This is a genomic window from Lacibacter sp. (genome assembly GCF_035299325.1).
GTDB lineage: Bacteria > Bacteroidota > Bacteroidia > Chitinophagales > Chitinophagaceae > Lacibacter.
Window position 1 is genome coordinate 115,344 of record NZ_DATGWT010000006.1, and the last position, 55,536, is coordinate 170,879.

The 55,536-nt window shown below is 39.4% G+C and carries 36 protein-coding genes (1 of these 36 cut by a window edge); 35 read left to right on the top strand and 1 reads right to left on the bottom strand.

Features of this window, described 5'->3' with window-relative positions; all coding sequences use genetic code 11:
• From VK159_RS05745 to VK159_RS05780, 8 genes are all read left to right on the top strand, one after another.
• Nucleotides 1–131: the end of an MFS transporter gene (locus VK159_RS05745; RefSeq protein WP_324229178.1), read on the top strand. It extends 1,132 nt beyond the left edge of the window; only the last 131 of its 1,263 coding nucleotides appear in the window; its start codon lies beyond the left edge, outside the window; the stop codon is at nt 129–131.
• An 11-nt stretch (nt 132–142) separates the two neighbouring features.
• Nucleotides 143–628, top strand: a complete 486-nt coding sequence (locus VK159_RS05750; protein WP_324229179.1) for an RbsD/FucU family protein — start codon at nt 143–145, stop codon at nt 626–628.
• Nucleotides 597–1,220, top strand: a complete 624-nt coding sequence (locus VK159_RS05755; RefSeq protein WP_324229180.1) for a bifunctional 4-hydroxy-2-oxoglutarate aldolase/2-dehydro-3-deoxy-phosphogluconate aldolase — start codon at nt 597–599, stop codon at nt 1,218–1,220. Before VK159_RS05750 ends, VK159_RS05755 begins: the two co-directional genes overlap by 32 nt.
• Nucleotides 1,221–1,228: 8 nt before the next feature.
• A complete protein-coding gene (dgoD, locus tag VK159_RS05760) occupies nt 1,229–2,377 on the top strand; it encodes a galactonate dehydratase (RefSeq protein WP_324229181.1) in 1,149 nt (382 codons plus the stop codon).
• Between the two features lie 12 nt (nt 2,378–2,389).
• Nucleotides 2,390–3,376 carry a 2-dehydro-3-deoxygalactonokinase gene (locus VK159_RS05765; protein ID WP_324229182.1) on the top strand — a complete coding sequence of 329 codons (987 nt, stop codon included), beginning with the start codon at nt 2,390–2,392 and terminating at the stop codon, nt 3,374–3,376.
• A 21-nt stretch (nt 3,377–3,397) separates the two neighbouring features.
• The gene (locus VK159_RS05770) at nt 3,398–4,957 is read left to right on the top strand and encodes a glycoside hydrolase family 27 protein (protein WP_324229183.1); all 1,560 of its coding nucleotides are present in this window, start codon (nt 3,398–3,400) and stop codon (nt 4,955–4,957) included.
• 26 nt (nt 4,958–4,983) lie between these two features.
• Complete coding sequence (locus VK159_RS05775) at nt 4,984–6,519, top strand: hypothetical protein (protein ID WP_324229184.1); 1,536 nt, start codon at nt 4,984–4,986, stop codon at nt 6,517–6,519.
• 439 nt (nt 6,520–6,958) lie between these two features.
• The gene (locus tag VK159_RS05780; RefSeq protein ID WP_324229185.1) at nt 6,959–7,969 is read left to right on the top strand and encodes a LacI family DNA-binding transcriptional regulator; all 1,011 of its coding nucleotides are present in this window, start codon (nt 6,959–6,961) and stop codon (nt 7,967–7,969) included.
• Between the two features lie 28 nt (nt 7,970–7,997).
• On the opposite strand, the gene VK159_RS05785 is transcribed toward VK159_RS05780, so the two are convergent.
• Entirely contained in the window at nt 7,998–9,677 is a 1,680-nt protein-coding gene (locus VK159_RS05785; protein ID WP_324229186.1) for an altronate dehydratase family protein, read from the bottom strand.
• Between the two features lie 602 nt (nt 9,678–10,279).
• On the opposite strand from VK159_RS05785, the gene VK159_RS05790 reads away from it, so the two are divergent.
• From VK159_RS05790 to VK159_RS05920, 27 genes are all read left to right on the top strand, one after another.
• The gene (locus VK159_RS05790) at nt 10,280–11,158 is read left to right on the top strand and encodes an AraC family transcriptional regulator (protein ID WP_324229187.1); all 879 of its coding nucleotides are present in this window, start codon (nt 10,280–10,282) and stop codon (nt 11,156–11,158) included.
• Between the two features lie 107 nt (nt 11,159–11,265).
• On the top strand, nt 11,266–13,392 hold the full coding sequence (locus VK159_RS05795) for an alpha-galactosidase (RefSeq protein WP_324229188.1): 2,127 nt from the start codon (nt 11,266–11,268) through the stop codon (nt 13,390–13,392).
• Nucleotides 13,393–13,404: 12 nt separating this feature from the next.
• Complete coding sequence (locus tag VK159_RS05800) at nt 13,405–14,598, top strand: alginate lyase family protein (RefSeq protein ID WP_324229189.1); 1,194 nt, start codon at nt 13,405–13,407, stop codon at nt 14,596–14,598.
• Between the two features lie 7 nt (nt 14,599–14,605).
• Nucleotides 14,606–17,617: an endopygalactorunase gene (locus tag VK159_RS05805; protein ID WP_324229190.1), complete on the top strand. Its 3,012-nt coding sequence runs from the start codon at nt 14,606–14,608 to the stop codon at nt 17,615–17,617.
• 458 nt (nt 17,618–18,075) lie between these two features.
• Nucleotides 18,076–21,237, top strand: a complete 3,162-nt coding sequence (locus VK159_RS05810) for a TonB-dependent receptor (protein ID WP_324229191.1) — start codon at nt 18,076–18,078, stop codon at nt 21,235–21,237.
• Nucleotides 21,238–21,248: 11 nt separating this feature from the next.
• Nucleotides 21,249–22,808 (top strand): RagB/SusD family nutrient uptake outer membrane protein, encoded by a 1,560-nt coding sequence (locus VK159_RS05815; RefSeq protein ID WP_324229192.1) that lies wholly within the window; start codon nt 21,249–21,251, stop codon nt 22,806–22,808.
• A gap of 28 nt (nt 22,809–22,836) precedes the next feature.
• Nucleotides 22,837–23,556, top strand: coding sequence for a fasciclin domain-containing protein (locus tag VK159_RS05820; RefSeq protein WP_324229193.1), 720 nt, complete (start codon nt 22,837–22,839; stop codon nt 23,554–23,556).
• Between the two features lie 23 nt (nt 23,557–23,579).
• Nucleotides 23,580–24,656, top strand: coding sequence for a hypothetical protein (locus VK159_RS05825; protein ID WP_324229194.1), 1,077 nt, complete (start codon nt 23,580–23,582; stop codon nt 24,654–24,656).
• A gap of 164 nt (nt 24,657–24,820) precedes the next feature.
• Nucleotides 24,821–27,259, top strand: a complete 2,439-nt coding sequence (locus tag VK159_RS05830) for a glycoside hydrolase family 2 TIM barrel-domain containing protein (protein ID WP_324229195.1) — start codon at nt 24,821–24,823, stop codon at nt 27,257–27,259.
• 104 nt (nt 27,260–27,363) lie between these two features.
• The gene (locus VK159_RS05835; RefSeq protein WP_324229196.1) at nt 27,364–29,913 is read left to right on the top strand and encodes a glycoside hydrolase family 95 protein; all 2,550 of its coding nucleotides are present in this window, start codon (nt 27,364–27,366) and stop codon (nt 29,911–29,913) included.
• Nucleotides 29,914–29,922: 9 nt separating this feature from the next.
• The gene (locus tag VK159_RS05840; RefSeq protein ID WP_324229197.1) at nt 29,923–32,073 is read left to right on the top strand and encodes a TIM-barrel domain-containing protein; all 2,151 of its coding nucleotides are present in this window, start codon (nt 29,923–29,925) and stop codon (nt 32,071–32,073) included.
• Between the two features lie 22 nt (nt 32,074–32,095).
• Nucleotides 32,096–33,268, top strand: coding sequence for an alginate lyase family protein (locus tag VK159_RS05845; RefSeq protein WP_324229198.1), 1,173 nt, complete (start codon nt 32,096–32,098; stop codon nt 33,266–33,268).
• The gene (locus VK159_RS05850; RefSeq protein WP_324229199.1) at nt 33,269–35,143 is read left to right on the top strand and encodes an alpha-L-fucosidase; all 1,875 of its coding nucleotides are present in this window, start codon (nt 33,269–33,271) and stop codon (nt 35,141–35,143) included. It begins immediately after the preceding gene.
• A gap of 8 nt (nt 35,144–35,151) precedes the next feature.
• Nucleotides 35,152–36,387: a glucuronyl hydrolase gene (locus VK159_RS05855; RefSeq protein WP_324229200.1), complete on the top strand. Its 1,236-nt coding sequence runs from the start codon at nt 35,152–35,154 to the stop codon at nt 36,385–36,387.
• A gap of 15 nt (nt 36,388–36,402) precedes the next feature.
• The gene (locus VK159_RS05860; RefSeq protein ID WP_324229201.1) at nt 36,403–37,791 is read left to right on the top strand and encodes a polysaccharide lyase 6 family protein; all 1,389 of its coding nucleotides are present in this window, start codon (nt 36,403–36,405) and stop codon (nt 37,789–37,791) included.
• 165 nt (nt 37,792–37,956) lie between these two features.
• Entirely contained in the window at nt 37,957–39,381 is a 1,425-nt protein-coding gene (locus VK159_RS05865; RefSeq protein WP_324229202.1) for an alpha-L-fucosidase, read from the top strand.
• Nucleotides 39,382–39,407: 26 nt separating this feature from the next.
• Nucleotides 39,408–40,997: a glycoside hydrolase family 28 protein gene (locus tag VK159_RS05870; protein WP_324229203.1), complete on the top strand. Its 1,590-nt coding sequence runs from the start codon at nt 39,408–39,410 to the stop codon at nt 40,995–40,997.
• A 32-nt stretch (nt 40,998–41,029) separates the two neighbouring features.
• On the top strand, nt 41,030–42,553 hold the full coding sequence (locus tag VK159_RS05875) for a DUF4955 domain-containing protein (RefSeq protein WP_324229204.1): 1,524 nt from the start codon (nt 41,030–41,032) through the stop codon (nt 42,551–42,553).
• Nucleotides 42,554–42,574: 21 nt separating this feature from the next.
• The gene (locus VK159_RS05880) at nt 42,575–44,146 is read left to right on the top strand and encodes a hypothetical protein (RefSeq protein ID WP_324229205.1); all 1,572 of its coding nucleotides are present in this window, start codon (nt 42,575–42,577) and stop codon (nt 44,144–44,146) included.
• Nucleotides 44,147–44,195: 49 nt separating this feature from the next.
• Nucleotides 44,196–45,341, top strand: a complete 1,146-nt coding sequence (locus VK159_RS05885) for a glycoside hydrolase family 88/105 protein (protein WP_324229206.1) — start codon at nt 44,196–44,198, stop codon at nt 45,339–45,341.
• 45 nt (nt 45,342–45,386) lie between these two features.
• Nucleotides 45,387–46,745 carry a Gfo/Idh/MocA family oxidoreductase gene (locus tag VK159_RS05890; protein ID WP_324229207.1) on the top strand — a complete coding sequence of 453 codons (1,359 nt, stop codon included), beginning with the start codon at nt 45,387–45,389 and terminating at the stop codon, nt 46,743–46,745.
• Between the two features lie 196 nt (nt 46,746–46,941).
• Nucleotides 46,942–48,456, top strand: coding sequence for a sialate O-acetylesterase (locus VK159_RS05895; protein WP_324229208.1), 1,515 nt, complete (start codon nt 46,942–46,944; stop codon nt 48,454–48,456).
• A 143-nt stretch (nt 48,457–48,599) separates the two neighbouring features.
• The gene (locus tag VK159_RS05900) at nt 48,600–50,117 is read left to right on the top strand and encodes an alpha-L-fucosidase (RefSeq protein WP_324229209.1); all 1,518 of its coding nucleotides are present in this window, start codon (nt 48,600–48,602) and stop codon (nt 50,115–50,117) included.
• Between the two features lie 42 nt (nt 50,118–50,159).
• Entirely contained in the window at nt 50,160–51,872 is a 1,713-nt protein-coding gene (locus tag VK159_RS05905) for a hypothetical protein (RefSeq protein WP_324229210.1), read from the top strand.
• Nucleotides 51,873–52,056: 184 nt separating this feature from the next.
• Nucleotides 52,057–52,701, top strand: coding sequence for an SGNH/GDSL hydrolase family protein (locus tag VK159_RS05910; RefSeq protein ID WP_324229211.1), 645 nt, complete (start codon nt 52,057–52,059; stop codon nt 52,699–52,701).
• A gap of 90 nt (nt 52,702–52,791) precedes the next feature.
• Nucleotides 52,792–54,675, top strand: coding sequence for a heparinase II/III domain-containing protein (locus VK159_RS05915; RefSeq protein ID WP_324229212.1), 1,884 nt, complete (start codon nt 52,792–52,794; stop codon nt 54,673–54,675).
• Between the two features lie 160 nt (nt 54,676–54,835).
• Nucleotides 54,836–55,536, top strand: a 701-nt coding sequence (locus VK159_RS05920) for an alpha/beta hydrolase (RefSeq protein WP_324229213.1), incomplete at its 3' end; no start/stop codon positions are given.

Sequence of the window (55,536 nt, forward strand, 5' to 3'; positions counted from 1 at the left end):
TGTTTATTGGCTATGGTGTGTTGGCTTTTTTAGCAGTAATGGTCATGTTATTTGTAATGCAACCATTTAAAAAAGATAAACACTTATATGCTCATTCTTTCTTAAATAAAAACGAAGTCTCATCTTCCTGAAATTATATTTTATGCTAAAAACCAGATTACTGCACCCGGAAATATTACAAGCATTAGCCAGTAACGGCCATGGAGCCAAGGTGCTTATCGCTGATGGTAATTTTCCAATATCTACCTGTACACCCATGTCGTCTAAGAAGGTGTTTCTGAATTTAGCTCCGGGGTTAATGACAGTAACCGACGTTTTAAAAGTTTTAAAAGAATATATTCCGATAGAAAGTGTTATGGTGATGGTTCCTAAAGATGAACTGTCACAATCAATACACAAAGAGTTCATCCATATTATAGGAGATCCAATAAATATAACAGCATTAAAAAGGTTTGAATTTTACGAGCAAGCTAAAAGCGGCGATGTGTGTTTGGCAATTGCAACAGGTGAAACAAGACGATTTGCCAACCTGTTATTGGAAATAGGGGTAGTAAAAGCAGAACCAGCAGTATTACTAAACGAAGAAAATATAAACAATGAACTTCCTAGAACACATCATACAGTATAAGATTGTTGCTATATTAAGAGGAATTGATAGCAAACATATATTACAGGTGGCAGAAGCATTACACAGAGGTGGTGTAGTTACTATTGAAGTAACTTTAAATTCTCCCAATGCTTTACAGTCTATACAATTACTCGCCAATGCTTTTGAAAATAAACTATTAGTAGGTGCTGGTACTGTCTTAACTGCTCAGCAAGCAATAGAAGCAATTGAGGCTGGAGCAAAATTTATCATTTCACCTATTGTAGATATACCCACTATACAGCGCACTAAACATTTGGGGGCTATAAGTATTCCCGGGGCTTTTACAGCAACAGAAATAGTGCAGGCGTATAATGCAGGTGCTGATATTATTAAATTATTTCCAGCCACAGTCGGAGCGCATTATCTAAAAGATATTAAAGGTCCATTACCCAATATTCCCATTATGCCGACAGGTGGTGTAGACATCAATAGTATACAAGCATTTAAGCAAGCCGGAGCAGTGGCATTTGGCATTGGTAGTGCATTGGTAAAAGCAACTGAAGAAGTAGATGAAACTTATTTAAACGGTATTACTGAAAAGGCGCAACAATTTGTTGCAGCAATACAATAAAAAATAGTATGAAAATAAAAGGCTACGAATTGTTTCAAGTACCACCTCGCTGGTTGTTTTTGAGAATTGAGACCGATGAAGGGATTGTTGGCTGGGGAGAACCTGTTATTGAAGGCAAGGCGGCCACTGTAAAAACTGCAGTAGGTGAATTAATGGAATTATTGATTGGAAAAAATGCTCATGATATTGAAGGGCATTGGAATACAATGTACCGTGCCGGCTTTTACAGAGGTGGTCCTATTTTAATGAGTGCTGTTGCGGGAATAGACCAGGCCCTATGGGATATAAAAGGTAAATATTTTAACACACCTGTGCATCAATTACTGGGAGGTAAAACAAGGCATAGTATGAAGGTGTATTCCTGGATTGGCGGTGACAGACCTGCCGATGTGGGAAGTGCCGCAAAAGCAATGGTAGATAAAGGTTTTAAAGCTGTTAAAATGAATGCAACTGAAGAGCTGCAAATTGTAGATTCTTACGATAAAATTGATGAAGCTGTTGAACGTATTGCAGCAGTAAGATTGGCTGTAGGTAATACTGTTGGTATAGGAATAGATTTTCATGGAAGGGTACATAAACCAATGGCAAAAGTACTGGCAAAAGAATTAGAGCCTTTTAAACCTATGTTTATTGAAGAGCCTGTTCTGTCTGAAAATAATGAAGCGCTAAGAGATATTGCAAACGCTGTTGCTATACCTATTGCTACGGGTGAACGCCTTTTTTCGAGGTGGGATTTTAAAAAAATATTACAGGATGGTTATGCCGATATTATTCAGCCCGATTTATCACATGCTGGCGGTATAACAGAGTGTAAAAAAATATTTTCAATGGCCGAAGCCTACGATGTTGCAGTTGCGCCACATTGCCCTCTGGGCCCAATAGCTTTAGCCGCCTGTTTGCAGGTAGATGCAACAAGTTATAATGCATTTATACAAGAGCAGAGTTTAGGTATACATTATAATCAGGGCAGCGATTTGCTGGACTACCTGGTGAATAAAAATGTATTTGATTACAACGATGGATATGTGGCCATTCCAACAGGTGCTGGCTTAGGTATAGAAATTAATGAGGCTTATGTAAGGGCACAGGCAGCAATAGGGCATAGTTGGAAAAATCCGGTATGGCAACATAAAGATGGCAGCGTAGCCGAATGGTAATAAAAGTAAAGCATGCAAAGTAACAGTACATATTTCTTTAGTTGCGATTGGGGAACTTCATCGTTTCGTTTACGTTTAGTGAAGTCTCCTCATACAGTTGTATCAGAAGTTATTAATCATAATGGTATCGCAGTTATTCATAAACAATGGTTAAGTGAAAATAATGCCATTGATAAACTCACTTATTATCAGTCATATTTAGATAGAGCTATAAAGGAAATTCAGGTACGTTATTCTTTGTTATCATACGATTTTCCTGTGATCGTTTCTGGTATGGCTGCATCTTCCGTTGGTATGTTTGAGTTGCCATACAAACAACTTCCTTTTAATTCCAATGGCTCAGATATTATTGTAAATACGATAGAACCGTCTTCGTCATTTCCATACACCACATATTTAATTTCCGGGATTTGTTCAGCAACCGATGTAATGCGTGGAGAAGAGATCCAACTTGTTGGATGTATTGATTCAGTAAAGTTAACAGAGTCGGAGCAACTTTTTATTTTACCTGGCACACATTCAAAACATATAACTGTAATAAATGGTATTGCGACTGGTTTTGTAACCTATTTAACAGGCGAATTATTTCAATTACTTTCAAGTCATAGTATTCTATCAAATAGTGTGGAGCATAATATTGATACAGCTTCGTTTCCCTCAAATTTTAGTCAACATTTTGAAGAAGGTATAAATAGAGCTATTGAGGGGAATATTTTACAACATTTTATCTCTGTTCGTGCCAATCAATTATTTAAGTATAAAAATAACGGAGAAAACGCTTATTATTTGAGTGGGCTTTTAATTGGAACTGAGCTAAAGGATATTGCATATAAATGCACTGTTCCAATTATACTGTTAGTAAATAATAGTTTGAAAAAACTTTATTCTCATGCATTAACATTTTTGGGATGTACAAATTTACAGATAAGGGATGTAGATAATTGTATTATAAATGGACATTTCAAAGTTTATCAAACACATCACATAAAACTGTTTTAATCTTTTTTGAACTCTATATTTATGACCAATAGTATCTTAAATAAGTGTGGTATAATTTTTTTTGGCATTAATTGTCTAATCGCAATTGTTAAAGCACAGACAGTAAATAATTTTGATACCAGTTATATACTTACACCCAAAGCCGGGCCGGAGCCAGTTATTAATGGTCCAAACGTTTTTGGAGTACGTCCTGAACATCCAGTTGTATATACTGTTCCGGTAAGTGGCGAACGCCCCATAACTTATAGTGCCACCGGGTTACCCAGAGGCGTGATATTAAACGCTGTTAATGGACAAATGTCCGGTCACATTAAAAAAAAGGGAACTTATATCGTTAAGCTATCGGCTAGAAATAAATACGGAACAGCCCGGAAAGAATTTAAAATAATAGTAGGTGAAGAAATCGCTCTAACACCCCCATTGGGGTGGAACAGCTATAATATTTTTGGAACAAAAATTACGCAAGCCATAATGATAGAGCAATCGCAGGCCATGGTAACAAGTGGTTTAATAAATTATGGGTGGAGTTACATGAATATGGATGATGGATGGCAAGGCTACAGAGGGGGTGAATACAATGCTATTTTACCTGATACCACACGGTTTACTGATATGAAGTATGTATGTGATACAATACATGCTATGGGACTAAAGGTAGGAACCTATTCCACACCGTGGGTAGAATCGTATGGCAGAAGAATTGGCGGAAGTGCGATGAATGCAGAAGGTAAATTTATTAAACAAGAAGGAGAACGTAGTCCACGTAATAAGAAAGTATTGCCGTATCACATTGGCACGTACAAGTTTATTGAAAACGATGTAAAGCAATTTGCGCAATGGGGTTTTGATTATTTAAAATACGATTGGAACCCAATAGAAATGCAAGAAACAAAAGAAATGTACGATGAATTGAGAAAAAGCGGCCGGGATATAATCTATAGTTTATCCAACAGTACTCCATTTAATACCATTAAAGATTTATCAACCGTCTCAAATGCATGGCGAACAGGTGGCGATATTAAAGACTCATGGCTTAGTTTAAAAAGCCGTTTGTTTACTCAAGATAAATGGGCAACCTATGCAAGACCTGGTCACTGGAACGACCCCGACATGATGATTGTGGGATATGTTGGCTGGGGCAAAGAGCCTAGGCCAACTTTACTTACAAAAGACGAACAATACACCCACATGAGTGCCTGGTGTTTATTATCAGTACCGTTATTACTTGGCTGCGATTTAACTAAGCTTGATGCGTTTACAATAAGTCTGTTAACGAATGATGAAGTATTGGCTTTAAACCAGGATGCATCAGGTAAGCAGGCAACTGTAGTATCTAAGCATGGCGAAGCAGGTGTTATGGCTAAATTACTTGAAGATGGTTCTGTTGCTGCAGGATTATTTAATCTTGGCGATAGTGGTACTCAAAAAGTTGTAGTTAGCTGGAGTGATCTAGGCTTGCAGGGAAAATATTTGGTAAGAGATCTTTGGCGAAAAAAAGATATCGGAATTTTTGAAAATGAATTTGCCGCCGATGTTAATCAACACGGTGTTGTATTGGTAAGCTTGCGTAAAATAAAATAATTAATAACTGATATAACAAAGTATACATGAAAAAAAACACCATAGTCTTTGCAGTATTAGCTTTAACAGTTATTACTACATTTTTATCTTTCAAAAAAAAGTCTGCAGAAAAATGGCAATCGAAATGGGTTAGACAAAATGCTGATTTTAGTTTAACCTATCTGGCAGATGAAAAAGGAAACACAATACCTGATTTTAGCAATGTGGGCTACATGGGTGGGCATATTGAAATACCCAATATTAAAGTAGTGAAAACACTTAAAGCTGTTGAAAACGGCAGTAGCGAACAATTGATACAAAATGCAATTGATGAAGTTGCAAAGCTGGCACCGGATGCTAATGGTTTTAGAGGTGCCATACTGCTAAAGAAAGGAACTTATTTAATACCTGGATCTATTCTGATAAATACTTCCGGAATTGTATTGCGTGGAGAAGGTAATGAAAAAAATGCCACCAGAATTGTAGCCTCCGGAACAAAAAAAAGAGCTTTGATAGAAGTTGCCGGTACCGGAAAAATAAAGGAGATAAGCGGAACAAGAGTGAAAATTGCAGATGATTATGTGCCAGTTGGTGCAAAATCATTTTCGGTAACTGATGCTAAAAAATTTAAAAAGGGAGATAGTATAGTGGTGTTCAGGCCAGGTAAAGACAATTGGATTAACGATTTAAAAATGAATCAGATTATTGCAAGGGCTGGTACTAATCAGTGGGATGCAAAATCGTACAACTTATCTTTTGAACGGGTAGTCACTAAAATAGACGGGAATAAAATCTTTATTGACAATCCGATCGTAATGGCTATGGAAAAAAAATATGGCGGTGGTGAAGTGTATAGATGTACCAACAATGGAAGAATAGAAAATATCGGAATCGAAAACTTATTTCTGGAATCTGAATTTGAAACTGATACATCTGAAAATCATGCATGGGATGCTGTATTGGTGGATAATGCACAGCAGGGATGGGTACGTAATGTTACAGCTTATTATTTTGGATATTCTTGTGTAAACTTTTCTGATGGTTCAAAAAATTTTACTGCACTAAACTGTTATTTCATTGATCCAAAATCAATTATTACAGGTGGTCGCAGGTATTCATTTAACACAACAGGGCAATTAAATTTATTCATGAATTGTAATGCAGAAAATGGAAGACATGATTTTGTGACTGGTGCCCGTGTTTGTGGCCCTAATGCTTTTGTAAATTGTACAGCAACAAAAACACATGCTGATATTGGGCCACATCACCGATGGGCAATGGGAACTTTGTACGATAATATTGTTACCGATGGAGAAATTAATGTAAGAGACAGAGGGAATTCGGGTAGTGGCCACGGTTGGGCGGGAGTAAACCAGGTTATTTGGAATTGCAAAGCAAAGTCAGCTATTGTTGAGAATCCCTGGGTAACTGGCTACAATTGGGCGATAGGAGTACAAGGAAAAAAAATAAAAAATAAATTAGGAGAAAGACCTGATGGTATTTGGGAAGGTAATAATATGCCAGGATTGCAACCAGCCTCGTTATATGCTGCTCAATTACAGGCAAAAAAAATCAGGAAATAAATCATCCTGCAACTAAATTTTTTTATTAAAAAGAAGATCTACGGTATAGTAAATAGATATAAGAAGCACTGAAGGGTTTTGTTTAATACAAAAAAGCTCATTCACAACAACACAAATTGTATATGAAAAAGTCTAATACTTTATTTGCAATTGCAGTATTGCTGGCAGTCATTTCATTTTTATTTTTCAATAAAAACAAATACTTAATTGGTAATCAAAATCAGTAACGCAAAATATAGATAATACTTTAACATATTTAACCGACGATAAGTGCGGCATCATACCAGGTTTTAATAATATTGGTTAAATGGGTGGAGAAATGTCTTTTCTTACCAGCTTTCGTAGGAAAACATTACAAAATTGCATATTCTTTTTAGGACACTGCTTTGAAAAGCATGACCTTTGTCGTTGGTCTTACATTTACTGTTACCGGATTAATATGGATAAACTGGATCTTAAGAAATTAGCAAAAGAACTTAATCTTTCTCCGTCCTCAGTATCACGTGCCTTGAGGGATAGTCATGAAATAAGCAGTGAAACAAAGGAACGTGTAAAAGCTCTTGCAGCAAAATGGGGCTATCAACCGAATCCTCATGCCAGCAGTTTACGTCAAAGTAAAAGTAAAGCCATTGCTGTTATTGTTCCTGAAATACAGAACAACTTCTTTGCACAGGTGATCAATGGGGTAGAAGAGGTTGCAAAAGAGAAGGGCTATCATGTATTGATCTATCTTACGCATGAGGATAACCTTCGTGAAAATGAGATCCTTAACCTTTTGCGTAATGGGAGGGTTGACGGTATCATGATTTCGGTGTCCAACACCACAACTGATTTTGAGCATCTGGAGGCTTGCAGAATATCGGGCATGCCTTTGGTTTTTTTTGATCGTGTATATGAAAATATAAAAGTTCCGAGAATCACTTCAGATGATGAGGAAGCATCATTTAAGGCAACTGAAGTTTTAATAAAAAGGGGCTGTAAAAAAATTGCATTCCTAACACTGTCCGATAATCTTTCCATTTGTAAACGTAGGAATTCCGGTTACGAAAGAGCTTTGGCAAAACATCACATGCTGGATATGAAGCATACGGTTGAATGTGGAATGGATGATGAATTGAACAGGGAGAAGATCCGTGAGCTATTACGAGGCGACCAAAAGCCCGATGGCATTTTTGCAGCCATTGAAAAATTTGCCGTCAATACCTACGAAGTTTGCAAAGAGTTACACGTTGTTATTCCAACACAATTAAAAGTGATCAGCTTTTCTAATTTATCAGCGGCAGCTTTGTTTGATCCTCCGTTATCGGCAATTGTACAACCTGCTTATGAAATAGGAAAGAAATCAACAGATGTACTTTTTAAAATTATAGAAAAGAAAGTGTTGTTACCAAACGATAAAAAAATATCGATATCGTCAACGATAATCGAACGAAAATCAACTTCTAAATAATCCCATCTCTTGTTCATCTGTGTAAGAATTAAAGAGATACCCCTCTTTTCCAGGGAATAAAATCATCCTGTGCCAGTTGTACCGCTTTTGGAATTAATTCGCCATTGGCAACCTGTATACAAAAATCAAGAATCTCCTCGCCCATTTCCTGGATCGTTTTTTCACCTGAAATAATAGGTCCTGTATCAATGTCAATGATATCGCTCATTCGTTTTGCAAGCGTTGAGTTAGTGGCGATCTTGATGGTAGGAGCAACCGGATTACCAGTTGGAGTACCAAGCCCTGTTGTAAAAAGAATGAGTGTAGCACCTGATGCGGCTTTGCCTGTTGTTGCTTCTACATCATTACCCGGTGTACACACAAGACTTAGACCAGGCGAAATAACAGGTTCAGTATAATCCAATACGGAAACAACAGGTGATGTACCGCCTTTTCTTGCTGCTCCCGTTGACTTGATAGCATCTGTGATCAGACCGTCTTTGATATTTCCCGGAGAGGGATTCATATGAAAACCTGATCCCACCTGTTGTGCCTGTTGATCATATGTTTCCATAAGTTCAATGAATTTAACAGCGGTTTCTTCGTTAACGCAACGATCAATCAGATCTTGTTCAGCTCCGCATAGTTCAGGAAATTCAGCCAGTAACACTTTGCCACCTAATGCAACAAGCAGATCAGAAGTATGCCCGATGGCGGGATTTGCTGAAATGCCACTGAATCCATCACTGCCTCCACATTTAACGCCGATGCATAAATGATCGAGTGTTACGGGTTCTCGTTTGAGTTGATTGATCTCGATAAGTCCTTTGAATGTTTGGCGTATTGCTTCGGTTATCAGTTCTTCCTCACTCTGGATTTTCTGCTGTTCGAAAACGTAAAGTGGCTTGTTGAAGGATGGATTACGATGTTTCAAATCGTCCATGAAATTTTTCACCTGCAGATGCTGACACCCGAGACTGAGCAATGTAACACCGCCTACATTTGGGTGATCGGCATAGGATGCTAATAATGCACTTAAGGTGGCAGAATCCTGTCTGGTGCCGCCACAACCGCCGGCATGATTTAGAAATTTGATACCATCTACGTTCTGGAAGTAACGATTCTTTGCCGCAGTTTGTGTAGGGCTCAGGTTAACAGCATCAATATTTTCACCTGCCTGATGTGCCATAAACAGTTGATGGGTGAATTGTTTGTAGCGGTCAGTAACAGCATAGCCGAGCTCATTCCATAATGCTTCTCTAATAACGTCAAGGTTTCGGTTCTCACAAAAAACAGTTGGGATGAAGAGCCAGTAATTAGCTGTTCCTACACGCCCATCCGCCCGTTTATAGCCATTAAAAGTCTTATTGCTAAACCTGGAAATATCCGGAGGTTGCCAGCGGTAGTCTTTTGCTCGATAGGCATACTGACCTGCTGCATGTTTCGTATTCGTTATTGTCATGGCCTGACCTTTAAGGACAGGTAGCTGAACTTTGCCGACCAAGACTCCATACATGATCACTTCATCATCTGTGTTCATGTCTTTAGTAAAGAATTTATGCTTGGCAGGAATCGTCTCAATCAGTTGCAGGTCGTTTCCGTTTTCATTAATAAGCTCACCCGCCTGTAAGTCTCTTAATGCAACCAGTACATTATCCTCGGGATGGATTTGTAAAAAACATTGTTGTTTTCCGTTTGTCTTTTGTTTTGTCTCGGTTTCCTGTTCCATTGAAGTATTTTTTTCTCATGGGCCATTCACCCATTCTATTTCAGGGTAATAGACTGATGGTTTGGTATAAGTTTTAGTTTATACGCACAGTAAAACATAAATGATGGATTAAGTTTTGTTTCTGTGCTTTTTTATTAAAACGAGAACAGATTGCTGGTTACTGAACAACGAGAAAGAGAAGTTAACGAATGTGGCTGTTCATGACCAGTAAAGAAGTTCCGAAACAAATAAACCGATAATACAGATGAGGCATAGTTCGATTATTGCCTTATCATTCAACAATATTAGCATCCATCGGCATCTGTTTCTAATCGGCATACAACGGCAAAAATCTGCGAAAGTCAGAGGTAAGCCTGCCTTTTGCTATTCTCCGGGAACGATTGCGTAAATTTTTAAATCAATTTTCGTTAATAAAAAATAGGGCATTTTTCCAGTTTTCTTTACTAATAAATTAATTATCAGAGTATTGTGACTATTTTCTTCCACGAAAACGTTTGCGGACAATTTTTTCGGATGATACAGGTGGTAAGCTAAATTGGCATAATGAACCTGTTTTTGCTGAGAAACAGGTTAAGATTGCTTATAAAACGAAAACTTGCTGTATGCGACCCCAACTGCTGAAAGTGGCCAAAGAGCCACAACACTCTTTTAGTGTCCGTAGAGACCTAGCCCCTTATATTAATAACAGGTGGCACTACCATCCTGAAGTTGAATTGATTCACTTTAAACGAGGCGAAGGAACCCAGTTTATCGGGGATAATATCCGGAGCTTCAAAGCTGGTGATGTAGTACTTGTTGGTTCAAACCTCCCACATTATTGGCGATTCGATGATGCCTATTTTGAAGAAAATGCTCCCATTGAAGCAGATGCACGTGTGGCGCATTTCTGCGAAAATTTCTGGGGTAGCCAGTTCTTGGAACTGCCAGAAAACCTGCACATTAAAAGTTTATTAGACCGGGCTAAAAGAGGATTACAGGTAACAGGAAATACACGGCAGAAAGTAGCTGGTTTATTGGGCTCTTTATTAACCAGCAACAATAACCAACGGATTATTTTGTTGATTGAAGTCCTTAATATCATTGCTGATTGCAAACAACTCGAACCATTATCTTCTATTGGTTTTAAATATGATATGGTAGAGGATGAAAAAGATCGAATCAATGCCATTTATGAATACAGCCTGAAGAATTTCAAGCGCCCAATTCAATTAGAAGAAATAGCAGGTATTGCCAACATCAGCCCTAACTCATTCTGTCGTTTTTTTAAATCAAGAACAAGAAAAACCTATTCACAGTTCTTAATTGAGATCAGAGTAGGGCATGCATGTAAACTGTTAATTGAAAATAATCTGAGTATAAAACAGCTTTGTTACGAAAGTGGCTTTAATAATTTTACCAGCTTTCATAAATATTTTAAACTCATTACCAGTAAGAGTCCTCTTACATATCAGAAGGAATTTATCGGCAACCTTTCCGCATAAGATTATTCAATAAACAGGTAAGAGTAAGCTTACCTGTTTATCTCTAAGCTATTTTCTTTGCTGTAATATTATACTGCTGTATGAAATATGTTTCTGTGTTTTTAGCAATGTCATTTTTTTTCGTGCATTCAGTTGCACAATCCGTCAGCCCGGTGGTGATTGAAACTAACAACATTGCTATTGTGCTCACGGTTGCCGGCAATCAACGTCTGCATCAATCTTACATCGGCAAGAAGTTGCCGTTTTCTGATTACATGGCAATGAAAGGAGGACGTGAAGTGTATCTTACTGCAGGGATGGAAAATCAATTTGAACCAGCTGTTCGCATGATTCATACCGATGGGAACCCTTCGCTTGAATTAAGATATTTGTCCCATAAGCAAACCGATAGTGGAAATTTGAAAAAAACGGAGGTTCTTTTAAAAGATCCAGTCTATCCGGTGGAGGTGAGGTTGTATTATGTGAGTTATTTTAAGGAGGATGTTATTAAATGCTGGACTGAAATTGTTCATCGTGAGAAAAAAAATGTATTGCTCACGCAATATGCTTCTTCCATGATTCATTTTAATTCAGATGAATACTGGTTAACCCAATTTCATGGTGATTGGGCCAGAGAGGTAAATATAGTTGAAGAGAAACTGACGAACGGAATAAAATCCATTGAAAGTAAACTTGGCACAAGAACAAATTTCTATCAGACACAGATGTTCTTTTTATCAATGAACAAACCTTCTACTGAAACAGAAGGTGAAGTGCTGGCAGGAACGTTAGCTTGGACCGGTAATTTTAAATTTACATTTGAAGTTGATCAACGAAACGGACTTCGTGTGCTGTCTGGAATTAATCCATATGCTTCGGAATACAATCTACAGCCGGGCGAAAAATTTACAACACCTGAATTTATATTTACTTATTCTGCAAACGGAAAAGGATTAGCAAGCCGGAATATTCATCGCTGGGCAAGAAATTATGCCGTATTAGATGGTAACAAACCCAGGCTCACACTTTTGAATAACTGGGAAGCTACACACACCAGTTTTACTGAAACAAAATTGGTAGAGCTGTTTGATGAAGCAAAAAAATTAGGCGTCGATCTTTTTCTGTTAGATGATGGATGGTTTGGAAATAAATATCCACGCAACGATGACAAAAATGGTTTGGGCGATTGGCAGGAAGATAAATTGAAGTTGCCTAGTGGTATTGGTTACCTGGTGAAGGAAGCTGAAAAAAAAGAAATCAAATTTGGCATCTGGTTAGAGCCGGAAATGGTAAACCCGAAAAGTGAACTATACGAGCAGCATCCCGATTGGATATTGAAACTGCCGAATCGTGAAGAGAACTATGGACGCAATCAATTGATAATTGATTTAGTAAATCCGGAAGTACAGGATTTTGTTTTCAATATTGTCAACGACATGTTGACAAAGTACCCCGGTATTGCGTTTATAAAATGGGATTGTAACCGGAGTATGACAAATGCTTATTCGCCTTATTTAAAAGAAAAGCAAACGCACTTGTTTCTTGATTATACAAAAGGGTTGTATAAAGTAATGGAACGCATCCGGAAAAAGCATCCGCACCTGCCCATCATGTTGTGTGCAGGAGGTGGAGGTCGTACAGACTATGGTGCTATGAAATACTTTACAGAATTCTGGCCAAGCGATAATACAGACGGACTCGAACGTATTTTCATCCAATGGGGTTACTCTTATTTCTTTCCCGCAAATACGATCTCTGCACATGTAACAAGTATGGGCAAGCAGCAGTCGTTGAAATTCAGAACGGATGTGGCCATGATGGGCAAAATGGGCTACGATATAAGAGTAAACAACTTCACAAAACAGGAACTGGAGTTTAGTAACGAAGCAGTCAAAACATATAAAGCGATCAGTGATGTCATTTGGTTTGGTGATCTCTATCGTTTAATCTCACCTTACGAAGAGAGCAGGGCTGTGTTAATGTATGTAAATGAAAACAAGAGCAAGGCCATCCTTTTTAATTATTTTACAACTACCCGTCGAAAGGATATTTTTTCACGAGTTCTGTTACAAGGCTTGGATCATCAAAAGAACTATCGTTTAAAAGAGATCAATCTTTTTCCGGGAACAAAATCAACACAGCCAGATAATGAGAAAGTGTTTAGTGGCGAATATTTGATGAAAGTGGGTTTGAATTTGGCACCGGGAAGGGCAAATGCATTAAGCAGTACCGTTTTTGAAATCACTGCAGATTAATAAAACATGCGTATGAAAAAATTAATGACAATTCTTTGCCTTGCTATAAGTTTCAATTCGGTTGCTCAAGTGCCCAATACATTGGTCATGAATGCAAATCGCTTGCAGGAACTTAAACAACATCATCAGCAGCAACCACTCAAAATAGTTACAGACCTTTGTAAAGAGGCTGATTCATTATTGAACATGAAACCGCTTTCTGTCATGGAGAAAGCATTTACGCCCGTAAGTGGAAACAAACATGACTATATGAGTCAGGCGCCTTATTTCTGGTACGATAGCACAAAGCCAAACGGCTTACCTTATATGCGAAAGGACGGTATACGTAATCCGGAAATTTACAAGATCACTGACCGAAGTTATCTTGGCAGACTTGAAGATGCAACCAGAATATTATCTCTTGCATGGTTTTTAACCGGCGAAGAAAAGTATGCACAGAAATCGGCCTCGTTGCTACGCACCTGGTTTATAGCCGAAGCAACAAAAATGAATCCGCATCTTGAATACGGTCAGGCAATCCCCGGAATCAATACAGGTAGAGGGATTGGTATTATTGAAACCGTTGCATTGATTACGATTGCCGATGCCGCTTCTCTTCTTGCAGGATCAAATGCGTGGACAACGAATGATCATCAGTCATTAAAAAAGTGGTATGCAGATTATTTAAACTGGTTACTGATCAGTAAGTATGGAATGGATGAGCATAAAGCAAAGAATAATCATGGGACCTGGTATTACGCACAGACAATTGACTTTGCATTATTTACTGACAATAAAGTAAAAGCAAAAGAGTTGATCGAAGAAAGTAAAACCAGGCTTGACAGCCAATTAACAAAAGAAGGAAAGCAACCATTGGAGCTGGAAAGAACCAATGGTCTTGGATACAGCACGATGAATCTGCGAGGTTGGTTTACTGTAGCAACATTAGCAAAGAAAGCTGGGTATGATCTGTGGAATTATAAAACCACACAAGGTGCAGGTTTGTACACAGCACTTGATTGGCTGATGCCGTATGCAATGGGAAAAAAGAAATGGGAATACCAACAAATCAGTAAATACAATAAAAGTGATCTCTATACTTTGTTGCTGCAGGCCGGGGTTGCTTTTAACGAACAGAAATATTTTTCGGTAGCCAAGGAACTTGAAAAAGAAAACAAAACCTTCATGAGTGATATTCTTTATGTAAAAAAAGAAGCAGGCAAATAGTTTATTGATGAATAAAATAAACAAAATAGTATCGTTGATTCTGTTTGCAATGTTCGGTATCTATCTACCTGCATCTGCACAGAAAGCTTTAACGCAGAAGTTTTCTGCTGAGATCATACCAAATAATTCAACCCATATTGCAAACATTACAAACGACAAGATCATTGTTGTTACAGGCAGCACGTATGCATTTACCGTTGACACACATGCCGACAGTGGACTTATTTCTACCCGAACAACCGTTAAGCACTTACTTTCGCAAATAAGTTCAAAAGATGGTTCAACGCAACAATATAATATCCGTAGCAAAGAGGGAAGCATAAAAAACGAAGGGGAACTGGTTAACGGTGATCAACTCATCGTAACATCACAAGACGACAAAACAAAAAAAGTATATGCGATTGTTGTTGAGCCAATGGCATTAAGCGGGGAGCTTCGTTTAGGAAGAAAACAATTCACTGTAAACGCCATCTCCAATCTCATCATTTATTTTACAGCAGGGCAACGATCACCGGATGCCTGCGTTCGGATATGGGTGCCTGCGGGCGTCGCAGTTACAAAAGAAAATACAACAGTTAATGTTATCGGTCGTGGTGATGTTTTGTTAAAGGATCTGTCAACGCAATCTATTGGACGGGTTGGAAGTAAATATTCGTACAAGAAAGTTGGAGATGTTGCTATTTCAAAGTCAGCTGATGGTAGAACGTTACTTACTTTCAAACATCTTGATCTGCGTCCTGCGAATGGTGCCGATGTCAAATTGGTAATAAGGGATGTAAAATTCAGCAGGACAGGTAACTATTTTTTCAAAACAGCTTATACAACTTCAAAACCCGAAACATTAACAAGTGCAGGTACAGGTACCGAAACAGCTAGCATTACGGTTACACCAACGATTGCTGATTTCGAACGGATTTTGAATAGGGATTTACAGTTTCGGGAAACAAATGATACGTACACATCTGTTTCTTTCAAATGGGGTTCGTACATTGCCTCTTCCACCTTACAATTATTGCAATCAGTTGATAGTGGAAAGAGTTGGGTAGTATCACAAGCAAATATTGATCGCAAAAAATCTATTGCAATAATAGCCGGTTTAATTCCGGATAAACTCTATCGCTTCAAATTGTACGTTAAAGAAGGCCTGCACAAGGGTTCATCAAATGAGATCACGTTCTTTTCAGGTAAAATGGATGTAAAGCTGTTTGGGGCAAACGGCGATGGTGTAGCGGATCATACAGAAAAGATAAATGAAGCCATCAGTTATTTGAACAGCATTGGCGGAGGAACGTTGTTGTTCAGTGATGGTGTTTATAATGTACGGACTGTTCATTTAAAAAGTAATGTGTGGTTGTATGTGAAAAAAGATGCTATCATCCGTGCAATCAAAGAAGCAGATGCACCTGAGACTACCTGGTTTAGCGATAAGAAATATCGTTCCGGATTATCTCCCACGGATGTTGGTCCATATGATGATCCTGAAAATTATCTCACAAAGCAGGATGTGGGGCATCACTATTTCAGGAACTCCATGTTCTTTGGTGAGCGACTGGACAATGTAAAAATCATTGGCAACGGATTAATTACGGGCAATGGAAATTTGGTTACTGGCGACAGAGTGATGAACAATGCACCGGATAGCCGTGCAGATAAAATGTTTACGTTTAAACTTTGTACCAATATAGAAATTGGAGGCATTTACAGAAGCGAAGATTTGTGGTATGATCTGCAAAAAGATGAACCTTATTACATACGGAAAGATGGATCAATGGATTTTGATGCAGACAATATGTTACAGATCGATCAGGGTGGCCACTTTGTTTTGTTAGCTACAGGTACAGACAATATCAACGTACACAATACCTATTTTGCCAAACGCAATCAATCGAATGTGCGTGATATTTATGATTTTATGGCTTGTAACAACGTGACCGTTACCAATATTTATTCAAAGGTTAGTTCCGATGACATTGTAAAACCAGGTTCTGATTGTGCATTAGGATTCACCCGTCCGGCACGAAATTATAAAGTGCGGAACATTATTGGCGACACCAATTGTAATCTGTTTCAGATCGGTTCTGAAACTGCAGATGATATAATGGATGTTCATGTCGATAATATTTATGTGCTCGGTGCAAACAAGGCTGGTTTTTCAATCTCAACAAACGACGGGGCGCATATAAAAGACATTCATCTCAATTGTGGTCATACAGGCAGTCTTCATTCACGTTCCAAAATGTTACGTACGCACACGCCGTTTTTTATTTCTATTTCCAACCGTGGTCGTATACTTGGCGCAACTGTAAATCGGTTTAAGTTTGATGAAAATGGCGTAAAGCATGATGAGTTACTTGTTACCAACGTGAATATCGGGATCGTGGAAAATATTTTGATCAATGGAGTGGATGTTTCAGAGGTATATGCAGGCAGTTCATTTGGAGGTAAACGGGAAAGATGGAAAGCATATGATGGTACCCAACGAACAGCAACACCTATTGTTGCGGGATACAGTTTACCAAAGAATCAATTTGTAGAAGGCGGATTGAATTTTACTTTACCGAATGGACAGCACACGGGGTATATCAAAAATATTTCCTTCAAAGATGTTCAGTTTATGTTGAAAGGAGGTAATCCAATCTATGATACAGCTGCCAGTCCACCAGAGCTGGGAGTGGGGCAGTACAATGTATCTAATTTGAAAGTACTACCATCGTTTGGATTATGGGCCCGGCATGTAAAGGGAATTGATATCCGCAATTGTAGTTTCAATGTTGAAAAAACAGATAGCCGGTATGCATTGTTTTTTGATGATGTAATAGGAGCGAACTTTTCAGACATCAAAACTGTAAAGGCTGCAAACAATCCAATTATAATTAAACTGAAAAACTGTGCAGCTTTTACTATGGGAAAGTTGCTCTACTATAATGATAAGTGGAGCGAGCAACCTGTAGAGGTTTTAAGTGGTTCGCATGCAGAGATGAGTAAGGTTGTCAGTTATCAGATGCAACAAAATAATTAATCATATATCCGGATTTGTTAGGCTGTTGTCTTTTTTTTACAGACTTGCTTTTAAGTGTTGAATTGAAAATGTCGTTTAGATATGGTTGGTCATTTTTGAAAAAATGGTGCTGCAAAGTGTATAGCAGCTTATATTTCAGGTAAAATGCAGAAATCGGCAAAAGTGAGTTTTACAGGCATAAGTTTCACAGGCGCCAGTGAATCGTTAAACAATATTGGCAGAGACCGGAAACATGTTAAAATAACTTAGTGTTTAGTTAATGATGAGAAAACTGAATTGAGGGAATCTGCTTAGTTTGCAATTAATACTGCACTTGTGCAGGCGAATGAGAGATTATAAAAACTATTGATAAATTTATTTCAACAACCGTCAACAAAGACTTGACTAAAAGTGTATCAGTTTAGTTCGGGTAACTGTTAACGATTTAGTTGGATTAATTCTTAAAACCACACTGCTATATGGGAAAAGTCACAATTTTCACGTTTAGTAGTAACAGCTTACGGAAAAGTTGTTATCTACTTTTAGCTCTTTTACTGCAATTCGCAGTTATTTCAGCACAAGCTCAGTCAAAAAGTGTAACGGGTACAATCAAGGATAACAAGGGTAATCCTTTATCCGGGGTAAGTGTCATACTGAAAGGGGATGACAAGGCAGGAACAACAACCAATCAGAATGGTCAATTTACAATCGAAACCAGCGGCAGTAATGCCGTATTGGTTTTTTCGTTGGTGGGTTATGCCACCAAAGAAGAAATTGTTGGGGCACGGACCAGCATTAATGTTGTTTTAGCCGAATCGATCAGCAACCTTGATGAGGTAGTTGTAATCGGTTATGGTACGCAAAAGAAAAGAGATGTCACTGGTGCTATCAGCTCAATCAATGCAAAATCAATTGAAGAAAGACAACCCATTTCGGTATTCGATGCCATACAAGGTGCGGCACCGGGTGTACGGGTTATGAGTTCTTCCGGTGCTCCAGGTGAGGAAGCAGATATTACCATCCGTGGTTTGTCAACGTTATCCGATGCGGGTGTACGCCCATTGTATATTGTTGATGGAGTTCCAATGAATAATATCAATGCGATCAACCCGAAGGATATTCAGTCAATGGAAATTTTAAAGGATGCAGCTTCGGCAGCTATTTATGGTTCACGTTCAGCAAATGGAGTAATTATCATTACAACTAAGCGTGGTGAATCGGGTAAACCTCAGATCAATGTTGATTTTTTAAGAAGTTATAATCGGCTATCCAACAGGATCTCTCAATCCAACCGTTTGGAACGGCAAATGTTTGATCGCAGAGGAAACCTTGGTCTTGATCCAAAACCAACTGATTCAACTGCTTTTACTCGAAATACAGATAATGATTACCAGGCGCTCATCACCCAGCTTGCAATTCGCAACCAGGTAGATGTTAGTATCAAAGGAGGTAATCAAAATCTGAATTATTTCAACAGCATTCAGTACCTCGATGAAACAGGTATTGTGATCAGCAGTTACAACAAACGATTTACACTGCGTACCAATGTTGAGTACCGGCCTTCAAAGCGGGTGAGTATGTTCACACGTTTAAATTTCAGCTACCAGGATAAAAACAACATCAATGAAGGAAATGTGATAGCGCAATCCCTTCAACGTCCTCCTGGAATGGCGCTTTATTTTCCCAATGGTGAGTACATTTATTTCAATGGTGGACGCCGGAATCCATTAGCGGAAGCTTACTTGCGTAAAAACGTATCAACTATTTACAAGGGCGTTCTTTTCCAAGGATTTGATTTTAAAATTTTGGAACCATTAACGCTTCATATTGATGCATCTGCAGATCTTGAAGTAAGAAGAAATTATCAGTTTGCTTCTAAATTTCTTACAAGCAGTAATCCCCAGATCAGTTCAGGAAGCGATGCAACACAAATACCACTCAGGTTGCAGGGGAATGCATTTTTATCTTACAAAAAGACATTTAAAAGCGATCATAATGTAACCGGATTGCTCGGTATGAACTTTGAAAAAAACAAATATGAACAAACGAATATCTCAGGTACTTTTTTTGTAACAGAAGCGGTTACAACCCTCAATGCTGCGGGTGTATATGATTTAACTGATTTGTTTTCTACGGCAAGTGGCTCTGCGCTTGTTGGTTTTTATGGAAGACTGGGATATGATTATAAAGGAAGGTATCTCGTAAATGCTACAGTTCGCAGGGACGGATCTTCAGTTTTTGGTCCTGAAAACAGATGGGGTAATTTCCCATCAGTGTCAGTAGGCTGGCGTTTCAGCGATGAAAAGTTCATGGGTAAATTAAGTAATATTCTCACCGATGGTAAACTTCGTGCCAGCTGGGGTATGACGGGTAATCAGCAAATCGGCGATTATGATGCGGTTCAACAGTATATCTTCGGCTCCTATTTTTATAACGGAACAAGCGGTGTTCGAAGCAATACAAGGCTTGGAAATCCTTCACTTAAGTGGGAGGAAACAACACAATCAAACATAGGTCTTGATTTGACATTCCTTGGTGGAAGAATCAGTTTCATTGGTGATTACTATGTAAAAACAACTACTGATCTCTTGTATGATGCTCCATTACCAGCTGAAATCGGTTTTTCGAGCGTAAGAACAAATTCAGGATCAATTCAAAACAAAGGGATCGAGTTAATGCTGTCAGGATATCCGGTACGTAATAAAGATTTTAGCTGGCAAACATCTGTAAACTGGTCAGCAGTTAGAAATAAGATCATCAGCTTGCCGGTTGATTATATTGATGATATATGGAGTGTAAGAGTAGGTGAAGAAGCCGGGAACTTTTTTGGGTATCGTTATTTAGGTATTTATCAGTACGATCAGTCAAATGCTTACACAGAAGATTACAGACAAAGATTGATACCTCAATTTCAAACAGATGCACTGGGCAATATAATTATTCAAAAAAATATGCAGCCTATTTTGCTTGGGTACTTATTACCTAATGGTACACCTTACACCGGTGTAGTAAAGCAAATGACAACAGCAGGTGTTGTTTCAAAAGGAGGCGATGTGATTTGGCAGGATCTTCCTGATGAAAAAGGAGAATTGAATGGTGATATTGGTAACGAAGACAGGCAGTTCATTGGTCATGGTCAACCACGTTGGAGCATTGGATGGAACAATAGCTTCTCTTACAAAGGTTTTTATCTTTCTGTGAATATGTATGGAAATTTTGGAGGCATGGTTTACAATGATAACAGACGCAACCTTGCCTCTTTTTCAAACAGTAATACAACCCCCGATTCTTACTTTGTTAGAGACATGTGGAAGTACCCGGGTCAGATAACAGACACTTATCGTGGTGGAGACAGATCAGCCGATAATATGCGTCGTGGCGGAAGTCAGTATTTAGAAAATGGTTCATTCCTCCGTTTACAGGCAGTGCGTTTAGGCTATCAACTTCCTGCAAAAATTTCTTCAAAGGCAAGGATGCGTAGCTTGAATGTATATGTGTACGGTACCAACCTTTTAACATGGACAGATTATTCAGGCTTTGATCCTGAGGTTGGACAACGGAGTGTAATCAAACCCGGTAATGATCCCGGCAGGTTCCCACGCAGACGTGAATTTGGTATGGGTCTTAATGTATCATTTTAATTAAACGAATCATGAAAAGAATAAAAATTATTGCCATACTGGTTGTTCTTATAGTAATCGTACCGGGTTTGGGGTGTAAGAAATTTTTAGATGAGAAACCAATTTCAACAGTTTCTCCTGACAAATTCTGGAAAGACCGAAATGACGCAGCTACGTGGATGGCTGGCGTTTACAATTCACTACAGACAACGTTAAGTACTAACTATTATGATTGGGGTGAGGTACGAGCTGATCATATAAGAGTAGGTGGTACAGGTAATGCACAACTTACAATGATCACCAATACGCTCTCTGCAAATGATGCAGATATCAACGGAATTACAAGGTGGAGTAATTTGTACACAACAATTTCTCTGTGTAATTATGGAATCAAGTATCTACCTGGTATGATTGAAGCAAATATCGAAGGTGCTGCATCCACCTATAGAGATTATTTGGGTCAATGTTATGCGCTACGTTCACTCTTGTATTTTTATGGGCTACGTGTGTGGGGAAGAATGCCATTGCATATCGAACCAATTGAATCACTAAATCAGCCTATTGAGTTGCCACGTTCTTCAATTGATGATATGAAGAATAGAATTCTTACTGATATAACAGAATCATTGAAAACAATAGGAAGCTCAACGTCACAGAAATTTTACATGCAAAAAGCGGCTGTATATGCGTTGCAGACAGATGTAGCAATGTGGTTTCAAGATTACGATCTTGCACTCTCTGCTTCACAAAATTGCATTACAGCCAGCGGGTGTACCTGGGTTACCAATATCACAGGATTTAAAAATATTTTCATTGCGCCTGAAACATCTACTGAAACTATTTTTAATCTCTTCTGGTCGGTGACGGAAAGAGGCGGTGGAGTTGGTGTTTGTTCAAAAGTTGGTTCCAGTTCAAATACAAACCAGTACGAGCCCACCACTGCAATATGGTTAGAAATGAAGAATCGTGTTGATCCAGTAAGTGGTAAATCCATTGACGGACGTTTATGGGCTTATTGGGACACTTTAACTTATACAGATGAAACGATTTACGATGCTGCTGTTGTACAGATGGGTAAGTTCTCTCCCTGGAGAGCTGTTCAAACACCCGGTGCTTTTTTCACCTTCGAGGGTAATAGCGATTGCAGTATTAAGATTCCCATTTATAGGTTTGCCGACATCATGCTGTTAAGAGCAGAAGCATTGAATAAGAAAGGTCAACATCAGCAGGCTCTTACCATTGTAAATACTGTTCGTAACAGAGTAGGATATACCGTCAACGCTTTATTATCTGATTATACCGGTGATATTACGAAAGGAATTGAGCGAACCATTTTGAAGGAACGTCAATATGAATTGATGGGTGAGGGAAAGCGATGGTTTGATTTATGCCGAATCGATAAAATTTATGACTATACAAATGCTGGTTATGAATACCTGCGGGAAACATTAAATCCGATTTTATCTACTCGTGCAGGTTCCATTCTTTATGAGAATGAAAATATGGGAAGAGTTTTATATCCAATTAATGCCGCCATGTTTAATGCCAATCCGAAATTAAGGGGCGATCAGAATCAACCTTATGATGAGTAATATATCAAGAATTATTAAACTAAGTATAATGAAAAATAATCATCAATTTATATTGTTCATATTAGCCATTTCTCTCGTTTTTTCGGGCTGTAATAAGTTACAGGATGGGTTTGAATATAAGCCATCACTATATGATACCGAATTGAAAATGACTGTCCTGGAATTTATGGAATCCCGAAAGGATATTTTTTCCGGTATGTTAGCGGCAATTGAATATGTAGATGGCGACCCCGCATTTAAGGACGTAAAACAAATGTATTCAAGCACGGGCAATACATTTCTGTTGTTTCACAATACAGCCTTAACTAATCTGGAAGATGCTACCAGTTATTGGTCAGTAAACACAGTGATGGGCCCAAACCCGGATAATCCTTCACAAACAATTACGATGAAAGGATCTGATTGGTCGCAATACCCAAGAGACACGATTGCAAAACTTTTGCGATATCATGTATTGAAAGGAAGGCATACTTACGAAACACTCGATTCAAGGCCAAAATGGGTTGAAACATTTGCTATGAGCCCAACAAACGATTCAGCAAAAGTTTATCTCTACCTGGAAAATGTGAGGGAAGCTAATTTGCGCATCAATAATTACGTTGGATTGCCGGCAAGTTATAAAGGAGTAAGCATGGGTTGGGTAAACAATGCACCACGAACGCCCGGCTTAAATGCTACAAATGGTGTAGTTCATGTAATGAACAAATGGTTTATTCTTCCTACACGGAATGCCATCTTGAATAATTAATTACCTAACTAATCTTGTTTTTTATGCGGATAATATATAGCTCTCTTGCAATCATCACCCTTAGCTTTCTGGCATTCGCCTGTAAAAAGGGACCGGGTTTAAAAATAGAATCGCTGAATAAAGCGGGCGAAGAATTTTATTTTGGAGAAAAAGTGCCTGTATGGGCGTCAACTTCTGGTGACAATAATGGAACTACATATGAATGGAAGGCTACAGGCGGAACATTTGATGGGTTTCGGACACAGGATCTATTCGAAAATTTATGGATAGCTCCCAGTACTGCCGGGGAATATACAATTACAGCAACAGCCAAAAGCAGTGGCGGTACTTCGTCAAAGTCTACCTCAATGAAAGTAACCAGATACTTTTTTGATGAATTTCAAAGTGCCTATACCCTGAACGGTAACGGCTGGAGTACAAGTAATACCACAAATAATCTGGTTACAAATGTTGATACTGCTTTGTCTCAATTAAATCTTACTTCATCTTCTACCAGCGGACCCAATGTTCGGAGAAACCTTGACCTTGCAGAGTTGAAGATTCCCTTTTCAGTTCGTACAAGGTTGGGTTGGAGAACTTTTTTCAGAGCCAGTTCTACTATTGTAATCAGTATGTTTTTTAATCAGCCATCCAATCCTACTTATCCCTATATCCGGGAGATACGCTGGGAAATATGGCCAACGAATAATCCTGCTACCACCAATAATTTTCAGATACGTTATGAAACATTTGTTCCTGCTACAAATACGTCAAAATTTAGTACAGTAGGGAATGTATTTCCTAATCCATTGCCATTAATCAGTCCGGTAACCGGAAGGAGCCCTATTTTTTCATTGGCAAATGGTGAGTTGAAGAACTTTAGTTTTTCAATCGATGCAAATGAAGTTTTTCATGCGTACGTAGGCGGTACAGAATGGTTTACAAGCAATGGTATTAAAGATTGGTTGGCAGCTGCAAGAGCCGCTTATCCAGGCTTTCAGGATCCATCACCAAGAGAATATCGTGTAGCGTTCCCTGCCAGACAAACCTCATCCAGTACAGGTACAACGCTTGTAATGAAGCATGTTTATATCAACAATGATGGACAGATATTAAAGTAATTGTATACAAACGAACTCGATTGTAGTAGAATCCAACTTCAAAATGGTTGTTGTAATTTTTTTGCAACAACCATTGTTTGTTTTTAGCCGTCTGATAAACATCCATCGTTGTGAACAGAAGCTGTTTTTTTAGGATTTTAATAGAAATAATTAAGTGAATGAAAATGAGATTTATTTTTTCTTTTCTGCTGTTGCAGTTGAGTGTATCCTTGTTTGCACAACAATCAACAAGACTCAATAACAACTGGCAATTCCTGAAACAGGACATTGGTGGTATATGGGAAGCAGTGAGGCCGGTGAAAGCCGGCAATCCTGAAGATGTACCGATATGGACAAATGTTTCGTTGCCACATTGTGTAAATGCAACGGATGCAGTTAACCCTGATATAAATTATTACCAGGGCCCTGCCTGGTATCGTACACAATTAACCATTCAGAATCCATATAGCAACGGACGCACTTTGTTGCATTTTGAAGGTGCCGGACAAAAAACAGATGTGTATGTGTATGATCAAAAAGTGGGCTCACATGTTGGCGGTTACGATGAGTTTACAATTGATATTACGGATGCTGTGAAAGCATTTGAAAAGCTGGACACATTCAAAAATCAGTTCAAAGGAAAAATCCCTATCTCAATACGAACAGATAATTCCCGTGACCTGGAGTTGATCCCTTCTGATCTGTCTGATTTTAATTTATACGGTGGCATTTATCGTTATCTCAACTTGGTTTATGTACCTGCTTTGTCGATTGATAAATTATTTGCATTTGCGGAAACGGATAAAAATGGTAAAAGTGGAAAAGTAAATATCCGTACAAGGTTTCATAATCCTTCGAAGCAAACCACTACAGCAGTTACTGTTAAGTTGTTTGATCCGAAAGGAAAATTGGTGAACGAGTTTGCGAAGAATATAACAATAACGAATAATGAGGTAAGCATAGGTGAATTTGTTGTTTCGAAACCAATGCTGTGGTCAACTGATCAACCGCAGTTATACAGTGTTGAAGTAACAGCAGGTGAATTCAAGCAAACAGAGAAGATCGGTTTCCGTCATTTTGAATTTGTTGAGAAAGGTCCGTTCATGTTGAATGGTAAACGTCTATTGTTAAGAGGCACACATCGTCATGAAGATCATGCTGGTGTTGCGGCAGCAATGACGGAAGAGCAGATGCGTACAGAAATGATCATGATGAAAGAGATGGGCGTAAACTTTATACGTCTTGGTCATTATCAGCAATCAAGAATTATTCTAGATCTCTGCGATAGTTTGGGAATTGTGGTGTGGGAAGAAATTCCCTGGTGCCGTGGTGGTTTGGGTGGCGATGTTTATAAAGAACAAGCCCGCAGAATGCTTACGAATATGATTGAGCAACATTACAATCATGCATCGGTTATTATCTGGGGATTAGGAAATGAAAATGATTGGCCCGGCGATTTTCCTGAATTTGATAAAGAAAAGATCAGAACGTTCATGAAAGAGTTAAATGATCTTTCACATAAACTTGATCCATCACGCAAAACAGCCATTCGTCGCTGTGATTTTTGTAAAGACATTGTTGATGTATATTCTCCTTCCATTTGGGCGGGATGGTACAGAGGAATTTATACCGAGTACAAAGAAGTATCGGAAGCTGAAATGAAAAAAGTAAAACACTTTTTACATGTGGAGTGGGGAGGTGATAGTCATGCTGGTCGACATTCAGAAAATCCGGATAATGGATTACGTAATATTAAAACAGGAGTGGGTGCTGATGAACGTGCAGGCGATGCATCATTGATCGGCGGTTCGGCAAGAGCTTCAAAGGATGGCGACTGGAGCGAATCGTACATCAGTAATTTAGTTGACTGGCATTTGAAAGAACAGGAAACAATGCCATGGTTAACGGGTACTGCACAATGGCCCTTCAAAGATTTTTCTACACCTGTTCGTCCTGATAATCCTGTTCCTTACATGAATCAGAAAGGTGTGGTGGAAAGAGATTTCACAAAAAAAGAATCTTACTATGTTTTTCAATCATACTGGACAACGAAACCCATGGTACATATCTATGGACATTCATGGCCCTTACGTTGGGGAAATGAAGGCGAAGAAAAAATGATCAAGGTGTATTCAAATTGCGATGAGGCGGAATTATTTGTGAATGGGAAAAGTATGGGAAGCAAGAAAAGAAATAGCCAGGATTTTCCTGCAGCCGGTTTACGTTGGAATGTGGTGTTGAATAAAGGAAACAATGATGTAAAAGTGATTGCCAAGAAAGGAAAGGTTATTGTGGAAGATGCAATCAAATTTCAATACCAAACAGAGAAATGGGGCAAACCTGCAAAATTGCTGATTGAAAAGGTAAAAGAAGAGAACGGCGTCATCACTTTACAAGCGAAATTGCTGGATGATAAAAATGTGCAATGTCTTGATGCAGCAAACTGGATACGGTTTGGATTAACGGGTGATGGTGAGTTAATCGATAACCAGGGAACATCATCAGGATCAAACTATGTACAGCTGTATAATGGAAGAGCAACAATTTCTGTAAAAACAAAGAATGGCAAATCGGTTGTAAGTGCAAAAGTAGAAGGAGTGCAAACGGTATTTATTAATTTATAAGATGATGAAATATCCATAAAAATGTCATGCTAAATTAATGTGATAGCGATGATAATTTTTTATGAATATACTATGTGACAAGGTCCAAAAGTATAATTGAACACATGAAAAAAAGTTTAACGATCGCATTGCTGTTTATAACACAAATTGTTTCAGCGCAAACAACAGTTGATCCCAATTTAAAATTGTGGTACAGCAAACCTGCTTCTATCTGGGAGGAAGCATTGCCATTAGGTAATGCAAAAACAGGAGCAATGGTTTTTGGTGGTATTGCAAAAGAACGATTCCAATTAAATGATAATACACTTTGGTCAGGCTATCCAAATCCGGGTAACACCGTAGGTGGACCTGCTATCGTAGAGGATGTACGTAAGCAAGTGTTTGAAGGAAACTATGACAGCGCTGCAACAGCTTGGCGCAAAATGCATGGCCCCTATTCTGCACGTTATTTAACAATGGCAGATCTGTGGATTGAAAATAAATTAAGCGATACAGTTCCTGCTTCTTATTATCGTGATCTGAATATCAGTAATGCGACTGCTACTGTTAAGTATAAGATCAATGGAGTAAATTATCAACGGGAAACCTTTATCAGTCATCCGGATAAAATAATGATCATCAGAATTACGGCTGATAAAAAATCAATGATCAGCTTTGCAACCACACTTACCAGCAAACTGAAATTTCAAACAGCGGCAGTCGCAAGTAACTATCTTGTTTTAAAAGGGAAGGCACCCATGTTTGTTGCCAATCGGGAAGCAGAGCCACAACAAATAATTTATGATGAAACAGAAGGTATGAATTTTGAAGTGCACGTAAAAGTTGTGGCAGAAGGTGGAACAACCAGAAAAGAAAATGGACAATTGGTTGTAAGCAATGCAAATGCAGTTACGATTTATCTTTCCGGAGCAACGAGCTTTAACGGGTTTAATAAATCAGCCGGTAAAGAGGGGAAAGATCCATCCATTGAAGCAAAAGCAAATCTCAACAAAGCATTACAAAAATCATTTGCTTTATTAAAGGCGTCTCATATCAAAGATTATCAGGCTTTGTTCAACAGGGTGCAATTAAACCTTGGTGTAAACACAGCAAAGCTGAAACAGCCAACGGATGAACGTTTGAAGCAATATGCAAAATCACCGGATGATTACCAGTTGCAAACCTTGTACTACCAGTTTGGAAGATACTTGATGATCGCTTCGTCACGTCCCGGCTCACGACCAACGAACCTGCAGGGGATCTGGAATGATCATGTGCAACCGCCATGGGGCAGCAACTATACAACGAACATTAATACTGAAATGAATTATTGGCTGGCAGAGAATACTAACTTATCTGAATGTCATCAGCCCTTATTTGATTTCATGAAGGAGCTTGCAGTGAATGGAGCGGTTACTGCTAAAGTAAATTATAATATCAATGAGGGTTGGGTAACGCATCACAACTCTGATCTCTGGGCGAAGACATCACCACCCGGTGGAACTTGGAATGATCCAAGATCAATGCCACGCTGGAGTTGCTGGCCAATGGCAGGCGGTTGGTTCAGCACACATTTATGGGAACATTATTTATTTACTGGCGATAAGAAATTCTTAAAAGACGAAGCGTATCCGTTAATGAAAGGTGCCGCACAATTTCTATTGCGTTGGTTGATTGTTGATCCGAAGTCTGGTTATCTCGTTACCAATCCATCAACATCACCGGAAAATACAATTAAGATTAAAGGGAAAGAATATCAGTTGAGTATGGCGAGTACAATGGATATGTCCATCATACGTGAATTGTTTACCGCTGTGATCAAATCTGCTGATCTCCTGAACATTGATGCTGCATTTAAAAATGAATTGATCAAAGCAAGTGAGAAATTATATCCCTATCATATCGGTCAATACGGTCAACTGCAGGAATGGTTCAACGATTGGGATGATCCGAAAGATAAGCATCGTCATCTCTCTCATTTATTTGGATTGTATCCGGGAAGCCAGGTGAATGTAACGACTACACCGGAGTTGGCTGCAGCAGCAAAGCAATCGCTGTTTCATCGTGGCGATGTGAGCACCGGATGGAGTATGGCATGGAAGATCAATTGGTGGGCACGGTTACAGGATGGTGATCATGCATATAAAATATTGAGTGATGCATTCACATACATCAATCCAAGAGAAGCAAGAGAAACGATGGGCGGTGGCGGAACCTACCCGAACTTATTTGATGCACATCCGCCATTCCAGATCGATGGGAATTTTGGAGCAACCGCCGGTATTACAGAAATGTTATTGCAAAGTCATAATGGTGAATTGACGTTACTTCCTGCTTTACCAACTGCATGGAAGACAGGATCAATAAAAGGAATTAAAGCAAGAGGGAATTTTACAGTAACGATCAATTGGAAAGACGGAAAATTGGCACAGTCGAAAATTTATTCCGGTAGCGGAGGTGTTTGCAGAATAAGTTCATTGCAGCCGGTGAAAGTAGTGGAAGTGAAATCGAAAACTGCGAAGGGAGATAATAGCAATGGATTGAATACAACCTATGGCAAACCTCTTTATAAAAAAAATGAAACTGCAACATTGGTTGAATTGCCTGTTGCAAAAAGATATGTGATTGATTTTATAACAGAGAAGGGGAAAACCTATACTGTTGTTCCTTTATAAATGAATTGTATGCGTTATAATAAATGGTTGGTAATAATAATTTTTGCATGTGTAAGTTTTAAAACAAAAGCACAGGTCCTTCAATGGACAGAAGTTGCTCCGGGAGTATGGAAAGGTATTGTTGGCAAGCCTGAAGCTTATGATCTCTTAAAAGCATCGGGCGCCACTCCGAATAAAGAAGCGTTGGCAAAAATTGTTGCCTCAGCATTTCCATTTGTACAAAATGATATTGCAGGAACCATCACCGATGGAAAAACATATTTGCGTTTTCCATTGGAGAAAGAAGAACAACTCTATGGTTTCGGTTTGAATTTTCAAACGGTTCATCAGCGGGGAAAGATCTTGCAACTGCACATGGATCATTATGGCGGCAAGGATAATGGAAGAACCCATGCGCCTGTTCCTTTCTATGTTTCATCAAAAGGGTATGGTGTGTTTATCAACTCGGCGAGATACATTAATGTGTATGCAGGAACAGCAGTTCGGAAAGACAGCAAGAATCCTCCGGTAGAAAAAGATCGCAATACTGATCGATCATGGAGTTCTCGACCTTACTCCGATGCTGTTGAAATTTCAGTGCCTGCTGCAGGAGTTGAAATCTACGTATTTGCCGGACCAACAACATTAGATGCTGTGCGTCGGTTTAATTTATTTAATGGCGGTGGTGTGTTGCCTCCACGTTGGGGTTTAGGTTTTACACAACGGGTAAGATCGTTGTTTACGGCTGATGAAGTAAAAGCAGAAGCAGATGCATTTAAAGAAAAAGGATATCCATTAGATTTTATCGGTCTCGAACCAGGTTGGCAAAGCAAAGCTTATCCCGGTACGTTTGAGTGGGATAAGAAACGCTATCCGGAACCGGCGAAGTTTGTAAAAGAAATGCAAGACAAAGGCATCCGTTTAAATTTATGGATCAATCCATACGTTTCAAAGCAAGCTTCGTTTTATAACAGTATAACAAAGTATACAGGGTCGCATACAGTATGGGTGGGTGAAGCACCTGACTTTACCATTCCTGAAGCGAGAAAAATATTCTTTGGTCAATTACAAAAAGATCAAGTTGATATTGGAGTAAGTGGATATAAAATTGATGAAGTGGATGGGTACGATCATTATCTCTGGCCCGATGTGGCAACATTCCCATCCGGCATCAGTGGTGAGCAAATGAGAAGTACATATGGTGTATTAGCAATGCGTTATGCTGCAGAGATGTATCATCAAAAAAATCAACGCACCTATGGATTGGTTCGTGCAAATAATGCAGGAGGTGTATCACTTCCGTTTGTGATCTATAATGATTATTACAACCATGAAGATTTTATCACCGCATTAATTAACAGTGGATTCGCCGGTGTATTGTGGACACCGGAAGCAAGAGCTTCTAAAACGGGTGAAGAATGGTTACGTCGTTTTCAAACGGTTGTGTTTTCACCAATTGCGATGATCAATGCATGGAGCAGTGGTACAAAGCCTTGGTCGTATCCCGAAGTAGCAGCACAGGTAAAAGAATTTTCGTTACTCCGTATGCAGATGATGCCTTACTGGTACAGCGAATTTGCAAAATATCATTTTGAAGGAACACCACCTTTCCGGGCAATGGCATTGGAGGCAGGGTTTAAACAGGAAGTAAAGAAAGAAGCAGTGAATGCAAACCTCGAAGAGAATCCCTATGCGGAAGCAACATCAAAAGAGATCAAAGATCAATACATGGCGGGTGAATATTTATTGGTAGCTCCTGTGTTCACCGGACAAACAACAAGAAAAGTCGTATTACCCAAAGGGAAGTGGTACGATTTCTATACCGGTGCGTATGCAGGTGATGGTGAAGTTATTTCTGTTACTCCGGGTCTTGATAAAATACCCGTCTATGTAAAAGATGGTGGAATCATTCCCATGATGGCCGCAAGATTACAAGCGCCCAAAGCAGGAGAGAAGGTTGATCTGGAAATAAGATACTACGGCGAAAAATCAGGTAACTATAAATTATACGATGATGATGGTGAAACGTTCAACTATGAAAAAGGCGAATATAGTTTCCGGGAAATAAAAGTTGAAAAGGATAAAAAAGGAAAATTTAAAGGCACTATTTCGGCGCCTGAAAAAGGCAAACCCAATACCGTTGGAAATATTACATGGAAATTTATGACAGTACCCGGCTAATCGGAATCAAATAATCAACACAATGAAATTGCTGTTCATTTTTATAGTAGCGTTCGTCTCAGCTTGTTCAGCGCAGCAGAAAGTTGGAAACTCTCCATACAAAAAGGAAGTGGAAGATGTGTTGCGAAACCAAGTGTTGAATAAAGCCGAGTGGGCTTTGCAGCAACAACCAATTACTGTTACTGCGCAATCATCGCCACGAAGTGCCGGCGGTAAACATGATTTTTACAGCGAAGGTGATTACTGGTGGCCCAATCCGGTAAGTGTTGATAGTCCTTATATACAAAAGGATGGCATGACCAATCCTGATAATTTCGTAGCCCACCGTCATGCAATGATACGGTTGAGTGAAGTGGTAGGCGCTTTGGCATCAGCTTACAAATTAACAGGCGATGCGAAATATGTACAACATGCAACACTGCATTGTAAAGCATGGTTTGCCGATACAGCTACCATGATGCATCCGCATTTGTTATATGCCCAAGCGATCAAAGGCCGTTTTACAGGAAGAGGGATCGGTGTGATTGATGCCATTCAATTAATGGAAGTAACACAAGGATTAACTGTGATGCAAAATGCAGCATCAATGGATAAGGCAGTGTTGGCTGCTTCAAAAAAATGGTTCGATCAATTCTTACAATGGCTTACAACGCATAAATATGGCAGGGACGAAATGAACGCTGCCAACAATCACGGAACCTGTTGGGTGATGCAGGTGGCAGCATTTGCAAAATTCACCGGCAATGATACACTGATGAAATTCTGCAGCGATCGCTATAAGAATGTATTACTTCCCAACCAGATGGCATCTGATGGGAGTTTCCCTCAGGAGATGCGCAGAACAAAACCATATGGTTATTCCATTTTTAATTTAGATGCTATGACAACGATCTGTCAATTGCTTTCATCTGAAAAGGATAATCTCTGGGACTATCAAACAGCAGACGGAAAATCAATCAAAAAAGGAATTGACTATTTATATCCATTTATTGCAGACAAAACAAAGTGGCCTTTGAAGCCGGATGTGATGTATTGGAATGATTGGCCGGTGGCACAACCATTTTTATTGTTTGGTGCAAATGCATATAAGAACAAAGACTGGCTGGAGACTTGGAAGAAACTAGAGCATTCTCCAAAAGTGGAAGAGGTGATCCGGAATTTACCGGTGCGGAATCCTTTAATCTGGATCAATTAAATGAAGCGTTTTTTATTCTATACCAGTTTTTTCTTTGCTATCAACACCGCTTTTGCACAAACAGCCGGTGATGAAGACAAAGAAATGTTTAACCGTGCAAAGCAACGGGATCAGCAGGCGATTGATGAAGCAAAGAATGGATGGTGGACTGCATCCATGAAAACGCAGGAGCAGCGAATAGCATGGTGGAGAGAAGCAAAGTTCGGCATGTTCATCCATTGGGGTATTTATTCATTACCCGGCGGTGAATGGAAAGGCAAGAAAGTGAGCGGCTATGCAGAACACCTGATGCGCAAAGAAAAAATTTCACGAAACGATTATCTAAATCTTGCATCTCAATTCAATCCTGAAAAATTTAATGCAGAAGAATGGATACTATATGCAAAGAAAGCGGGGATGAAATATTTCATCATTACGGCAAAGCATCATGATGGGTTTGCATTGTATGATTCAAAGTTTTCTGATTTTGATATTGTTGATCAAACGCCCTTTAAACGAGATCCGATGGCTGAGTTGGCAGTAGCTGCCAAAAAGCATGGAATGAAATTCGGCTTTTACTATTCACATGCCTTTGATTGGGAACATCCCGATGCACCGGGCAATGATTGGGAATACAACAATCCCGGTGGTGATAAATTGCTAGGCGGTGCCAATTGGTTTGATGCACATCCGGAGTGGTTACCAAAAGCAATTAAATATGTTGATGAAAAAGCAATTCCGCAAATAAAGGAATTGCTTACAAAGTATCATCCGGATATTTTATGGTTTGATACACCGCATAAGCTGCCTTTATCAGAAAACATACGCATCTTAAAAGCGATCAGGGAAACAGATCCCAATGTTGTAGTAAACGGAAGATTGGTTAGAAATGCTGCAGCAAATTTTGGCGATTATAAAAACACAGCCGATCGGCCCGCTGAATTTTTTCCGGTAACCGGCGATTGGGAAGCCATACCTACTACCAATGAAAGTTATGGTTATCATCAATTCGACAACAGTCATAAACCTGTCAGTCATTTTATACAATTGCTTGCAAGTGCTGCATCAAGAGGTGGTAATTTATTGATGAACATTGGTCCGAAAGGTGATGGCAGCTTTGATGGCAAAGATCAGCAGATACTAAAGGGTATTGGAAATTGGATGCAAACGAATGCAGAAAGTATTTATGGCACAGCAGTAAGTCCGCTGCCATTGCAAAGTTGGGGAGTGTCAACCTTGAAAGGAAATAAGCTTTATCTCCATGTATTCAATTATCCTCCTGATGGGAAATTATATGTTGGCGGTTTAAGATCTGCTATTACACAAAGCTATTTGCTTGCCAATTCAAAAAAGCAATTGGTAACAACACGATTAAATGAGAAAGATGTACTGATCAATCTTCCTGCTAACGCCATCGATTCAATAAACACAGTTGTTGTCCTTGAGCTTAGCGAAAAACCGGCAGCGGATACCGTACGTTTTATTGCTCCAAATAGTAACGAGACAAGATTGCTGGCATTTGATGCGATGTTAAACGGCAAAGGATTTAGTTTTGGCGACGGTAAAACCAACCGCTATTACGTTGACGGGTGGAAATCATTGGAACAATTTGTTTCCTGGAAGTTCCGCCTGAGCAAAGCAGCACGATACAAAGTGGTCATAAAATATATTGCGGGAGAAACAAGCGGCGGTGAATATGAGCTCTTGACAGGTGGAGTAAATCTTGCAGGTACTAATAAAGTAAAGAACGGAACAGCAACGGAAGTCATTACAGAAACTGTAGCAGACTTTTCATTCAGTGGTGGCGAACATGTCTTAACAATAAAGCCACTCAAAATTCAAAAATCAGAATTGATGAAGTTGCTTGAAATACAACTAATACTTATTGATAAATAAACGAACAGATGAAAAAAACGATCTTAATGACCATGATAGCTGTTACAGGAATTGCCATGAACAGCTATGCACAAAAGGTGAAAGTGAATAAAGTGTTTGCGGATGCAGAGAAACAAACTAAAGTGATGTTGGCAGAGATTCCCAAAGCGAAAGCAACAGGCTCTGCTGCAACAGTTGGTGTATCGCCTGGCGGGGCAGGTCAAGAGCTTGTTTCACCGAGAACTTTAGACAGTGGCAGGTTAAAATTAGTTTCATCAAGAGACTGGACAAGCGGATTTTTCCCAGGACAGCTTTGGTTCTTATATGAATACACCGGCAACAACGAATGGAAAACTGAAGCAGAAAAATATACAGCCAAAATTGAGCGGGAAAAAACAAATGGCATCACACATGATATGGGCTTTAAAGTGTATTGCAGCTTTGGTACAGGTTACAGGCTAATAAACGACGCTCATTATAAAGAAGTGATCATTCATTCGGCAAAAACATTATCAACAAGATTTAATCCCAATACCGGTGTCATCAAATCATGGGATAACCGGGCCAAATGGAAGACCCCTGTGATTATTGACAATATGATGAATCTTGAATTGTTATTTGCTGCCACACAATTAACTGGCGATTCTTCTTTTCATAAAATTGCTGTGAGTCATGCTAATACAACCATGCAAAATCATTTCCGTAGTGATTACAGTTCGTACCATGTGTTGGATTATGATTCCATAACAGGTAAAGTAACGCAGAAGACAACGCATCAGGGTTATTCAAATGAATCAGCATGGTCAAGAGGACAAGCATGGGGCTTGTATGGTTATACGATGTGTTATCGCTTTACCAAAGACGAAAAGTATTTACAACAGGCAGAGAAGATTGCTGCTTTTATGACAAAACATAAAAATTTTCCAAAAGATTTTGTTCCTTATTATGATTATGATGCTCCCGGTATTCCCAATGAACCAAGAGATGCATCAGCTGCAGCTGTCATGGCTTCGGCATTGTATGAATTAAGTATCTATAGTAAAAATGGAAGAGAGTATAAAAAAATAGCAAATGCTGTGGTGAAAAACCTCACCAACAGTTATCGTTCTGCTATTGGTGAAAACAAAGGATTTATTCTGTTGCACAGTACGGGTTCCAAACCGTCTAACAGTGAAGTAGATGTGCCATTGAACTATGCCGATTATTATTACCTCGAAGCGTTGTTGCGTTCAAAGAAATTAAAAGAAAAGAAACCGTTGTTTTAAAAGCAATTAAGCCACATGATCAAAAAGTTAATGACCGTTTTATTTTTCTGCTTGCTGGCAACAGGAAACTTGTTTGCCCATCATATAAAAGTTGCTTCGATTGAAGAGCTTCAGCAGGCGATCAAAACTGCAAAGCCCGGCGATTTGATTGTGTTGAAGAACGGTGTCTATACAACCACAACTGAAATTTTGATCAATAGTGCAGGAACAAAAGCAAAACCCATTATCATTGAAGCAGAAGATGCAGGCAAAACGGAAATAACCGGAGCTGCCGGGTTTAATGTAGTAAGCCCTGCTGCATACATTATCATCCGTGGATTTAAGTTTACACATGTGGCTTCCAAAGCAAGATGTTCGGCCGGTTCAACATTTTGTCACTGGACCAATAATATTTTTGAAACACCGGGCACCGGCGATTATCTAACAATTGCAGGTAGCGATCATGAGGTTAGCTACAATACATTTCAAAACAAGGATTCGCTGGGAAAATTCATTGCGGTAAAAGGTGTTGGCAAACAAATTGCTGAACGATTGTTTATTCATCACAACTATTTTAAAAAACAAAAGAACCAGGGAAACCGCAATGGGGCAGAAGCATTTCAGTTTGGATTAAGCGGATTCAGTCTTTCTTCCAGCAACAGCATTGTTGAATACAACCTGTTTGAAGATTGTGATGGTGAAAATGAATTGATCTCCATCAAAGCATCAAGAGTAACTGTAAGATTTAATACGATTCGAAACTGCCCGGCACAATTCACGTTGCGTCATGGAAATTTCAACCAGGTGTATGGAAACTATTTCATCAACACACCCGGTCTCCGCATTTTTGGTGACGATCATCTGATCCATAGTAATCATTTTGAAAATTGCAGTATGGGTATCAACATCGGGAATGGTGGAGCAGAAGTAGCGGATGGTGCGCCGCTTACATCGCATGATCGTCCCGACAGAGTCATTATTGCGTTCAATACATTGGTGAACAACAAAATCAATATTGCACAAACAGCAAGAAACAATGGATTAGGTTCAACCTATATCACTATTGCAAATAATATTATTGTGGGTGGCGGAGCTGCGGTTTCTGTTGTTGGGCCGGCATCCAATAATTCCGCTGAAGGAAATATTATTTTCAATACAGCCGGTGCAGGTGATCTTCCAGCAGGAAGTTTCAGCTTGGTTGATCCAAAATTGATAAGAGACGCATCGGGCAAACATCATCTGCAAAAAGGAAGTCCTGCTATCAATGCAGCAAAAGGAAATTATATAACTGTAACTGTTGATATGGACGGGCAGCCACGGAAAGCTCCGTTAGACGCTGGTGCAGATGAAATGTCTTCTAAACCCGTTAAAGCAAGAATTTTAAACCCGGTTGATGTTGGGTTTATGGCTGGAATGAAAAACTAAGCCGTATCCCATCGGGATGTTAGAACCTGTACAGGTGATTGGCGCTTCATTCTGCCAATATAATTGAATAAAAAGTGATTTCATGGCAGCCGGCCAATTGAAATAATTGGTTAGTTGCAGCTAATTGAACTTATTTCTCGTCAATTAAACTAATCGCCTGCATATATGAAAAAGAAACTTTTCTTCCTGGTACTTTGTTGTTATTCCATTCTCTCCCTGCATGCACAAACAAACGCAAATGATGAACGTATGAAATGGTGGCGTGAGGCCCGTCTCGGTATGTTTATCCATTGGGGTGTATATGCAGTTCCCGCCGGTACGTACAACGGACAGAAAATTGACCGTATTGGTGAATGGATCATGAACCGTGGAAAAATTCCGGTGAAAGAATACCAGGCATTTGCAAAAGAGTTCAATCCTGTAAAGTATGATCCGGAAGCTTGGGTATTGATGGCCAAAGATGCCGGTATGAAATATATCGTCATTACTGCAAAGCATCACGATGGTTTTGCGTTGTTCAATTCAAAAGCCAGCAAATGGAATATCGTGGATGCTACTCCCTATGGAAAAGATTTGATCAAACCATTGGCAGAGGCTTGTCGGAAACACGGGATCAAACTTGGGTTGTATTATTCGCATGCGCAAGATTGGAACAATCCCGGTGGCTCTGCTGCAAGAAAGGTAACAACGGAAGGATGGGCGAATCCTGATTCAGCAAAAATTGATGCATACACGGCGGCAAACAGCGGGCATTGGGACCCGTTGCAAACAACAAAAACGATGGCGCAATATATTGATGAAGTTGCTGTGCCGCAAGTGCGTGAAATACTTACAAATTATGGTGATGTGGCCGTGCTTTGGTGGGATACGCCAACAGGCATGACGGATGAATTTGCAGAAAAATTAAATGCATTATTAAAACTGCAGCCGAATATTATTACAAACGATCGCTTAAAGCGACCCAACTATCCCGGTGATTTTAAAACACCCGAACAGCGAATCCCCAACCTCAGTGAGCTTGATGGAAAAGATTGGGAAACCTGCATGACCATGAATGAAACATGGGGTTATAAAAGTTATGCCAACAAATGGAAGAGTTTAAAAACATTGATTCAAAATACGGTTGACATTGCATCAAAGGGTGGCAACTATTTATTAAACGTTGGTCCAAAAGCAGATGGAACATTTCCGCAAGAGAGTATTGACTTGCTAAAAGGCGTAGGCGTATGGATGAAAGTAAATGGTGAATCGATTTACGGTACAAAGGCAAGTCCGTTTGGATTATTTCCATGGGGACGTTGCACCAAGAAAGAAAACAACGGAAATACAACACTCTACTTTACTGTTTTCGAATGGCCAAAAGATGGAAAGCTTTCTATTCCCGGTTTAAAGAACCAAATCGTTTCTGCAAAATTATTGGCGAACGGAACTGCGTTAAAAACAGAAAAGAATAACGATGGTTTGCTGATTACGGTTCCTGAAAAAGCAGTAGATGCAAATGCAACTGTTATTAAAGTTGAAGTGAAAGGAATCGTAGATGCAGCATCACTCAATCCAAAAGAAAAAATGAAAGCAGGTGAGATTGATTAAATAAAGCGGTTCAATTTTCGTGAAGTATGATCAAAAAAATCTCTTTTACCCTGATCGTTTTTATTTCAGCTGTTGTTTCAATGGCAGCCGATTTTGATATTACAAAATACGGAGCTGTGGGCGATGGTAAAACGCTGAACACAATATTTATTCAAAAGGCAATTGATGAATGCACCAGGAGTGGAGGCGGCAAAGTAATTTTTCCTGCCGGCATTTATTTATCAGGCACCATCGAGTTAAAAGATAATGTTACGCTGCATTTCAAGAAAGATTCCCGTTTACTGGGCAGCACAGATTTAGAGCAATACAGAAATCTCGATCCCTTTACAGAGGGATTGGGTATTGATGTTGGCTGGGCTTTGTTAGTAGCAGTTGATGCAAAGAATATTGGGGTCGAAGGTGAGGGTGCTATTGATGGACAAGGATCGAAATTAAAAGCAGAGCATATTTTAAAAGATACAAGACCGGAAGGTCAACGTTGGGGACGTCGCCCGTTTTTAGTTCGTATTGTAAGATGTACCGGTGTAACTGTAAAGGATGTTACACTCAACTATGCTGCCGCATGGACTTCGCATTATTTCCAATCCAGGAACATCAGTATTGAAAATGTAAAGATTGTAAGCGTTGGTGTTGCTCACAATGATGGTATTGGTATTGATGGCTGTCAAGATGTAGTTATTAAAAATTGTGATGTCATTAGTGGTGATGATGCGTTGGTGTTTAAGACCACATCCAGCAAGATGGCCAATAGAAATATTGTTGTATCCGGAATGCGCTTGAAGAGTTCGCAGGCAGGTATTAAGATGGGAACAGAATCAATGGCGCCTTTTGAAAATATTAAGATCAGCAATTGCCATATTTACGAAACAAGAAACGGTGGTATTAAATTATTGACTGTTGATGGTGCTCATTTGCGGAATATTGAGATCTCTGATATTACAATGGATGATGTACGCACCCCGATGTTATTCCGCTTAGGTTCACGATTAAACGTCTTCAGAAAAGGGCAGGATACAAAACAACAGACAGGAACGTTTGAAAATGTTGTGATCCGTAATGTAAAAGCAAAAGCTTCAGACAGTGCACAGCTAAAACCGGCTTCAGGGATTTTAATTACAGGCGTGCCCGGTCATTATATCACGAATCTTACACTGGAGAATATCGAAATCGAATTAGTGGGTACGGGTACTGTAGAAAATTCACGACATGTTGTTCCCGAAGCAATCGATCAATATCCCGAAGTAAAAACATTTGGGCCAACCATTCCTGCGTATGGTGTTTGGGCACGGCATGTAAAAGGATTGAAGCTCATCAACGTTACATTCAAACTAAAGAATAATGATCTGCGCCCTGCATTTGTTTGTGAAGATGGGATCGATGTGTTGTTCACTAATTCGAATATTCCGGCAACAACAGGCGCTGAGTCAGTGATCCGCTTAGAGAATGTGGCGGGTGCAACCATCACCAATAACAAAGTAGCAGGTACGTTTAGCGCATTTGTGAGAGTGGAAGGAGCTAACAGCAAGCAGTTAACATTGAAAAAAAATAAAGCAGGTGGTGCAAAGAAACGTATTGTAATAGCAGCCGGTGCAAACGCTGAAGTTGTCAGCAGATAGGTCTGTTAAATTTGGTAACCCTTTCAAGCAGCATGAAGAAGATCAGTCTATTCTTATTGAGTTATTTCAGTTTTTTTTGTGTGAATGCACAAAACGTAAATCCGTTATGGACTGATTTTGTAGAAGCAAAAAAGTCAGCAAAAGTTCCAATACTTCCTGACTTCTCTTATGCCGGTTATCATTTCTCGGAAAAAGAAATTCCAACGGTTACCGGTCGAAAGCATTTTAATGTAAAAGATTTTGGTGCAATTCCAAACGACGAAATCTTTGACGATGAAGCGATCCAAAAAGCAATTGATGCGGCGGAAAAACATCAGGGAGAAGCTGTGGTTTTTTTTCCTGCCGGTAAATTCTTAATTGCACCGGATAATGATTCATTGAAGCAAATACGTATTTCAAAAAGTAATATCGTTTTAAAAGGAAGTGGTACCGGAGTTGGCGGAACAGTCATTCATCAGGTAAACATGCGGTTGAACGGGAGACAAATTGTATTTAAGCCTTCTTTTAATAAAACGGAAAAAATAACTACAGTTACAAAGAATGCAGCAAGAGAAACCTTTTGGGTAGAAGTTGCTGATGCGTCTTCATTAAAGAAAGGTCAGGATGTTGTTCTACGACACAGAAGTGAAGAATATACAAGATTATATTTTTCGCCCTTGGATTTAAAACCTGTCTGGACAAGGTTGTTTGGCGATAAAGGCGGTATGCAGATACAAGAGATTCATACAATCGAAAAAATTGAAGGTAATCGGGTGAAGTTTGTAAATCCCTTGCACCTGGATATTACATTGGTAAAATCAGCATCTTTTGAACTGCATACTTATGTTTCAATAGAAGAGTGCGGAATAGAAGATATTCACTTTACAAGTAACTGGAAAAATTATCCGGAAGAGTTTGTTCATCATAAAGATGCCATTCATGACTATGCGTACGAAGCAGTTGGTATGGAGTATGTGAAGAACAGTTGGGTACGCAATTGTGTTTTCACCGATTGGAATGAAGGCTTGATGATTCGTGCCGGATATAAAGTAAGTGTGCTGAATGTTGAATTCAAAGGCAAGAAGGGACACGCATCTGTACATGCAAGAACCGGCTATGGTGTGTTAATTAAAAATTGTCATTTCAATAATGCACAGCATCATGGTGCAGGTACCGGTTATAGTGCAGTTGGTACTGTTATCACACAATGCTCTTTAGGTACCGATCAAAATATTGACATTCATTCCGGTCAGCCATATGCGACACTTTACGATAATATCGATGGCGGTGTGTTTTATAACTTAGGTGGCCCCGAACCTGGTCATCCACATCATGGAAAAGATCTGGTGCTTTGGAATTTTCAGCATAAGTCAGCGAAAGATCAACAATATAATTTCTGGGATATGAACCGCAGAAGGAATTATACAATCGCTAAGCCGGTACTGGTTGGCTTCCGTTCGAATACAACTGTAAAATTTGAAAACGCAGGTGTAAATCAATCACAGGGTGAAGTGGTATGGCCAAAGTCATTGTTTGAAGCTCAATTACAATTACGTTTAAAACAAGTGGTTCAATAAACATTCGTTCAATTCTCGGTTATGAAAAAACAAATGCAATACCTGCTGTTGTCGATAGTCTTTGTATTTATTGTCTCAAATGATCTGCTGTCGCAAACTGTAAAAAGCCAATGGGTGTTTGCAGATACAAAAGGGAAGCTGATTTATAAAACGACGGAAAAGGGCGATAAAATCATGGACTTTTCTTATGCCGGCTATATGGGCGGCGGTGTAAAAATTCCTTATGTGGACGTGAAAATTACTTTGAGCCCGGTTGCAGGTGATAATTCAGCAGCTATTCAACAAGCGATTGATGAAGTGTCAAAAATGAAGTTGGTGAATGGTTTCAGGGGAGCTGTTTTACTAAAGCCGGGTGTGTACGATTGTGAAAAGCCTTTGGTTATTAATACAAGTGGCGTGGTGCTTCGAGGAAGTGGTTCAGATGAAAAAGGTACAGTCCTTAATTTGATTGGGAAACCACATGTTGCTGTTTCTGTAAGGGGGGATGCGAAATGGAAAGTTATTGGAGAATCGACAACGATGGCTGATTCATACGTTCCCTCTGGTTCAACTTCATTTGCAGTTGCAGATGCTTCAGGATTGAAAGCAGGGGATACTATTCGTATAACAAGACCAATCAATGATACATGGATCGAATTTATGGGCATGCATCAATTGGTACGTAGTGGAAAAAAGCAAACATGGATCAGTGGTGATATTACAACCGAGCGAACCATTGCAAAGATTGAAAAAAATAAAATCACTGTTGATGTACCGTTGAATGATTCGTATGATTCAAAATATATTTCGCCGGCAGTTACCGTACAAAAAATAACAGCTACAGGTTTACTTACACAGATTGGTATCGAGAACTTCCGCATTCTTGCAGCAGCACAATCCGTTACAATTAACGAAGGTCATCACCGTGCATTCACGATGAGCGGTTTATCTGATGGTTGGGCAAGAAATATTGAAGTGTTTAATACCGTCAACAGCATTAGTGTTACGGGCCGTCGTATTACAGTTGACAATGTAAGTATCATGCACAATCTTCCAACCATTGGCGCAGCAAAGCCTGCTGATTTAAATGGAAGTGGTCAACAAATTTTATTTAATCGCTGCACAATTCAAGGCGATAATCTTTTCTTTTTTGGAACAGGTGCAAAAGTAACGGGACCTGTTGTCGTATTGAATTGCACATTCCGTGGTAATGGATGGATTCAACCACATCAACGTTGGGCAACAGGATTATTAATTGACGGATGCAATGTGCCTGATGGTGGAATTGATTTTATGAACCGTGGAGTAATGGGTTCGGGTCATGGATGGACGATTGGCTGGGCTGTTGCATGGAATTGTACAGCAAAATCTTATCTCAATCAAATGCCGCCGGGGGCAGCTAATTGGGTGATTGGTAGTACAGGTGAGCAACAGAAGAAAGCAATTCCCGGTTCAAATGAAACAGGCTCCATCAGCTATAATAATCAACCAATGCAGCCTGAAGGTATTTATGATTCGCATGGTATTCCTGTAGCACCTGCAAGCCTTTATCTTTCTCAATTAAAAGAGCGATTAGGCAAACAGGCCTTGATCAATATAGGTTACAAAGACTAATTTGATTTGTCTGTTGTTGATTTTTAAATATATACTAAAAGTTCAAAGAATGAAACATATAGCGTTGAAAAAAATAATGGCAGGTCTTGTAATTGTTTCGTTACCTGTATTAACAATTGCACAATCAAAAACCAACATCAAAGAATTTAAGAATTGGCCTAAAGGTTCCTCTCCGCAGGAGATCGGGAAACGTGTAAGTGATCACTACATCGAAACGCCGCATACAAATTTTAATCGACCTGTACCTCCCCGTGTGATAACGTATCCGGAAACCTGCACATGGTATGGTGCATTAACATTTGCAAAACAAACGAACGATAAAAAATTGCTTGAGCAACTGGCGCAGCGTTTTGAACCTTTGTTTGGCAGCAGAGATACATTGATTCCAAAACCTGACCACGTTGATTACACAGTGTTTGGATCTGTGCCATTGGAGCTGTACATGCAAACAAAAGATCAACGTTATCTCACCTTGGGTAAACATATTGCTGATAAACAATGGGGCCCGCCTGAAGGACCGAGAGTAAAACCAGAGTCGCATTATTATTATAATAAAGGAATGACCTGGCAAACAAGAATGTGGATCGATGATATGTTCATGATCACAGCCGTACAATCGCAAGCTTATCGTGCAACGGGTGATACTGCTTATATCAACCGTGCTGCCAGAGAAATGGTTCTTTATTTAGATTCATTACAAATGCCGAATGGTCTTTTTTATCATGCACCCGATGTTCCATTCTTTTGGGGTCGTGGTAATGGCTGGATGGCCGCAGGTATGAGTGAATTACTTCGTTCATTACCAAAAAATAATCCGAATTATAATCGAATAATGACGGGATATAAAACAATGATGATGTCGTTATTAAAATATCAGGCCGAAGATGGAATGTGGCGTCAGTTGATCGATGATCCGGCATCATGGGCAGAAACTTCCTGTACCGGAATGTTTGCGTTTGCATTTATTACAGGTGTAAAGAACGGATGGCTCGATACGAAAGTGTATGCTCCTGCAGCAAGAAAAGCCTGGTTGAAATTAATCACCTACATCAATGAGAATGATGACATCACTGAAGTGTGTGAAGGAACCAATAAAAAGAATGAACGGCAGTATTATATTGACCGCAAACGAAACATAGGCGATCTGCATGGGCAGGCACCTGTATTATGGTGTGCAACTGCCTTATTACGATAAGCCTGTTTATATTTTATACATCGATTACTAATTAAATAAACGATCATGTCTGTATCTCGTCGCCATTTTATTAAGCAATCTGCCAAAGCATCTGCTGCAGTATATGCTGCTTCGTTTGGTTTCAGTGCAAAGAGTTATGGAAATATTATTGGGGCCAATGATCGGGTTCGTTTAGGTGTTGTGGGTTATTCTGATCGTTTTCGTCAGGCGTTGTTCCCTTCTTTCTTAAATCATTACGAAGAATTGAATTTCGACATTGTTGCAGTAAGTGATTTATGGAAATTGCGCAGAGAAGAAGGAAAAAGTTTCCTGAAAGAAAAATTAGGACATAATGTGCAGACTTGTGTAAATAATGATGAACTCTATCGCATCAAAGATCTTGATGGTGTGATCGTAAGCACTGCCGATTTTCAACATGCACTGCATGCAATTGAAGCGGTGAAAGCAGGTAAAGATGCTTATGTTGAAAAACCATTTGCTGAAACAATGGAAGACAACAGGAATGCATTAAGAATCATCAAAGCCAGCAACCGGATTATACAAGTTGGTTCGCAACGTCGCAGTGGTGGAAATTATACAGCGGCTGCAGAGTTTATACAATCGGGAAAATTTGGACCGATCACTATGGTTGAATTAACATGGAATGTAAATCAACCCGGCCGTTGGAGACGACCGGCATTGGTTGCAAAATGTAAACAGGAAGATACAGATTGGAAACGCTTTTTAATGAACCGCCCGTTTGAAAAATGGGATCCGAGAAAATATTTAGAGTATCGTTTGTTCTGGCCTTATTCTTCAGGTATGCCCGGTCAATGGATGAGTCATCAAATTGATACCGTGCATTGGTTTAGCGGATTAAAACATCCACGCAGTGTAGTTGCCAATGGCGGAATTTATATGTGGAAAGATGGACGAAGAAACTGGGATACAATGACTGCTGTTTTTGATTATGGTCCGCAGAACGATCTTACAACAGGTTTCCAGGTAACCTTTGGTTCACGTATGCATAATGGTGATGAAAAGCCAGCCGAGATCTACTATTCAAATGGAGGTGAATTAAATCTGAACACCAATACAATTTCACCGAAAGGAGGGCTTCAGCAAAATCATGCAAGTGCAATGGATATGAAGCCCAACCTGCTTCCTGAAATGAAATTGACGGATCTGGAAGAAAAAGTTGTTGCATCGGCCAACACAGGTGCAGATCGGTTAACCAGTAATCACATGCGCAATTTTATGGAATGTATGCGTAGCCGTAAGCAACCAAATGCTCCGGTGGAAGCAGGCTATTATCATTCCATTGCCACCATCATGACGAATGCTGCTGTAAGAACAGGTGCCAAAGTAACCTTTGATGAAAAGACACAGGAAGTAATGGCCAATGGAAAAGTATTCAAATATTAATTCTCAGAAGTATTTATTCATATTGATGGAAGTTGTTTTAAGAGGTGCATGTGCAGAGCGGTTGTAAGATTTTATGTTAGAATTATGATGAGTATAGGTGGGCCTTGTAATCGTTCCAATTTTCAATTGAACAGAGTCGATAAATGTTTTTCATAGTTGAGTTAATTATTCACCATTTAGATATAAAAAAACACAGATGAAAAAAATAGTTCTGCTGTCAATCGCAATTGTTTGCTTAATAATGAGTGTGAAAGCAGACGTAAAGCCAAATTCATTATTCAGTGACAATATGATATTACAACGTGAAGTTGTACTATCTGTATGGGGTACTGCAAACGAAGGAGAAAAAATCTTCGTTGAGTTTTGCGGTCAAAAAGTAAATACAGTTGCAAAGGATGGAAAGTGGGAGGTTGCACTTCAGCCACTACAGCCCGGCGGTCCCTTTACAATGATTATTCAGGGGAACAATAAGATCGAAATAAAAAACGTGTTGGTTGGTGATGTATGGGTTTTAAGCGGACAATCAAATATGGAACGACAACTTGGACTTCGACGTGGACAAAAACCAATTGTGAATTGGGTGGAAGAGGCGGCCTTTGCTAATTTTCCGCAAATCAGACAATTCTATGTAGAAAGAAACTCCACCGAGAATCCGGTTGAAGATGTAAACTCGAAATGGGTGATTTGTGATCCGCAAACGGTCATTGATTTTTCAGCAGTGGGATTTTTCTTTGCACGTGAAATTCATCAGAATTTATCGGTGCCCATTGGTTTATTATTTTCTTCGGTAGGTGGTACTGCTATCGACAAATGGACATCACGTGAAACACAACAGCAACATCCCGTGTTAAAAAAAGGTGTGGATGCTTTTTATAAATCTGTAAAAAACTTTGATGCAGATTTAGCAAAGTTTAAAAAAGATTCAACTTCATTGTTGCAAAAATGGAAAGAGGAAACAAAAATTGCAGAGCTGAACAAAACTGCTTTGCCCCGTAAACCTCAAACCCCTGTTCATCCCTATCTCAGCGGGCGAAATGGTGGTCATTACAATGCCATGATAGCTCCTCTGCTTCCTTATAAAATCAAAGGTATTGTTTGGTATCAGGGAGAGGCAGACCGTAATCGGGCAGATTTATATCGTATCATGTTTCCTTTAATGATCTCCGAATGGCGGAAAGGTTGGGGTTCTGAAAAACTGCCTTTTCTTTTTGTACAGATTGCTCCAAAATTTGATTACACACCCGAAATTAGAGAGGCCCAAATGCTGACTTTTAAAGAAGTGCCGTATACATCAATGGCTGTTTTAGCAGATTGTGGTGATTCGTTAGACAGCCATCCTGCACTTAAACAACCGGTGGGTCATCGGTTGGCATTGGGTGCAAAAGCCATTGCTTACGGTCAGCAAATAACCTACTCCGGCCCAATTTATAAATCAATGAAAGTGGTGGGTAATACCATAGAAGTTGAATTCGATTTTATTGGAAAAGGATTGGAAGCAAGAGACGGTGAATTGAGAGATTTTGAAATTGCCGGCGCCGATAAAAAATACGTTCCTGCAAAAGCTGTTATTAAAGGAGACAAAGTAATTGTTTCGGCCATAGGTATTGAACATCCAACCGCTGTGCGTATGGGTTGGTTCAATTATCCTCACATCAATCTTTTTAATAAAGATGGTCTTCCGGCATCATCGTTCCGATCAGAGTTTAACTGATAGTAAGTTGTAAAATTTATGAGAAAAATTTTCATATTATTTGCCATCGGGAGCGTGTTAAGTTCAACGCTTTCTGCACAAAACAATATTAGTACATTCTCATCCGGCTGGTAATAATTTCAATTACATATCAAAACGTCATTATGTTAAGAAAAAATGTAATCGTATTTTCTGTTTATACGCTAATGATACTGGTAACAGTAAGTAACAATTTGTCGGCTCAAAACACAAAGCGTGATGGAGTTAAAGAAGAACACTCACAAATAGGAATTGAGAGACAAGAAGGAAAAGAACACACGCTGCATCCCGATGCACAATGGTTTCCGGATGCAGGGTTGGGTTTGTTTATTCATTGGGGAATTTCATCGGTTCGTGCCATGAACATTTCGTGGCCTATGATACCGGGACGCCCGTTGGGTGTTACCCGCATCGACAATCAGGAGGAACGCAATCGGATAATTCGTGACATGGATTATAATTTGAATGGAAAAAAACCGGAGATTACTCCCCTGGAATATTGGGAAATGGCTAAGGATTTTCATCCTGATAAATACAATCCGGAACTATGGATAAAAAAAGCCAAAGAGGCCGGGTTCACCTATGTTGTTTTAACGACCAAACATCACGAAGGATTTGCGTTATGGCCCAGCGCATACGGAAGTTTCAGTACCAAAAATTATATGGGAGGCAAAGATTTAGTCCGTCCTTTTGTAGAAGCTTGTCGTAAAGAAGGTTTGAAAGTTGGTTTGTATTATACCGGTCCGGATTGGTATTTCGATAAAGATTATATGAATTTTATGTATCACCGGGTAAAAAGTTTAAATCCTGAGTTGCCCTCGTTGGGGACCGATTTGAAACCCCGTACCAATACCATCAATCCCGATGATGAGAAAAAACATCAGGCTTTATATGCTCAGATGGTCAAAGGACAGGTAGAAGAGCTCCTGACCAACTACGGAAAGATAGATTTGATCTGGTTCGATGGAAAACCGGGAATTCCGAATGCTGATAAGGTGATTACCCAGGAACGCATCAGGGAACTGCAGCCCGGTATTCTGATAAACCCACGAATGCATGGTAAGGGTGATTTTATCACCTACGAACGGCGTTTGCCCGAGAGTCGGCCGCAAGATATAAGCTGGGCAGAGTTCTGCAATCCATGGAATGGAAACTGGGTATATGTGGAACGACCCTATAAAGCATTAGGATCTGTACTCAGCGAATTGGTTAAGTGCAGAGCCTGGGGTATCAATTACCTTTTAGGTTTTGGTCCAATGGGTAATGGCAGTCTGGCTCCCGAAGCGTACAGTAATATGCAGAAACTTGCTGAGTGGATGAAGTTGAATAAGGATGCTGTTTATAATGTTCGTCCGTTACCTGCTACAGAAAAGGCGTCAGTACTGGCATCGGTTCAGGGAAACAAACGCTATTTATACCTCGTGCCAACTTTTAAAGACAATCGTTCCAGCGACAAAGACCTTCTTCCCAATGAAGATATAGTTGTAACACTTACCGGAATAACAAAACCACGTAAGGTGGTGTTTCAATCCAATGGGGAAAAATTGAAGTTCCAATTCTCCAAAGAAAAATCGGAGATGACTATTGCGATACCGGCAACACAAAGAAGTAATCTGGTGGATGTAATTGCCGTATATCTGTAGAAAATATTTCGAAAGATGATGATAAGTTGTTAAATTATATTTATGTGTAAAGAAGTTTTATATCGCTTTCTTGTTTCTGCTGATTTCAGATATGGTTTTTATACTATAAAACACATTCTCTCATTTTTCTTCTTATTTACAAGTGTATTGTCTATTGCAAATGCACAGCCGAAAAGCACAGTTGAAAACGTTGTGATCACATCAACCGAGAATAATAAAACCAGTGTGCAAACAAATGAAAAAGGGGAATTACTCATTAATGTTTCGCCAAAAGATGTTTCCAGGTTTAAAGCAAATGGAGTGGTGCGCTATAGTGATTTCGGTGCCAAGGGCGATGGAAAAACAGACGACATCGATGCTATTGCTGCAACACATGCCTACGCCAATCAACACAACCTTCCTGTAAAGGCAGACGAAGGATACACTTATTTCATTGGCGGAAAAAACCGTACAGCAGTTGTTCAAACAAATACAGATTTCGGGAAAGCAGCTTTTGTAATTGATGATACCAATGTTGAAAACCGGGAGGCCCATATCTTCCTCATTGGTTCGATGAAGCAACCGTTCAAGCTCACAGGCATTTCATCACTTAAAAAAAATCAAACGAAAATTGATGCGTCTTTGCCCGGCACTTGTTTGATAACTGTTACCGATACAAACGTAAAACGTTATATCCGTTTTGGGGCGAATCAAAACAATGGTTCTTCACAAACGGATATTTTCATGGTGGATAAAAACGGGAACGTTGATATGAATGCCCCGATCATTTGGGATTTTGAAAAAATTACTGACATTACAGCTCTTCCCATTGATGAGACAACGTTAATCATTTCAGGTGGACGTTTCACCACAATAGCCAACAGAGCAGAATCGAAATACACGTATTACAGCCGGGGCATTATCATCAAACGTTCCAATGTAATTCTATCAGGGCTTGAACATCGTGTTACAGGTGAGGGAGATCAGGGAGCGCCTTATGCCGGCTTTATTACTATCAGAGATTGTTCGAATGTAAGGGTGCAGAACACGCTGCTCACAGGACATAAAGTGTATCAAACAATTGGTAACGCAGGCGTTCCGGTTTCGATGGGCAGCTACGACCTTTCTCCATCCCGGGCGCTCAATGTATCAATCGTAAACTGTCGCCAAACAAACGATATCAACGATAACAAGTACTGGGGAATCATGGGCTCCAATTTCTGTAAAAATATTTTGTACGACAGTTGTACATTTTCCCGATTCGATGCGCATCAAGGCGTTGCAAATGCAACCATTCGCAACTCTACATTAGGGCATCAGGGAATCAATGCAATTGGCAGCGGAAAGTTTATCGTGGAGAACTCAACCGTGTATAGCAGAAGCTTCATCAATCTACGCAACGATTACGGTAGTACCTGGCAGGGAGAGCTCATCATTCGTAACTGTGTTTTCGTTCCTGCCGGCGGCAAAACTTCCAGTGCCAGTTTGATCAGCGGATCGTATTCGGGTCAGCATGATTTCGGTTACACCTGTTATATGCCGGAACGAATTACAATTGAAAACTTGCGAATCGACGACTCGAAACATCCGGCAGATTATCAAGGCCCTGCTATTTTTTCAAATTTCAATCCTAAGATGATCGATGATACTTATCAGGAGAAGTTTCCCTATGTAAAAACGAATGAAGTTGTACTGAGAAACGTGACGACTGTAAGCGGAAAAACGCTGCGGGTTAGCGATAACATGTATATGTTCAAGGATGTGAAAATAAGATGAGCATAGGGTTGTTACTCGTGAAAAATAATGCAATCAAACTCAGCGTATATAGCAGATGATTGGAAAGATGCATTTACAAAAGAAAAGTATTGGAGTGAACACCAAAATGAAAACATGGCTTGGGGAGAAGAGAAGTGAATGTCGTGAATGCTGCAAGATGAATACTATTTAAATAAATCTAAGTATGAAGTATATTTCCTTTAAACTATTGGGAGTTTTAATTGCCTGCTTTATCTGCGTAGCGGTAACAAAAAAGCAGACTAAAAAGCTGCTTGTTATAGGAGACTCTATATCGATTGGCTACACACCATTTTTAGAAAAGTCGTTGGCTCCCGACATTTTGGTAACCCATAATCCGGGTAATGGGGGATCAACAGTAAGAGGTGTGGCAAGTGTTGAAAAGTGGTTGGATAACAGGCAGTGGGATGTCATTCTTTTCAATTTCGGTTTGCATGATATGATGTATAAAGATTCGGCTAATAAGAACGATGTAGTGAACGGTAAAGTCTCTGTTCCATTGGAAGAGTATAGAAAAAATTTAGAAACCATTGTCGGCATTCTGCGTGAAACCACTGCCAAACTCTATTTTGTTACAACCACTACTGTGCCGCAAAATTCAGCAAGTAGAAAAGTAGAGGATCCTGCGAGATACAACGCAGTTGCACAAGAAGTGATGAAGAAAAACGGCATTGAAGTCATTGATTTATATTCAGCCTCGCTGACCATTCATCCGCAAAATTCAAAACCGGGAAATGTTCATTACACACCTGAAGGATACGAGTTACTTGCGTCTTATATTTCAAAAGTTATTAAAGCCGCCACCAGATAAAAATAGTTGCAGCGTGAAATAAATGAATTGAGATGATTCGTCTGGTGCCAAATAATTCGGATTAAATGGGTTGATAAATTCTTAAATCGTATGAATAAAATAATAATGGTTTTATTGTTAGCGATGTTCCATTATGGCGGATCAGCTCAAATTGGCACTACTCTACAGGATTCAATTTCGGTGCAAATGAATGTTCCAGATCATCCACGTTTGTTTTTGTTTAAAGGTGAAGAAAAGGCGCTCTTGCAAAATATAAAGAACGATGCTGTTTGGAATAGTATGCACGAAGCAGTGATTAAACAGTCGAACGAAATGCTGGCGCAACCCGTAAATGAAAGGGTAATGATTGGAAGAAGATTGTTAGGCACTTCCAGAGATGTACTCCATAAAGTTTTTTCACTGAGTTATGCGTATCGCATGACCGGTGATCGTAAATATTCCGACAGGGCAGTGAAGGAAATGTTGAAGGCAGCTTCGTTTATTGATTGGAATCCGAGTCATTTTTTAGACGTTGCAGAAATGACCTTGGCTTTAGCTATAGGGTACGATTGGAATTATGATTTGTTGAGCAAAGAAAATCGTGTACAAATTAAAACGGCCATTATTGAAAAAGGATTAAACCTCTCGCTGCAAACTAAAAACAACTCATGGCTAAATAGAGATAATAACTGGAATCAGGTTTGCAATGCAGGTATTTCGTTAGGTGCATTAGCAGTGTATGAAGAAAATCCGGAGTTCGCAGTTCGGTTACTCAACCGCTCTATCAAATCATTGCCCAAAACAATGAAAGTATATGCTCCCGATGGTTCTTATCCAGAAGGGGTTAGCTATTGGGCCTATGGAACAACCTTTAATTGTTTGTTTTTAGATGCGATTGAAAAAATTTACAAGAACAACTTTGGACTTGCGGCTATGCCCGGATTTATGCAAACCGGATTTTTCTCACAGGTGATGATAACGCCTACACTTCAACATTTCGCACATTCCGATTGTGGAATAAAAGCAAATCTGCAACCTGCAGTGTTTTGGTTTTACAGTAAAACCAACGATCCCAAGTTGCTGCTTAACCAATACAAGCTATACCAGGCAGATCGTAAACAAAACTTTGTGAAGGACAGATTATTTCCGCTGGCTATACTTTGGGGTGTGCCTGCAAATGCTTCATTTTCATCTACCGCAGAACCGAAGGAATTAATGTGGGTCACCAAAAGCGAAACACCTGTTGCAGTGATGCGTAGTTCATGGACTGATAAGGATGCATTGTATCTTGGTTTTAAAGGTGGTTCACCTTCAGTGAATCATGCACACATGGATGGCGGTTCATTTTACTTCGAAGCGCAGGGCGTGAAATGGGGATTGGATTTGGGTATGCACGAATACGAAACATTGGAAAAAAATGGAATTGCTTTGTTTAACAGAGCACAGGAAAGTCAACGTTGGGATGTATTTCGAATTGGGAATACTGCACACAACACATTAACCATAAACAACGAAAAACATTTGGTAAGTGGGAATGTGCTGATCGAACAATTTTCGAATGATGAAAATTTGATGTTCGTTCGTTCCAACTTGTCAACCTTATTTACCCATACTTTAAAAGAAGCGAAAAGAACGGTAGCTTTAATTGATAAATCGTATGTGTTGGTGGAAGATAATATTGTTTCAAATGATAAGCCTGCAACGATCAAATGGAACATGACCACCCAGGCGACCAAGGTAACCGAAGTTTCGCCGAATATATTCTTGTTGACCTTCGGGGATAAAAAACTATTTGTAAAGATTGACGGTGCAAATAAACTTCGTTCATACTTTAAACCGGCGGCTCCAACATTATCGTTCGAATTACCCAACCCGGGAGTTTCGTTGTTTGGGTTTGAGTTTGATTTGCCGGCAAATACTACAAAACAGGTTCAGGTGTATTTAATGCCCGAAAAAGAATTTGAAACGAAACGGAGAAATCTTATTCAATACTGATAGAAAATAATAGTTAACATAAGTTCATTGCAATCAATTAAAAAAGTAAAAGGTGATGCGTAGTGTAAATTTTCAAAGAAGCTCGGCAAAAAGTATGTTGTTGTTGTTGTTATTCAATTGCAGTCACTTATTTCTGTTTGCTCAGAAAAACCGGTACGGTATGGCTTTAACAGGTTCAGAGGGGAATTATGCGCTGAAAGATTCAGCTAAAATTTGTCCGTTAATTTCAGGAGGCTGTGCAGCATTGCCTGCAGATGCCTTTACAGTTCTTGCACGTTATAAGCCTGAGTTGATCAGCGAAAAAGATTATTCGCAATGTACTACGTTAAAGTTCACGTATAAAAGCTATGATACACTTTCGCTGTATATGGAAGTGGATCTTCCCAAGCAGTCATCAGGTCCGCATCCATTTATTATTTGGGTACATGGAGGCGGATGGGCAAATGGCACACTAACTTCGTTTCAGAATCAATCGACCTATTTAGCATCAAGGGGTATTGCGGGAGTAAGAATAAGTTATTCACTCATGTCGCAAGGTGGCACTTTCAATAAGGGTATGCAGGAAATGGCGGATGCGTTTGAATTTATAAAAGCACATGCTGCAGAGTGGGGATTAGATATGACACGATTTGGTTACGCAGGCGGTTCGGCTGGCACTCCGTTAGCATCGTTAGCTGCGATGAAACATAACGGGAACGGCTGCAAACTCTTTATGGGCTGCAATGGAATTTATGATTTCACTGATAATCTTCAGGGAACGTTCGGAAGAAGTTCTCCTTATCTGAAAGAATATCCTAAACAAGAAAGCCGTACGATTATTTCACCTATTCATTCTATTCCGGAGAAAGTTGCCAACATTCC

Coding starts and splice junctions, on each gene's coding strand:
- VK159_RS05750 (WP_324229179.1), top strand. CDS start 143: ATGCTAAAAACCAGATTACTGCACCCGGAAATATTACAAGCATTAGCC.
- VK159_RS05755 (WP_324229180.1), top strand. CDS start 597: ATGAACTTCCTAGAACACATCATACAGTATAAGATTGTTGCTATATTA.
- dgoD (WP_324229181.1), top strand. CDS start 1,229: ATGAAAATAAAAGGCTACGAATTGTTTCAAGTACCACCTCGCTGGTTG.
- VK159_RS05765 (WP_324229182.1), top strand. CDS start 2,390: ATGCAAAGTAACAGTACATATTTCTTTAGTTGCGATTGGGGAACTTCA.
- VK159_RS05770 (WP_324229183.1), top strand. CDS start 3,398: ATGACCAATAGTATCTTAAATAAGTGTGGTATAATTTTTTTTGGCATT.
- VK159_RS05775 (WP_324229184.1), top strand. CDS start 4,984: ATGAAAAAAAACACCATAGTCTTTGCAGTATTAGCTTTAACAGTTATT.
- VK159_RS05780 (WP_324229185.1), top strand. CDS start 6,959: ATGGATAAACTGGATCTTAAGAAATTAGCAAAAGAACTTAATCTTTCT.
- VK159_RS05785 (WP_324229186.1), bottom strand. CDS start 9,677: ATGGAACAGGAAACCGAGACAAAACAAAAGACAAACGGAAAACAACAA.
- VK159_RS05790 (WP_324229187.1), top strand. CDS start 10,280: ATGCGACCCCAACTGCTGAAAGTGGCCAAAGAGCCACAACACTCTTTT.
- VK159_RS05795 (WP_324229188.1), top strand. CDS start 11,266: ATGTCATTTTTTTTCGTGCATTCAGTTGCACAATCCGTCAGCCCGGTG.
- VK159_RS05800 (WP_324229189.1), top strand. CDS start 13,405: ATGAAAAAATTAATGACAATTCTTTGCCTTGCTATAAGTTTCAATTCG.
- VK159_RS05805 (WP_324229190.1), top strand. CDS start 14,606: ATGAATAAAATAAACAAAATAGTATCGTTGATTCTGTTTGCAATGTTC.
- VK159_RS05810 (WP_324229191.1), top strand. CDS start 18,076: ATGGGAAAAGTCACAATTTTCACGTTTAGTAGTAACAGCTTACGGAAA.
- VK159_RS05815 (WP_324229192.1), top strand. CDS start 21,249: ATGAAAAGAATAAAAATTATTGCCATACTGGTTGTTCTTATAGTAATC.
- VK159_RS05820 (WP_324229193.1), top strand. CDS start 22,837: ATGAAAAATAATCATCAATTTATATTGTTCATATTAGCCATTTCTCTC.
- VK159_RS05825 (WP_324229194.1), top strand. CDS start 23,580: ATGCGGATAATATATAGCTCTCTTGCAATCATCACCCTTAGCTTTCTG.
- VK159_RS05830 (WP_324229195.1), top strand. CDS start 24,821: ATGAGATTTATTTTTTCTTTTCTGCTGTTGCAGTTGAGTGTATCCTTG.
- VK159_RS05835 (WP_324229196.1), top strand. CDS start 27,364: ATGAAAAAAAGTTTAACGATCGCATTGCTGTTTATAACACAAATTGTT.
- VK159_RS05840 (WP_324229197.1), top strand. CDS start 29,923: ATGCGTTATAATAAATGGTTGGTAATAATAATTTTTGCATGTGTAAGT.
- VK159_RS05845 (WP_324229198.1), top strand. CDS start 32,096: ATGAAATTGCTGTTCATTTTTATAGTAGCGTTCGTCTCAGCTTGTTCA.
- VK159_RS05850 (WP_324229199.1), top strand. CDS start 33,269: ATGAAGCGTTTTTTATTCTATACCAGTTTTTTCTTTGCTATCAACACC.
- VK159_RS05855 (WP_324229200.1), top strand. CDS start 35,152: ATGAAAAAAACGATCTTAATGACCATGATAGCTGTTACAGGAATTGCC.
- VK159_RS05860 (WP_324229201.1), top strand. CDS start 36,403: ATGATCAAAAAGTTAATGACCGTTTTATTTTTCTGCTTGCTGGCAACA.
- VK159_RS05865 (WP_324229202.1), top strand. CDS start 37,957: ATGAAAAAGAAACTTTTCTTCCTGGTACTTTGTTGTTATTCCATTCTC.
- VK159_RS05870 (WP_324229203.1), top strand. CDS start 39,408: ATGATCAAAAAAATCTCTTTTACCCTGATCGTTTTTATTTCAGCTGTT.
- VK159_RS05875 (WP_324229204.1), top strand. CDS start 41,030: ATGAAGAAGATCAGTCTATTCTTATTGAGTTATTTCAGTTTTTTTTGT.
- VK159_RS05880 (WP_324229205.1), top strand. CDS start 42,575: ATGAAAAAACAAATGCAATACCTGCTGTTGTCGATAGTCTTTGTATTT.
- VK159_RS05885 (WP_324229206.1), top strand. CDS start 44,196: ATGAAACATATAGCGTTGAAAAAAATAATGGCAGGTCTTGTAATTGTT.
- VK159_RS05890 (WP_324229207.1), top strand. CDS start 45,387: ATGTCTGTATCTCGTCGCCATTTTATTAAGCAATCTGCCAAAGCATCT.
- VK159_RS05895 (WP_324229208.1), top strand. CDS start 46,942: ATGAAAAAAATAGTTCTGCTGTCAATCGCAATTGTTTGCTTAATAATG.
- VK159_RS05900 (WP_324229209.1), top strand. CDS start 48,600: ATGTTAAGAAAAAATGTAATCGTATTTTCTGTTTATACGCTAATGATA.
- VK159_RS05905 (WP_324229210.1), top strand. CDS start 50,160: ATGTGTAAAGAAGTTTTATATCGCTTTCTTGTTTCTGCTGATTTCAGA.
- VK159_RS05910 (WP_324229211.1), top strand. CDS start 52,057: ATGAAGTATATTTCCTTTAAACTATTGGGAGTTTTAATTGCCTGCTTT.
- VK159_RS05915 (WP_324229212.1), top strand. CDS start 52,792: ATGAATAAAATAATAATGGTTTTATTGTTAGCGATGTTCCATTATGGC.